Here is a 56652-nt window from a genome sequence, read left to right on the forward strand (position 1 = left end):
GCAGCAGGCGCGCTTCCTGCCGCGCATCCTCGACGCGACCGACTGGTGGTGCCAGGGCTATTCCGAACCGGGATCGGGCTCCGACCTGGCCTCGCTCAAGACCCGTGCCGAGCGCGACGGCGACCATTACGTGGTCAACGGCCAGAAGGCCTGGAACACGCTGGGCCAGCACGCTGACTGGATCTTCTGCCTGGTGCGCACCGATCCGGCGGCCAAGCCGCAGCGCGGCATCAGCTTCCTGCTGATCGACATGCGCACGCCCGGCATCCGCCTGCAGCCGACCCGGCTGCTCGACGGCGGGCACGAGGTCAACGAGGTCTTCTTCGACAACGTACGCGTACCGGTGGAGCACCTGGTGGGCGAGGAGAACGGCGGCTGGACCTGCGCCAAGTTCCTGCTCGGCCATGAGCGCACCAACATTGCCGGCATCGGCGCCAGCCGCCGCGAACTGGCGCGGCTGCGGCGCATGGCCGCGCAGGCACAGCGCGAGGGCGCGCCGCTGGCCGACGATCCGGTGTTCGCCTCGCGCATCGCGCAGGTGGCGCTGGAGTTGCGCGCGCTGGAGGTGACCAACCTGCGGGTGATCTTCGCCGAAGGCCGGCAGCAGGCGCCGGGACCGGAAGCCTCGATGCTCAAGATCCGCGGCACCGAGATCCTGCAGCGCATCAGCGAACTGCAGGTCGAGGCGCTGGGCGCCCGCGCGCTGGTCACCGCTGGCGACGGCGGCGAGGACGTGCCGCGCGCGGTGGCACAGTACATGAACCTGCGCAAGCTGAGCATCTACGGCGGATCCAACGAGATCCAGCGCAACATCATCGCGCAGATGATCCTGCAACTCTGAGGGGACCCCCATGGACTTTTCCTTCACCGAAGAGCAGCAGATGCTGCGCGACTCGATCCGGCGCTACCTCGAGTCCGGCTATGGCCTCGAGCATCGCGCCGCGATCCTTGCCGGCGACGAAGGCTGGTCGCCGCGCACCTGGTCGGACCTGGCCGAACTCGGCCTGCTCGCCCTGGACATCGACGAGGCCGATGGCGGCATCGGCGCCGGACCGGTCGGCACGATGCTGGTGTCCGAAGCGGTGGGCGCGGGATTGCTGCTCGAACCCTTCCACGCCAGCGCGGTGCTGGCCACGCGCCTGGTCTCGCTGCTGGCGCAGGGCGAACGGCGCGTGCAGCTGCTCGAGGCGCTCGCCTCGGGAGCGGCCATCGCCGTGCTCGCGCACGAGGAGTCCGCGGGCTGGGCGCAACCGCTGGCGACCACGGCGGTGCGCGAAGGCGACGGCTGGCGCCTGCGCGGCAGCAAGACCTGCGTCGCGCATGCGCCGATCGCACGCTGGCTGCTGGTGAGCGCACGCACCGGACCGGACACGGGCGTGTTCCTGGTCGACCGCGAGGCGGCGGGCGTGGCGCTGCAGCCGCTGCGCACCGTCGACGGCATGCTCGCGGCCGACATCGACCTCGATCTGTGCGTACCCGGCGATGCGCGCCTGGACGACGGCGACGCCGCCGCGGCGCTGGACGAAGCGCTCGACCGCGCCATCACCGCGCTGTGCGCCGACGCGGTCGGCGTGCTCGACCGCATCCTCGCCGCGACCGTGCAGTACACCCGCGACCGGGTCCAGTTCGGCACGCCGATCGGCCGGTTCCAGGCGCTGCAGCACCGCATGGCCGACATGTACATGCAGGTCGAGCAGGCGCGTTCGATGAGCTTGCTCGCCACCTCGGCCTGCCTGCAGCACGACCCGCATGCGCGCCGCGAGGCCGTGTCCGGCGCCAAGGCGCTGGTCGGCCAGGCCGCGCGCCGGGTCGGGCAGGAGGCGGTGCAGCTGCATGGCGGCATGGGCATGACCGACGAACTCGACGTCAGCCACTGCTTCCGTCGGCTGCTGGCCTTCGAGCTGCGCATGGGCGGTACCGATGAACACCTGCGGCAGTACCGGCGCCACGCGCCGGCGCACGCCGCTTGAGGGAGGGGAGGGAGTCGATCGCGGGACGCGGCACACACCGGAGCCCCGGCACGACGCCAGCAGTGCGTCGGCCTTCGGGACGGGTTCCACATCCAGTCTGCTTGGGAGGGTAGATCCATGAATCGTGACAACACGCATCGCAACATGCTGGCTTGGTCGGTCGCCGCCGCGCTGGCCAGCCTCCCCACCGCCGCCTCCGCGCAGGAGGCGCCGGCCTCGGGCGAACGCCAGGCCACCACCCTCGACGCGCTGATCGTCACCGCGCAGAAGCGCGAGGAAGCGCTGCAGGACGTGCCGATCACCATGAGCGTGCTGCCCGAGCAGCTGCTGCAGGACAGCGGTGCGCGCGACATCAAGGAGATGCAGTCGCTGGTGTCGGGCTTGAGCGTGTCCAGCACCTCCTCCGAAAGCCAGACCACGGTGCGCATCCGCGGCGTCGGCACGGTCGGCGACAACCCGGGCCTGGAGTCGTCGGTCGGGGTGGTGATCGACGGCGTCTACCGCCCGCGCAACGGCGTGGGCTTCGGCGACCTCGGTCCGGTCGAACGCATCGAGGTGCTCAAGGGACCGCAAGGCACGGTGTTCGGCAAGAACACCTCGGCCGGCCTGATCAACATCACCACCCGCAGTCCCGGCTTCAGCCAGACCGCCGAAGCCGAGGTGACGGTGGGCAACTACGGCGCGATCGGCGTGGCTGCCGGCTACAACGACGCCCTGAGCGACACGGTCGCCTTCAGCCTGCACGGGGTCAAGCGCGTGCGCGATGGCTTCATGGACGTGGAAACCGGGGCCGGCCCGCGCAGCAGCCATGAGGACGCCGACCAGAACTTCCATTCGCTGCGCGGCCAGCTGTTGTTCGAGCCGGGCGAGCACCTGCGCATCCGCTTGATCGCCGACTACGCCAACCGCGAGGAGGAATGCTGCGCCGCGGTCACCACCACGCGCGGCCCCACCGCGGCCATCGTCAACAGCCTGGTCGGCGGCAACGCGGTGATCCCCGTACCCGATCCGGAGCGGCGCCTGGCCTACGGCAACGACAGCACCCGGCAGTCGATCGAGGACCGCGGCGTGTCCGCGCAGGTGGACTGGGACACGCCCTGGCTCGGCGGCGCCACGCTCACCTCCATCACCGCGCTGCGCGACTGGCACAACATCGGCGGCCAGGACCTGGACTTCACCACGGCGCCGGTCTGGACCCGCTTCTACGGCGAGGGCGAGAACGACGTCGGCTTCGAGACCTTCAGCCAGGAATTGCGCCTGACCGGCTCGGGCGAGCGCCTGGACTGGATGGTCGGCGCATTCCATTCCAACGAGGAGCTGGTGCGCAACGACAGCATCACCATGGGCGCGGCCTATGAGCCGTATCTGTCGATCGCACTGCTCAGCAACATCGCCGCGTCGTTCCCGGCCGGGCTGGTCGATACCTCGAACCCGTTCCTGTTCCTGTCGCAGGCCGCGGGCCGGCCCTACGGCACCACGTTCACCGGACCGGGCAGCCACGACCACTTCGAGCAGAAGGCGCGCAGCAACGCGCTGTTCACCAACAACGTCTGGCACGCGACCGACGCGCTCGACATCACCTTCGGCGCGCGCTACACCGCCGAGCGCAAGCAGCTGCGGTCGGTGCTCTCCAATCCCAATGGCGGCATCGGCTGCCTCAACGGCCTGACCAATCCGGCCCAGGTGGGCGGGGCGCTGGGCGCGCGTGGCGTGCCGGGGGCGTACATCCCCGCTCTGGTGCCCACGGTGATCGGCTACATGTGCCTGCCCTGGAGCAACGTGCAGCACCACGGCCGCGACACCTGGCAGGAGCGCGACGAGAAGGAATGGTCGGGCGCGCTGCGCGCTTCGTACCGCTGGAACGAGCGCTTCATGACCTACGCCTCGGCCGCGCGCGGCTACAAGGCCGGCGGCTTCAACCTCGACCGGGTGCAGTCGGCCAACGGCCTGTCCTCGGGCGCGGCCGGCATCACCCCGGTCGATGACACCTCGTTCCCGGGCGAGTTCGTGGACAGCTACGAGATCGGCGCCAAGTCGACCCTGGCCGGCGGCAACCTGCTGCTCAACGCCGCGCTGTTCCACCAGACCTTCACCGACTTCCAGCTCAACAGCTTCATCGGCACCAGCTACGTGGTGCGCTCGATCCCGGAACTGAGCAGCCGGGGCGTCGACCTGGACGTGATGTGGCAGACGCCGGTGGACGGCCTGTCGCTGCAGGGCGGCGCGACCTGGCTGGACGCGGAGTTTGGCGACGACGCGCTGCCCGACGCCGACCTGCGACTGCTGCCGGGTGCGACGCCCGGCTTCATGCCGCGCTGGCAGGCGAATGCCTCGCTGACCTACGAGTGGGACTTCTCCGACCGGCTGATGGGCCGCGCCTACCTCGGCGCGCGCCATACCGCCGACCACAACACCGGCTCCGACCTCGACCCGCAGAAGTTCCAGGAGGCCTACACCCTGGTCGATGCGCGGCTGGTGCTGGGCGCGCGCAACCGGCGCTGGGCGGTGGAGCTGTGGGGACGCAACCTCACCGACGAGACCTACAGCCAGGTCGGCTTCGATGCGCCGATCCAGACCGGCTCCTGGAACGCCTTCCTCGGCGCGCCGCGGACCTATGGAGTGACGTTCCGCTTCATGTACTGAGGTGCCCGCGATGCAGTCGGCCGCCCGGGTGCGGCCGTACTGCGGTCGTGCGGTCTTCGCCGGAGACCGGCGCGGCGGGCAGGCGGGACGGCGCGCGGGCCGTCGGCGCAGGGGAACGACGCATGCGCGCCGCGGCGTTCGCTGCCCGGGGGTCGCGTCAGGCCCCGGCGTCGCCGGTGCGCGGCGCCTGCGCCGGTGGCGCGAACGGGATCGTGTCCGGCGCCACCGCGCCGCCGCTGATGATGAAGCTCATCGCCTGGTCCACGGTCCAGTCGGTGGGCGTGATCTTCTCCACCGGCACGATTTCCAGGTAGCCGGAGGTGGGATTGGGCGTGGTCGGCACGTACACCGCGGCAAGTTCGCGGCCGGTGCCGTGCTCGCGGATCACCCGGGTGACGAAGCCGACCGACTTCATCTGGTCGTGCGGGAAGTCGATCAGCACTACCCGCTGGGTGCCGTCGGGCTTGGTCTGCAGGATGTCGAGCAGCTTGCGCGCGCTGGAGTAGATGATGTTGGCCAGCGGAATGCGCTGCACCAGCGCCTCCAGCCAGGACAGCAGGCGCTGGCCGACCACGCGCCGCGCCAGCCAGCCCACCATGAGGATCAGCAGCAGGGTCGCGGCCATGGCCATGGTGGCCAGCACCGAGCCGGCGTTGATCCAGCCCAGCGTGTCCGGGAACCAGGCCGCGACCTGCGCGGCGACCGGGCCGACCCAGGGCCTGCTGATGTCAGACAGCAGGACGAACACGAACTTGACCACCACCCAGGTCAGCCAGATCGGCAGCAGGGTCAGCAGGCCGGTGAGGAACAGGCGCTGCAGGCGCTGCGCGGGCGTGGGGGTCGATGACATGCGCGGATTCTACCGGTCCGCTCCGCGCGCGGCGGCGCGTGGTGGCGCGACACTGTGTGCGACTGCGGCGCCTGGAACCTGCGCCCGCCGCATCCGCGATGCGCTGCCGTCGCTGCGCCCGGGACGCCGGTGGCGGCGCCCCGTCCTACAGCTCGCGCACCAGCCGGAAACCGACGTCGTCGTAGCCGCGGTCGGGCACCAGCGTGCGCGCGCTGCTGTCGGTGCGCCAGCTGGGGCCGGTGGCGGCGCGGCGTGCGCAGGTGTCGCCGCAGTCCGCGCGCCATTCCGACACCGGGCGGTCGCCCGTCGCGGCAGCCAGGCGGGCGCCTTCGGCCGCCGTCGCCAGGCGGTAGCGATGGCCGTCGCGCCGCCCGCGCCACTGCGCATAGGCTTCGGCGTCGATCCAGGAGACGCAGACCACCGGGTCGCGGTCGCCCTGCTCGAAGCCCGGGGTCTGCCAGTTGCGCGGATCCAGCACGCGCAGCAGCGAAATGCGTTCGCGGCACAGCGCCGGCTCGCGCCCGTTGACCTCGGCGAAGCGCGCGTACTCGGCGCGGCTGACCGGGCGGGCAAACGCGGCGACCGGACGCTCGCCGCCCTCGAGCACCACCATGCCGTCGAGATTGCCCGCGGTGCGTCCGCCCAGGTCGGGCACGCGCGCGGCCTGGGCCTGCAGGCGCCGCCCCGCCGCCGCCGGCAGGTCGGCGGGCCCGGCCAGTGCGGCCGTGCGCGTGGCGCGGGCGCGATCGACCTTGCGTGCGGCCGCGTCGATGCGCGCGGCCAGCGCCTTGTCGACGCGGTCCTGCCAGCGCCGCTGCGCGTCGGCCGGCAGCGCGGAGGTCTCGCTGCGCACGCGTCCGGCCGCCTGCAGCAATGCTTCGGTGTCCTGGTCGCGATCCCGGGCGATGGCCTCGGCGACCGCGGCCCCCAGCCCATCCATCAGCGCCGCCGCGGTTTCGCCCAGCTGCGGATGCGCCGGGTCCGCCTGCCACGCCGCGAGCACGTGGTCCGTGGCGCTGTCGCCGGCGGGCCGGGTCAGTCGCCCCGCCGCGATCTGTTCGCGTGCGCGTTCGACTCCGAGGTCCGCCTGCGACAGCGGGGCGGCCTGGTGCATGGTGACCGCGTCGACCGGTGCGGGCGCGTGGAACCCGGTCGAAGGCGCGCGCGCCATCGCCGGCTGCGCGTTGTCGTCGACGGCTGGCGCGACGGGTTCCGCGAAATGCAGGCCCAGTCCCAGCGCGGCGGCGCACAGCAGGGCCAGGCCCACCCAGGCCAGCGCCGGCAGCCGCTGCAGGGCACCGCGACCGCGCACCACCGCCGCGCCCAACCAGGCGCCGCGCGCATGCGCCGACAGCGGCACCTGCTCGAGCGCGGCCAGCATCTGCGCCGCATCGTGGAAGCGCCGGCGCGGCGACTTGGCCAGCGCCCGTTCCATGAAGCGCTGCCAGTGGCGCAGCGCAGGCGGCAGCTTCGGCACCGGCTTCTGCGCGTGCTGGATCGCCATCGCCAGCGCGTCGTCGGCCTTGTAGGGCAGTTCGCCGGCCAGCATTTCCCAGGCCAGCACGCCGACGCTGTAGAGGTCGGCGCGATGGTCCACCTGTTCGCCGCGCGCCTGCTCCGGTGCCATGTAGGCGGTGCTGCCCACGGCCAGGCCGGTCATGGTCACGCGGGTGCCGTGGCCGCGGCGCAGGGCGATGCCGAAATCGGCCAGCAGCGGCCGGTCGGCTTCGTCGAACAGCACGTTCTCGGTCTTGACGTCGCGATGCACGACGCCGCGCGCATGGGCATAGGCCAGCGCCGACAGCAGCGCGCGCAGGATCTCGCGGACCTGCTGCGGATTGCCGGTGAGGTCGCGCTGGCCGACATGGCCGCGCGGCAGGTAGGGCATCGAATACCAGGGCAGGCCGTCGGCGGTGCGGCCCACTTCGTGGATGCCGACGATGTGCGGATGCTCCAGCCGCGCGATCGTGCGCGCCTCGTTCTCGAAGCGGCGCCGGCTCACCTCATCGGCCAGCGCCTCCGGGCGCATCAGCTTGATCGCGACCTCGCGCCCCAGCGACACCTGCGTGCCGAGGTACACGGTCGACATCCCGCCTTCGCCGATCACGCGCGTCAGACGGTAGCCGGCGATGTCCGGCAGTGGCGCCTGCGCTCCGATGTGTTCCCCTGCGACCATGCCATCCCCTGTATTGGGGGGAAAGCATATACAAGGCGCGCCGCGACAGCAGTGAACCAGCGCCGGGAAACCGCTACGATCCGGACAAGGGGAGGTGACATGCGCAGGATGCTGAAATGGCTGGGCACGGCGGTGGTGGCTGTCGCCGCGATCGTGGTGCTGTCGTGGCTGGCGGGCAGGGCGAGCGGACCCGGCCGCATGCAGCGCGAAGCGCTCGCGTTGATGCAAGCCCCCTGGGCCGCGCCGGGCAGCAACGCGTTCGATGCGCTGTGGCTGCTGCCTTATCCGGTCGACGATGCCGACATGGCCGGCATCGTCGAACGCGATGCCGCGCGACTGCGCGCCGCGCCGCCGCCGGGCGGCGATGGCTGGACCGGGGCTTCCGCCTTCCGCAGCGAAGCGGCCACGCACCATCCGGTGCAGCTGCCGGACAGCGACGACCGGGCACGCCTGTGCACCGCCTACGGGGAGGACTGTCTGATCCGGGTGCGTGCCGACCTGCCGGCATACCAGGCGCTGCTCGAACGCCACGCCGGGCTGTTCCAGCGCGTCGCGGCGCTGGAGCGCCACGGGCATGTGGCCAACCGCTTCCCCGCGCGCATGGACATGCCGTTTCCGCCGCTCGATCTCGCGCGCGCCGGCACGACCCATGCCGCGGTCCTGTTCGCGCAGGGCGACCTCGACGCGGGGCTTGCCGTCGCCTGTCGCGATCTCGCCACCTGGCGGCGCCTGGCCGCCAACAGCGACATGCTGGTGGTGGCGATGATGGGCGTCTCCGCCAGCGACGCGGGCGGCAGGCTGATCGCCGGGATGTTGAGCGAACTCCCTGCCGACCACGCCGTGCCCGGCGCCTGCCGGGCCGCCTTGCGTCCGCCGCAGCCGGAGGAGCTGACGCTGTGCCAGGCCATGCGGGGCGAGTTCGCCTACGCGACGGGTGCCCGCGCCTCGCTCGCGCAGCGGCCGCATCCGCTGCTCTACAACGAAGCGAAGAGCCGGGGCATGGCGGCCCTGCGGCTCGCGGACGCCTGCATGCCGCAGGCCCGTGACCGCATCGCCGCGGACCAGCCATTCCCGGCGCCACCGGCGCCCCGACCGACGCCCTTGGCCTGCGTCGACAATCTCGTCGGCTGCATCCTGGACTCCATCGCCGCGCCCGCGTACGCGCAGTACTCGACCCGTGCGCTGGACCATGGCGCGCGGCTGCGGCTGCTCGCGGCGCTGCTGTGGCTGCGCGACACGGCCAGCGACCGGCGTCCGCTGGCGGCGCGGCTGGCGGAGCTGCCGCAGCCGCTGCGCAGTCCAGCGCGCCCGCTGCAGCCGGGCAGCGATGGCGCGAGCCTGCGGGTCCGCCAGTACGACGCGCCGGCCGCGGACGATGACTGGTTCGAACTGCCCCTGCCCGGCGCTCGCGCGGGCGTGCCGGAAGACGGGCCTGAGGATCAGCGGTCGCGCTTGCGCCGCACGTAGACCTGCTTGCGCACGCGGGCGACCACGTCGCCCTGGCCGTCGAGGATGTCGGTCTGGAACCAGTGCAGGTAGCGTCCGCCTTCCGCGGTGGCCGCGCGCATCGTGTCCAGCACGGCGTCGTCGAGCCGGAAGTCCGCCACCACCGTGCCCTTGCCCGGCTTGAGGAAATCGATGCTGCCGGCCTGGTCCCAGACGATGTAGTCGCGGCCCAGCGACTGCAGGGTCATGATCATCCAGAACGGATCGGTCATCGAGAACAGGTTGCCGCCGTAGTGCGTGCGCACGTAGTTGCGGTTCCACGCGCGCATGCGCAGCTCGACCTGCGCGTGGCGCCAGTCGCGCGAGATGCCGGTGACGTGGATCCCCGATGCGGCGAACGGCGGCCACAGGTTGAAGATCCAGCGCAGCAGGGTGGGGCTCATCGTCGTTTCCGGCGGGCCAGACACGGGGGCGGGAGCCTACCATGCGGGGCGGTATGGTGGTTCCCCCGCTGGCGCCGCCGTGGTCGAATGCCGCGTCCGCAACGGAGCCCTGCCTTGCCCGCCAGCGATGCCTGCCGCAACTGCGGCGCCCCCGTGACCGACGCCTATTGCGGCGCCTGTGGCCAGAAGCGTTTCGACGAGTCGGACCGGCGCCTGGGCCACCTTGCCGCGCAGTGCTTCGAGCTGCTCACCGACCTCGACGGACGCCTGTGGGGTTCGTTGCGCGCGCTGGTGCTGCGCCCCGGCGTGCTCGACCGCGACTACATGTCCGGCCGCAGGCGCCGGTGGCTGCCGCCGCTCACCCTGTACCTGCTCGCCAACCTGGTCTATTTCGTGGCGCCGCTGCGCGCCGACTTCGACCTCTCGTTCGCCAGCCAGGTGCCCGGGGCGATGGCCGTGGCCGCCATGGGCGACGAGGCGCCGGCGGGGCTGGAACGGTTCCCCGGACAGCTCCACGGGGTCGTCACCGCCGGCCCGACGCGGGCGCTGGTCGCGCGCCGCGATGCGCGCGACCGCGCCGGTGGCGGCGACGGCTACACCCTGGCCGAGCTGCGCCGCGACTACGACGCGATCGCCGCTGACGTGAGCAAGGCGCTGCTGATCCTGCACGTGCCGTTCGTGGCGCTGCTGCTGATGGCGGCGATGGCCGGGCGCGGGCGCTACTACGCCGAGCACGTCGTGGTGACCCTTCACTTCTTCGCGCTGCTGCTGCCGGCCACGCTGGTCTTCGGCCAGGCCGTGCGCTGGATGCTGCGGCACGCCTGGCCCGCGCCGCTCGTGACCGCCCTGTCGACGGGGCTGCTGGTCGCGCTGGCCGCCTGGACGTGGCGCCAGGTCGCGCGCGGCTACGGCGTCGGGTGGCTGCGCGCCGCCGCCGGCGCGCTGGCCCTCATCGCGGGCACGCTCCTGGTCAACGTGACGGTCTACCGCGCGCTGCAGTACGTCGCCACGCTGCTGCTCAGCTGAGCCGAGGCCTAGACCAGCAGCAGCGAGGCCATGCGCCGGCGGTAGCGGCCTACCAGTTCGGCGTCGTCGAGGATGCGGAAGGCGTCGATCAGGGCGCGACGCGGCAGGCCGTCGTCGAAGCCGCGGTCGCGCTGCAGCATTTCCAGGAACTGCTGCAGCCCGGCTTCGGGATCGCCGCCGACGATCCTGTGCACGCCCAGCAGGTGGCGGGCGCGCAGGTCGCCGGGGTCGGCGGCGATCGCCGCTTCCAGCGCCGCGACCGGCGGCGCCTCGGCTAGCAGGGCGGCAAAGCCCAGGCGCGCGCGCGCCCTGACCGCTCGGTCGTCGGTGGAGAGGTTGGCCGGCAGCGCGTCGAGCAGCCGTTCGGCCTCGGCCGCCGCGCCGGTCTGCAGCAGCGCCAGGGCGAGGTCGAGCCTGAGTTCGTCCTGGCCCGGTTCGGCGGCCACGGCCTCGCGCAGGCGCGCGACCTCGGCGTGCGGATCCAGCGGCGCGGCCTCGGCCGGCGCTTCCTCGACAGGCTCGCCCGGCTCGATGCCGTGGTGCTGCAGGAACTGGCGCACCTGGCCCTCGGCCAGCGCGCCCTGGAAGCCGTCGAGGATCTGCCCGTCCTTGACCAGGAACACGGTCGGGATCGAACGGATCTGGAAGGCGCCGGCGATCTGCGGCTCCTTCTCGGTATCGACCTTGGCCAGCAGGAAAGCGCCGTGGTATTCGCCGGCGAGCTTCTCGAGGATCGGCCCGAGGGTCTTGCACGGGCCGCACCATTCGGCCCAGAAATCGACCAGGACCGGCACCTCCAGCGACTTCTGCAGCACTTCGGTTTCGAAGCCTGCGGTGGTGGCGTCGAAGACGTGGGGCGTGCTGATTTCGGCGGACATGGACGGGCGGCTCCTGGGCAACGAATCCCACACATTGTGGCAGAGCGGAGGAAAACAACCGCGGCACAATGTCGCCAGCGTTTCCGCCCCGGAGTGATCGTGAGTCTTGCACTGGACCGTGCGCAGGCACGCCGCATCGCGCTGGCCGCGCAGGGCTTCGCCGACCGGCGCCACGCCACGCCGACGCTGCGCACCTTCTCGCGCACGCTCGCGCGCACCGGGGTGCTGCAGATCGATTCGGTCAACGTGCTGCAGCGGGCGCACTACATGCCGCTGTACAGCCGCATGGGCGCCTACGACACCGCGCTGCTGCAACGCGCCGCGGAGCAGGCGCCGCGCAGGATCGTGGAGTACTGGGCGCACGTGGCCGCCTTCATGCCGGTCGAGCTGTGGCCGGTCATGCAGCACCGCATGCGCGGCTACCGCGAACGCGGCCACGCGTGGAGCGCGACGCGCCCCGATCCGAAGCTGATCGCCTCGCTGCTCGACGAGGTGCGCGAGCGCGGTCCGTCGACCGCGCGCGACCTCGACGACGGCCTGCCGCGCATGAAGACCCACTGGGGCTGGAACTGGTCGGCGACCAAGCAGGCGCTGGAGTACCTGTTCGCCAGTGGCGAGCTGGCCGTGGCCGGGCGCAACGGCGCGTTCGAGCGCCTGTACGACCTGCCGGAGCGCGTGCTGCCGGCGGCGGTGCTGGCGCAGCCGGTGCCGGACGATGCCGTGGCGCACGTCGAACTGGTGCGGCGCGCGGCGATCTCGCACGGCGTCGCCACCGAGGCCTGCCTGCGCGACTACTACCGCATGCACCACGGCCAGAGCCGGCCCGCGCTGGCGGCGCTGGTCGAGGCGGGCGAACTGCTGCCGGTGCGCGTCGAAGGCTGGGCGCGTCCGGCCTTCCTGCACCGGGATGCGCGCGTGCCCCGGCGCATCGACGCGCGTGCCCTGCTCAGCCCCTTCGATCCGGTGGTCTGGGAGCGCGAGCGCACCGAACGCCTGTTCGACTTCCGCTACCGCATCGAGATCTACGTGCCCGAACACCTGCGCAGCCACGGCTATTACGTGCTGCCGTTCCTGCTCGGTGACCGCATCGTCGCCCGCGTGGACCTGAAGGCGGAACGTCGCGCCGGCATGCTCGTGGTGCGCAGCGCGCACGTCGAGCCGCAGGCGCCGGAGGCGACCGCCGCCGAGCTGGCGGAGGAACTGCTGCAGCTGGCCGGCTGGCTGGGGCTGCCGCGACTGCAGGTCGAGCGCCGCGGCGGGCTCGCCCGCGCGCTGCGTGCGGAGATCAGGGCGAGAACCTGAGGCACTCGATTGCTGGCGACCGCACGGCCGCGCCGACACACATGTAAAAAATACTTGACATCGAATCTGGATAGGTAAAGTATTCTTTACATCGAGTCCGCTGGAGATGACATCGTGACGATACGACCCTGGCAGGTGGCGGGACTGGCGACCATCGCGCTTCCCGCGCTGTGGCTGCTGCTCGCGGGGCCCGAGCGCGTGCTCGGCGTGGATGGCGGCAATGCCGGCATGGTCCTGCTGATCACGGCGGCCTGGACCAGCCTGCTGGCCCTGTCGCGGCTGCCGCGCGGCGAGGGCGAGCGCGCGATCGCGCCGGCCGAATGGAAGGCTTGGATCGGGACGGCCTTCATGCTGGTGGCGATGGTCTTCGTCGCCACGCGCGCAGAGCTGTTCCTGGGGCCGTCGGCCGACCGGCATTCGGCGCAGGGCGCCGTCCGCAGCCTGGTGATGCTGCTGGTGGCCTGGGCCGTGCTGTCGCAGGTGGTGGCGGCGCGCTGGAAGGGCGCGGTGGACGAGGACGAACGCGACCGCGACATCGCCTTGCGCGCGGCGAGCCACGGGCGCAATGCGCTGGTGGTGGCCGGGATCGCGCTGGCGGTGTCGCTGGGCTTCCCGTCCCCGGACCGGATGGCCTGGGCGACGCCTTTCGGCATCGCCAGCCTCCTGGTGTTCGGGCTGATGCTGGGCTGGCTGGTCGAGTACGCGGCGACGGCGCTGATGTACCTGGCCGGCAGGAGGTCGTCATGGGGCGGGTGATCGGAAAAGGCGTGGCCTCCGCCGGACTCGTGCTGGCCATGCTGGGGCTGGTGGCTGCGCTCGGCCTTGCCTTGTGCGTACTGGGCCTGCGCGAGGGCGCCGCCCATCTGGTCTTCGGCGGCGTCATGCTGGTCGTGCTCGCGGGGGCTGGACTGCTGCAGCAGCTGGCCGAGCGTCCGGGACGGGATGGCGAGACCCCGTCGCTATCGGAGAAGGCCAGCTGGCAGCAGCTCGCCGTGGGCATGACCGCGATTCTGGTGTTGGGGGGCGTATCGCTGGGGTCGATGCAGGGCTTGCTGTCGTCCTGGCTGTTCTTCGCCGCCTACGTGGTACTCGTGGCGTGCTATCCGTTGCTTCGCAGGAGATTCATCGACGCCAACAGGCGTCACCGCGACATCGACGGAGACGAGCGCGACCGCGCCCTCCGTGCGCAGGGCGACCAGGTCGCCAGACGCGTGCTGGAGCTCTCCTTGTTGGCGATCGCGGTGGCCTGGGCGGTGATGCCGGGACTTTTCACCCTGTCCGTGGAGCCCGTGCGGCTGGCCTCGCTGCTGCTGCTGCCGATCCTGCTGGCAAGCGTGGTGGGCGAGGCACGCGTGGCCTGGCTGTACTGGCGCGACCGCCAGTGAGCGGGACGCCCATCGCCAACCATATCCGCCGCCTGCGCTTCGAGCATGGCGAGATGACCCAGCAGGCGCTGGCCGACGCCTGCCGGGTCACGCGGCAGACCATCCTGGCGCTGGAGGCGGGGCGCTACGCGCCCTCGCTGGAACTGGCGTTCCGCATCGCGCGCGCATTCGGCGTGGGGGTGGAGGACGTGTTCCGCTGGGAGGGCGCATGAGGGCGCGCGACCGCTGGCTCGCCGTGGCCGCCGGCCTGCTCGCCGCCTGCGCCTTCGTCGCGCTGGCCGCGGCCCTGCCCGGCTACTCGCACCTGGTCCACCCGGTCGCGCTGCCCGGCGCCGCCGGCATGCCGCACGCGCTGGCCTTCAACCTGCTGGTGTTCGTGCTGCCCGGCCTGCTGCTGGCCGTCTGCGCTTGGCGGCTGCGCGCGCGGCTGCCGGAGCGTGCCGGCATGGCGGCGCGACTGGGCGCGGCGATGCTGCTGCTGTCCACGCTGGCCTATGCGGCGCAGGGGCTGCTGCCGCTGGACATCGCGCATCCCGACGACGGCGCCAGCCGCTGGCACGCCGTGGCCTGGACGCTGTGGTGGATCGCCTTCCTGGCGGGTGCGACGCTGCTGTCGGCCAGGTTGCGCGGGCTGCGCCTCGCGGCCATGGCGGCATGGCTGCTGGTGCTGGGCGCGGGCGTGCTGCTGCCGGGCCTGCTCGGTGCGGGCCCGAGCCAGCGGCTGGCGTTCGCCGCCTGGTTCGCGTGGATGGGGTGGCTGGACTCGCGAGCGGCGCTCAGCCGTGCCGCAGCTTCAGGCCCAGGATCACCGCCGCCAGCACGAAGGTGACCGCGTTGGCCAGGATCATCGGCCACGATCCCAGCACCAGGCCATAGCCGAACCAGCACACGATGCCGAGGGTGAACACCACGTACATCCCCAGCGAGATGCCGCTGGTATCGCGGCTGCGGATCGTCTTGGCCGCCTGCGGAACGAACGACAGCGTGGTGAGCGTGGCGGCGATGTAGCCCAGCCATTCCAGGTTCATTCGGCCCCCGGGCCGTGGTGCACGCGGCCGTCCTTCATCACGAAGTCCACCCCCATGACCGCATTGATGTCGGCTACCGGATCGCCGGGCAGGGCGATGATGTCGGCGCGCTTGCCCGCCTCGATCACGCCCTGGTCGTCGACGCCCAGCATCTGCGCCGCATGCAGCGTCGCCGACTGCAGCGCATACGCCGCCGGGATCCCGGCCTCGACCATGTAGATGAACTCGCGCGCGTTGTCGCCGTGCGGACCGACGCCCTGGTCGGTGCCGAAGCCGATCTGCACCCCGGCGCGGTATGCGCGCGCGGCCGTGTCCTGGATCAGTGCGCCGATGCGCGCGGCCTTGGGCCGCACGATCTCGGGGAAGTAGCCCGGCTCCTTCGCCTTGTCGGCGACGAAGCGCCCGGCGTAGATGGTGGGCACGTACCAGGTGCCGTGCTGCTTCATCAGCCGCATCACCTCGTCGCTCATGTGGGTGCCGTGTTCGATGCTGGTCACGCCGGCCTGCACCGCGCGCTTCATGCCTTCCTCGCCGTGCGCGTGCGCGGCGACGGTGTAGCCGTAGTCCCTGGCGGTCTCGACCACCGCGCGGATCTCGTCGAGCGTGAACTGCGGCGCGTCGCCGGACCTGGCATAGCTCAGCACGCCGCCGGTGGCGGTGATCTTGATCACGTCGCTGCCGTCCTTGTAGCGCTGGCGCACGGCCTGGCGGGCGTCGTCGACGGAATTGATCACGCCTTCGGTCGGGCCCGGCGGGCCTAGCAGATGCGAGAGCATCGAGTTCCAGCCGTTGCTCGGGTCGGCGTGGCCGCCGGTGGTGGCGATGGACTTGCCGGCGGCGAAGATGCGCGGGCCGTCGACCAGGTCCTGGTTGATCGCATCGCGCAGGTGCGGCGACACCTCGCCACCGAGGTCGCGCACGCTGGTGAATCCGGCGCGCAGCGTCTTGCCGGCGTAGCCGACCGCGCGGAAGGCGTAGTCGACCGGGTCCAGGCGGAAGCCTTCCGAATAGCTCTGCGGACTCGACTGGCTGCCCAGGTGCACGTGCAGGTCGGTCCAGCCGGGCAGGCAGGTGCGGCCGGCCAGGTCGATCGAGCCGGTCCCCTCGGGCAGCTTGGCCCGGCCGGGCAGCAGCGAACGGATGCGGCCGTCCTCGACCACGATGGTGTGCTCGCCCAGCACCTTGCCGGCGCGGGCGTCGAACAGGCGTTCGCAGTGCAGGGCGACGGCATCGGCCGCCATCGCGTGCGGCGACAGGCCCGCGGCCAGGACGAGGAAGGGGAGCAGTCGGGTCGTTTCGGCCATGGTCCGGCACGGTCGGCAAGGGTGGCGCGATTGAACCACAGTGCGGCCGGGCGCCACGGACCCGCCGACGGGGGACGGTCCGCCGCTGCGCGCCGCGCCGCGGCGAATGACGGGGCTGCCGCGCTGCGGTAGGCTTCCCGTCCCCGTTTTTCCAGCGCAGATGCCGTGTCCGTCGAGTCCGCCAGCCCAGAATCCGCCGCCTACCAGCCCGCCCCGGTCGAGGCCGCCGCGCAGCGCTTCTGGGAGGACACGCGCGCCTTCGAGGTGACCGAACAGCCCGGCAAGCCGAAGTTCTTCTGCCTGTCGATGCTGCCGTACCCGTCCGGCGCGCTGCACATGGGCCACGTGCGCAACTACACCATCGGCGACGTGATCAGCCGCTACCAGCGCATGACCGGCAGGAACGTGCTGCAGCCGATGGGCTGGGATGCGTTCGGCCTGCCGGCGGAGAACGCGGCGATCAAGAATGCGACCGCGCCGGCGAAGTGGACCTACGCCAACATCGACCACATGCGCGCCCAGCTCAAGTCGCTGGGCTACGCGATCGACTGGTCGCGCGAGTTCGCCACCTGCTCGCCCGACTACTACGTGCACGAGCAGCGCATGTTCGTGCGCCTGATGAAGCAGGGCCTGGCCTACCGGCGCAACTCGGTGGTGAACTGGGATCCGGTCGACCAGACCGTGCTGGCCAACGAGCAGGTGATCGACGGCCGCGGCTGGCGCTCCGGCGCGCTGGTCGAGAAGCGCGAGATCCCGCAGTGGTTCCTGCGCATCACCGACTACGCCCAGGAGCTGCTGGACGGGCTGGACACGCTCGATGGCTGGCCGGAGTCGGTCAAGACCATGCAGCGCAACTGGATCGGCCGCAGCGAGGGCCTGGAGATCCGCTTCCGGGTCGATGGCGAGGACGAGCCGCTCACCGTCTACACCACGCGGCCGGATACGCTGATGGGGGCGACCTTCATCTCCATCGCCGGCGAACATCCGCTCGCGCTCAAGGCGGCCGCCTCGAATCCGGAGCTGGCCGCGTTCCTGGCCGAGCTCAAGCGCGGCGGCGTGTCCGAGGCCGACATCGAGGCCCAGGACAAGCGCGGCATGGCCACCGGGCAGTGGGCGATCCACCCGCTCACCGGCGAGGACGTGCCGATCTACGTCGCCAATTTCGTGCTGATGGGCTACGGCACCGGTGCGGTCATGGCGGTGCCGGCGCATGACCAGCGCGACTGGGAATTCGCCAAGGCCTACGGCCTGCCGGTGCGGCCGGTGATCGTGCCGCAGGGCGTGCGCGACGCGCTGGCCGAGGTCATCGGCGACGTGGCCCACGACGCCGACCCGTTCCAGGCCGCGCTGGCCGGCGGATCGGTGGATGCCTACGACACCGCGGCCGCGGTCGCGGTGGTGCGCGACTACCTGGACGGGATCGAGCAGCGCGGTGCGTACACCGAGCGCGGCTTCCTGATCAACTCCGGCGAGTACAACGGCCTGGACTACGCCGGCGCCTTCGAGGCGCTGGCGCAGCGCTTCGAGGCCGAGGGCTCGGGTCGGCGCAAGGTCAACTTCCGCCTGCGCGACTGGGGCGTGAGCCGCCAGCGCTACTGGGGCTGTCCGATCCCGGTGATCTACTGCGAGGGCTGCGGCGCGGTGCCGGTGCCCGAGGACCAGCTGCCGGTGGTGCTGCCCGAGGACGTGGCCGACGCCTTCTCCAACGCAGGCGTGGTGCACTCGCCGATCAAGTCCGATCCGCAGTGGCGCAGGACCACCTGCCCGGACTGCGGCAAGCCGGCCGAGCGCGAGACCGACACCTTCGACACCTTCATGGAGTCGAGCTGGTACTACGCGCGCTACACCTCGCCCGGCGCGGTCGACATGGTCGACGGGCGCGCGAAGTACTGGACCCCGGTGGACCAGTACATCGGCGGCATCGAGCACGCGATCCTGCACCTGCTGTACTTCCGCTTCTTCCACAAGCTGCTGCGCGACCAGGGCCTGGTCGACAGCGACGAGCCGGCCGCGCGCCTGCTCACCCAGGGCATGGTGATCGCCGAGACCTACTACCGCGAGCACGTCAACGGCGCGAAGGAATGGTTCAACCCGGCCGACGTGGACGTGGAGCGCGACGACAAGGGTCGCATCACCGGCGCCACGCTCAAGGCCGACGGCCATCCGGTGCTGATCGGCGGCGTCGAGAAGATGTCCAAGTCGAAGAACAACGGCGTCGACCCGCAGGCGATGATCGCCCGCTACGGCGCCGACACCGTCCGCCTGTTCTCGATGTTCGCCTCGCCGCCGGAACTGTCGCTGGAGTGGAACGAGGCCGGGGTGGAAGGCATGGCGCGTTTCCTGCGCCGGCTGTGGACCCAGGTGCAGCGCCACGTCGAGGCGTGCGCGGCTCCGCCCCTTGACGCGGCCGCGCTGACCGCGCCGCAGAAGACCCTGCGCCGCCAGCTGCACGAGACCATCCAGAAGGTCGGCGATGACTACGGCCGCCGCCACAGCTTCAATACCGCCATCGCCGCGGTGATGGAGCTGCTCAACGCGGTGGCGAAGTTCGACGACGCCAGCGGCAACGGCCGCGCCCTGCGCCAGGAGTGCCTGGAGGCGATGGTGCTGCTGCTCAACCCGATCACCCCGCACGCCAGCCATGCGCTGTGGCAGGCGCTGGGCCATGCCGAAGCGCTGCTGGAGGACGTGCCGTTCCCGCGGGCCGACCCGGCGGCCCTGGTGCGCGACGCCGTGACGCTGGCGGTGCAGGTCAACGGCAAGCTGCGCGGCACCATCGAGATCGCCGTGGACGCAGCGCGCGAGGCCATCGAGGCCGCGGCCCTGGCCGATCCCAACGTGCAGGCCTTCCTGTCGGGCCTGCAGGTGCGCAAGGTCATCGTGGTGCCGGGCAAGATCGTCAACGTGGTGGCGGGCTGAATGCGCGGCACCGGCCTGCTTGCCCGCGTCGCCGCCCTCCGCCAGACTTCGCCGATGATCCGGACCTGCCTGCTTGCCGCGCTGCTCGCCCTTGGCCTGACGGGCTGCGGCTTCCACCTGCGCGAAGCGCTGCAACTGCCCGAGGACCTGGGCCAGGTGCGGGTGACCGCGCGCGATCCCTACAGCGCGCTGGCGCTGTCGCTGGAACGCTCGCTCGGCCATGCCGGCGTGCAGGTGGCCGGGAAGGAGACCCCCGGCCGGCTCGCGGTGCTGGCGATCCGGTCCGAACGCTGGGCCTCGCTGCCGCTGAGCATCGACCAGTTCGGCCGTGCCCAGGAATACACGCTGCGCTACGCCGTGGTGTTCGCCCTGATCGATGCCAATGGCGACGAGATCGTGCCGCAGCAGGCGGTGGAGCTGTCGCGCGACTACATTTCCGTGCCCACCGACCAGACCGGTACCGACACCGAGGCCGAGCTGCTGGGGCGCGAGCTGCAGCGCGAAATGAACGCCGCCATCCTGCGCCGCATCGACGCGGCGACGCGCGAGCGCCGCCAGGCCACGCAGTGAACCGCGCCGCGGCATGGAGCTGAAGCCCGAGCGGCTGGCCGCGCAGCTGGGTGCCGAGCCGCTGCGTCCGGCCTACCTGGTGGCGGGCGCCGAAACCCTGCTGGTGCTGGAAGCGGCCGATGCGATCCGCGCCCGCGCCCGCGACTGCGGTTATGGCGAGCGCGAGGTGTTCGACGCCGACGGCCGCGATTTCGACTGGAACACGCTGGACGCCAGCTTCCGCGCGCCCAGCCTGTTCTCCGCGCAGCGGCTGATCGAACTGCGCCTGCCGACCGGCCGCCCGGGCAAGGAAGGGGCCGAAGTCATCGCCGGCTACTGTGCCGCCGCCGCCCAGGCCACCAGGGACGGGGCGGGACCGCCGGAGATCGTGCTGCTGGTCACCGCGCGCGAATGGAGCCGCCAGCACGGCGGACGCTGGAGCGAGGCCATCGCCGGCGTCGGCCACGTGGTGCAGGCGCCGGCGGTACGGCCGCACGAGCTCGAGGGCTGGCTGGAATCGCGGATGCGCCAACGCGGCGTGCGCGCCGAACGGGCCGCGGTGCAGCGCCTGGCCGAACGCGTGCAGGGCAACCTGCTGGCCGCCGCGCAGGAAGTCGACAAACTCGCGTTGCTGGCCGGCGAGGGCACGCTCGACGCGGCTCGCATGGAGTCGCTGGTGGCCGATGCCGCCCGCTTCGACGTGTTCCGCCTGGTCGATGCCGCGCTGGGCGGCCAGGCCGCGCAGGCCGCGCGCATGCTGGCAGGTCTGCGCGCCGAGGGCGAGGCGGTGCCGGCACTGATGGGCATGGTGGTGATGGAGCTCAACCGGGTCGCGGCGCTGGCGCGGGTGCAGGCGCGCGGCGGCAACCTGGCTTCGGAATTCAAGGCGCAGCGCGTCTGGGACTCCAAGCAGGCGGTGTACAAGCGGGCGCTTGCCCGGCACCCGGCCGCGCGCTGGGAGCGTTTCGTGGTGATGGCCGGCGCGGTGGACCGCATCGCCAAGGGTCGCGTGCGGTTGGGCGAAGAGCCCGCCGACGCCTGGCTGGCGCTGGAGCGCCTGCTGGTCGCGGTGGCCGAGCCCAAGGCGGTGGCGCTGGCCGGCTGACCGGACAGGCCGATCGCTGGTCCCGAACGCCGGGATCGCCATGTCCCCACAGGGGTCTTGACCGCTTCTTGCGCGGATCCGGGCTAGGCTCGGGATCGCCGCCCCGCATGGACGCCGACACGATGCCAGCCACCCGCCACCCAATGCCGCAAGGCGCCGATCACACCGGTGCGGACCGCGAAGCGCTGCTGGTGCTGTACGGCGGCACCTTCGATCCGGTGCACCATGGCCATCTGGCAACGGCCTGCGCGGCGCGCGACATGCTGGGCGGGCCGGTGCACTTCATGCCCGCCGCCGATCCTCCCCACCGCGCGCCGCCGGGCGCCGACGCCTCGCGGCGCGCCGCGATGCTGGCGCTCGCGATCGCCGACGAGCCGGAGTTCCACATCGACCTGCGCGAACTGCGCCGCGAGGGCCCCAGCTACAGCGTCGACACCCTGCGCGCGCTGCGCGGGGAACTGGGCGCGTCCGTGCCGGTGGCGCTGCTGGTGGGCGCCGACAGCCTGCTGGCCCTGCCGGAGTGGCACGACTGGCGGGCGCTGTTCGGGCTGGCGCATTTCGTGGTCGCCGAACGCCCCGGCAGCGGCCTGGACCGCAGCCTGCCGCCCGAGCTGGCCGAGGCCACCGCCGGACGCTGGAGCGACGATCCCGAAGCGCTGCGCGCCGAGCCCGCCGGCCGCCTGCTGCGCCTGCGCCAGTCCCTGCATCCGGCTTCGGCCAGCCAGGTGCGGGCGGCCATCGCCGCCGGCGGCTCCTGGCAGGAACTGGTACCGCCGGGCGTCGCCGACTACATCGTGCGCCACCAGCTGTACGGCGTGCACGGGGTCCAGACGCCGTCCCCGGTATAATCGCGCGGCAACCTCCAGAGCCAGCGCCCTTGTCCAGTTCCGCCCACGTCATCAAGACCCGTCTCCCGAACCCGCCGCCGGCCGCCGAGGTGCTGCTTCGCACCATCCACGCCGCGGTCGACACGCTCAAGGCCAAGGACGTCATCGAAATCGACGTGCGCGGCAGGACCAGTGTCTGCGACTACATGGTCATCGCATCGGGCACCTCGACCCGCCACGTCAAGTCGATCGCCGACGAAGTGGTGCGCCAGGCCAAGCAGCTCGACTGCCAGCCGCTCGGCGTGGAAGGCGAGCGCGAGGCCGAATGGGTGCTGGTCGACCTTGGCGACGTGGTGGTGCATGTGATGCTGCCGCGGGTGCGCGAGTTCTATGCGCTCGAGCGCCTGTGGACCGTCGGCGACCAGCCGCCGGGCGAACTGCCGGACGTCGCCGGCGAAGACCCGCGCTGATCGGCGCGGCGGCGCTCGCGCCGCGGTGCGGGCAGGCCACCTCGCGCGGATCCATCAAGGCGGATGCTTGAATCGTCGATCCGCAAAACGCGAACGCCCGGCAGCCGGACCGGCCCGCCGGGCGTCCGGGCCGGCGCCTTGCGGCGCCGCCCCGCGACTCAGAACTTCATGACCCAGGCCATGCCGTAGACCATCGGATCGATGTTGGCGGTGCCGACACCGACGCCGTTCACCGTCACGTCGCTGTCGATATCGGCCCAGCGGGCGTCGACGCGGATCGCGCTGCGCTCGCCGATGGCGAAATCCACGCCCACGTGCGCGGCCAGGCCCCAGGAATCGTCCAGCTTGAGTTCGGTCCCGGCCAGGGCGCCGGTGGTCTCCTCGCTGAAGAAGGTGGTGTAGTTCAGGCCCACGCCCACGAACGGGGTGGCCTTGCTGGCGTTGGCGAAGTGGTACTGCAGCGAGACCACCGGCGGCAGGTGCTTGGTGCTGCCGACCTTGCCCACGCCGCGCACCTCGATGTCGTGCTGGAAGGGCAGGGCGGCCAGCACCTCGATGCCGAGGTTGTCGGCGATGAAGTACTCGGCGGTGATGGTGGGACGCACGCTGTTGCCGACTTCGGTGGGCGGCAGCGGGCCCAGGCCCAGGGCGGTGGCGTTGAGGCTGCCGTTGTCGGACTTCGGGTCGACGTTGTGGGCGCCGACGCCGAGGGTCCAGTCGCCCTTGGACTGGGCGGCGGCAGGCATGGCGACGGCCGCGGCCAGGGCCGCGAGCAGCAGGGTGGAGGTGCGCTTCATGGGGAACTCCGTGTGGGGTGGGCGCCAGTGTGTCCGTGCGCGCGCCGCGCCACCTTGATCCGGATCATTGCAGACGCAACCAGCCGCGCGCCGATGCGCGGGCCGGATCGCCACGATCGGCCTGCTAGAATCGGCGCTTCTTTCCAACCCTGTCCGGGAGTCCGCGCACCATGGCGATCAAGGTAGGCATCAACGGGTTCGGCCGCATCGGCCGCAACGTGCTGCGTTCGGCGGTCCAGAACTTCGACGACATCCAGATCGTCGGCATCAACGACCTGCTCGAGCCCGATTACCTGGCCTACATGCTGCGCTACGACTCGGTGCACGGCCGCTTCAAGGGCGAGGTGTCGGTCGATGGCAACACCCTGGTGGTCAACGGCAACCGCATCCGCCTGACCCAGGAACGCGACCCGGCCAACCTGAAGTGGGACGAGGTGGGCGCCGAGGTGGTGATCGAATCCACCGGCCTGTTCCTGACCAAGGACACCTGCCAGAAGCACATCGATGCCGGCGCGAAGAAGGTGATCCAGTCGGCGCCGTCCAAGGACGACACGCCGATGTTCGTGTTCGGCGTCAACCACAGCACCTACAAGGGCGAGGCGATCATCTCCAACGCCTCGTGCACCACCAACTGCCTGGCGCCGCTGGCCAAGGTGCTCAACGACAAGTGGGGCATCAAGCGCGGCCTGATGACCACCGTGCACGCGGCCACCGCGACGCAGAAGACCGTCGACGGCCCGAGCAACAAGGACTGGCGCGGCGGCCGCGGCATCCTCGAGAACATCATTCCCTCCAGCACCGGCGCGGCCAAGGCCGTCGGCGTGGTGATCCCCGAGCTCAACAAGAAGCTCACCGGCATGAGCTTTCGCGTGCCCACCTCCGACGTGTCGGTGGTCGACCTCACCGCCGAGCTGGAGAACCCGGCCAGCTACGACGAGATCAAGGCCGAGATGAAGGCGCAGAGCCAGGGCGCGCTCAAGGGCATCCTCGGCTACACCGAGGACAAGGTGGTCGCCACCGACTTCGTTGGCGAGACCTGCACCTCGGTGTTCGACGCCGACGCGGGCATCGCGCTCGACCCCACCTTCGTCAAGCTGGTGGCCTGGTACGACAACGAGTGGGGCTATTCCAACAAGTGCCTGGAAATGGTGCGCGTGGTCGCCGGCAAGTAAGCCGGCGGTAGCCACAGGCGATACCCGAAGCCCCGCTCGCGCGGGGCTTCTTGTTTTCGCGACCCGGCCCGTTAAGGTGGCCGGCACTGCGCCCGGAGCGGCGCTCGACGGGATGGCGGAATGGAAGGTCTCCTGGCCCTGCTGGTGCTGGTGCTGTTGGCGGTTCCCGTGCTGCTGGTGGTCGCGCTGGTGTCCATCGGCGGGCTGAAACGACGTGTGGGCCAGCTGGAACTCGAGTTGTGGGAGTTGCGCACGGCCGCGAAGCGGACGGGCGGAACCACGTCCCAGGCGGAAGGCGGGCGCGCAGCGGCCGCCGCGCCGGTCAATGGCGGTGATGCCGGGCAGGCGAGGACCGGAGCGGACGTCGGCACCCGAGGGACGCGCTCCCGCGACGTGACGCTCCCGGACGAGCACGCTGTCGCCGACCTCGCGGCCGCATCCGTCGATACGCGCGCCGAAGCCGGTCCGGCCGCCGTCGGCGCCCGCGCGGAGTCGGAGGCGACGCCTGCCCCGGACACACGGGGCGCGGCTCCGCCGCCGTTGCCGGCCACGCCGCCCCGGACCCGTGCCGCAGCACCCGCGCGTCCGCACGGTTTCGAACTTGCTGCGCGCGCGATCAAGCGCTGGTTCACCGTGGGCAACGTCCCGGTCAAGGTCGGCATGCTGGTGCTGCTGGCCGGCGTGGCCGCTTTGCTCAAGTACGCCAATGAACAGGGCTGGCTGCAGCTGCCCGTCGAGCTCCGCCTGGCCGGCGTGGCTGCCGCGGCATCGGTGGGCCTGGTGTTCGGTTGGCGCCAACGCGCTGCCCGCCCGGCGTTCGCGCTGGCGCTGCAGGGCGGGGCGATCGGCGTGCTGCTGCTGGTGGTCTTCGCCGCGTTCAAGCTGTACGGACTGATCCCCGCGGCTGCAGCGTTCGGGCTGAGCGTGGTGCTGGTGGCGGGGCTGGGCGTGCTGGCGGTCCTGCAGGATTCGCGCACGCTGGCCGTGCTCGGCATTCTGGCCGGCTTCCTCGCGCCGATCTGGCTGTCGACCGGCAGCGGCAACCATGTCGCGCTGTTCTCGTATTACGCGGTGCTCAATGCGGCGATCTTCGCCATCGCCTGGATGAAGGCCTGGCGGGTGCTCAACCTGCTGGGGTTCGTGTTCACCTGGGGCATCGGCATCGCCTGGGGGGTGCTGGCCTATTCGCCCGACAAGCTGGCCAGTACCCAGCCGTTCCTGCTGCTGTTCTTCGGGTTCTACCTGCTGCTGCCGATCCTGTATGCGCGACGCCGTCCGCCCGGGCGACGCGACCAGATCGACGGCTGCCTGCTGTTCGGCACGCCGCTGGTCGCGTTTTCGCTGCAGGCCGCATTGCTCGAGGGCGACCGCATGCCGCTTGCGTTCTGCGCGCTGGCGCTGGCGGGCGTGTATGCGGCGCTGGCGTGGTTGCTGCGGCGACGCGAGGGTTTCGAGCTGCTTTCGCAGGCGCATGCGCTGCTGGCGGTCGGCTTTGCCACGCTGTCGGTGCCGCTGGCGCTGTCGGCGCACGCCACCGCCAGCGTCTTCGCGCTGGAGGGCGCGGCGCTGGTGTGGCTGGGCCTGAGGCAGCAGCGGCTGCTGCCGCAGCTGGCGGGCCCCGGGCTGCAGCTGGCCGCCGCGTTCGCCTACGCCACCGGCATGTCGGCCGCACCCGCGCCGGACGTGCAGGCGATCGCCAATCCCGCCTTCATGGGCGCCTTGCTGATCGCGCTCGCCGGGTTCGCGAGCGCCTGGAGCTGTCGTGCTGGCGGCCAGCCGCGTCACGCCCTCGCGTACTACCTGTGGGGCCTCGCATGGTGGTGCGGCAACCTGCAGCAGGAGATCGTCGGGTTCGTCCCGGTCGAGGCACGGGTCGATGCGCTGCTGGCGGCTGCGGCGATGACCGGCTGGCTGGCGGCGGAAGTGCATCGCTGGCGACCGGCGCGCGCGCTGGCGGCGACCAGCCTGGTCGTGCTGGCCGCGGCGATCCCGTTCGCGCTGGCGCAGACCGCGGCGCATGCGCATCCGTTCGGGGGCATGGGCGCCTGGGCCTGGCTCGCGTACGCGGCGTTCGGCGTGCGCAGCCTGCAGTGCCTGCGTGGCGACGAGGGCCGCACCGGCGACTGGGCGCAGTTCGCGTGGTGGCTGGCGTGGCCTTCGGTGCTGTCGCTGTCCGGCGGCTGGGGCGCCAGCCACGCCGGCATGGCGCAGGGCTGGATGCTGGCGGCGATCGCCCTGCCGTGGGTGGCCCTGGCGGTGGCGTCGATGTGGCGCTGGCGGTGGCTGCGCGCGCTGCGCGGCGATCGCTTCGATGCGATGCGCCTGCCGCTGCAGCTGGTGGTGGGCACCGTGCTCGCGCTGTGGTGGTTGGCCAGCCTGTGGGCGGCCGGCAGCGGCGATCCCTTGCCGTGGCTGCCGCTGCTCAATCCGCTCGACCAGGTGCAGCTGCTCGTGCTGGTCCTGCTCGCGCGCTGGCTGTGGTCGGACCAGGCGCCTGCCGCGTTCGCGTCGATGCGCATCGCGCTGCTCTCGTTCGGCGGTTTCGCCCTGCTCACCATCGTCACCCTGCGCGCCGTGCACCACTGGGGCGGCGTCGACTGGGATGGCGGCATGGCGGTGAGCAGCTTGGCGCAGACCAGCCTGACCGTGGTCTGGAGCCTGCTCGGCGTAATCGGCTGGATCGCCGGTTCGCGTCGCGGCCAGCGCATGCTGTGGCTGGCCGGTGCGGTGCTGATGGGGGTGGTGCTGGCCAAGCTGGTGCTGGTGGACCGGCAGCACCTGGGCGACCTGCTCGGCATCGGCTCCTTCATCGCCTACGGCCTGCTGTGCACGCTGGTGGGCTATTTCGCGCCGGCGCCGCCGCGCGCGGCGACGATGGCGCAGGAGCAGCCCGCATGATCCGCCTCGGCACGACGCTGGGCCTGGCGCTGCTGGCCCTGTCCGCATCGGCCGCGCCCGCGGACGACTACGCCACGCAGTGGTCGCTCACGCTCGCCGACCCGGATGCGGGCGCCTACGCCGTGGTGCTCGACGCAGCGGTCTACCGGCAGGCGCGTTCGCCCGCGCTGCGCGACATCGACGTGCTCGATGCCGCCGGCGCGCCGGTACCGGCGCAGCTGATGCGCACCGGCGATGGCGGCGATGCCGACGCTGTGCGCGTGGACCTGCGCTGGTTCGCGCTGCCGGCGGCGGAGAATCCGGGTGACGGCTGGTCGATGGCGGTCGACCGTGCCGCCGACGGCCGCATCCTGCGGGTCCAGGCGGGCACCGTCGCCGCGCCCCCGGGCGAACGTCCGCAAGCCTGGCTGGTCGACGCCAGCGCGCTGGACGTCCGCATCGAGGCGCTGCACCTGGCCTGGGCCGCGGACAACGACGGCATCGACCGCGCCTACCGGGTCGAGGCCAGCGACGATCTGCGCCAATGGCGTTCCGTGCAGTCGGCGGCGCAGCTGGTGGACCTGTCGCGCGATGGCGAACGGCTGCTCCAGCAGCGCGTACCGGTGGCCGCGAGCGCGCGCTACCTGCGCCTGCTGCCTGCGCAGGGCGAGGGCAGCCCCCGGCTGCAGTCGGTGCGCGCCGAACTCGCGCCGCCAGACCGGCGCGCACCGCTGCAGTGGCGCGAACTGGCCGGCTCGCCGATGGACGAGCGCGGCGTGGCTGCGCAGCTGTTCGAGCTCGATGGGCGCTATCCGGTCGAAGTGGCCGACCTGCAGTACCCGGGCAACGGCACGGGGCAGTGGCGCCTGTACAGCCGCGAACACGACGAGGCGCCGTGGACGCTGCGCGCCGGCCCTTGGGTGGCGTATGCGATCGGCAGCGGCGAAGGCGCCAACCGCTCCGCGCCGCAGCCGCTGTCGGGCATCACCCGCGACCGCCAGTGGAAGCTGGTGGGCGCCGACGGCGCGAGCCTGGTGCCACGCCTGCGCCTGGGCTGGCGACCCGAGGCGCTGGTGTTCATCGCCCAGGGCGAGGCGCCATACCGTCTGGTCGCAGGCAGCGCGCGCGCCGAGCGTGGCGCCGCGCCGGTGGCGCAGTCGCTCGAGGCGATCGGCAAGGCCCATGGCCGGGACTGGCAGCCCGGCATCGCATCGCTGGCGCAGATGCGACCGCTTGCGGGCGAGGATGCACTGCGGCCCGGCACGGCGCCAAGCGACTGGCGCGGCTGGCTGCTGTGGGCGCTGCTGCTGTGCGGTGCCGCGCTGGTGGCGGGCCTCGCCATGAGTCTCTTGCGCAAGCCGCGCGGCTGATCGGTCGCGGCTGCAACGTTTGCCTGCCGCGCTGGCGGCGCCGACAATGCCGGATTCGCCGTCTCGACCAATGCCCATGACCATCCAGCGAATGACCGACCTCGACCTTGCCGGCAAGCGTGTGCTGATCCGGCAGGACCTCAACGTTCCGATCGACAACGGCCGGATCACCTCCGAGCAGCGCATCACCGCGTCGATTCCCACGCTGAAACTGGCGCTGGAGAAGGGCGCGGCGGTGATGGTCACCTCGCACCTGGGGCGACCGAAGGAAGGCCAATGGAGCGAGGAGAACTCGCTGGCGCCGGTGGCGCGGCGGCTTGGCGAACTGCTCGGCAGGCCGGTGCCGCTGGTGCGCGACTGGATCGACGGGGTGGACGTGGCACCCGGCCAGGTCGTGCTGCTGGAAAACTGCCGGATGAACGTCGGCGAGGGCAAGGACGACGAGGCGCTTTCGCGCAAGTACGCCGCGCTGTGCGACGTGTTCGTGATGGATGCCTTCGGCACCGCGCATCGCGCGCAGGCCTCGACCCACGGCGTGATCCGCTTCGCTGCGCAGGCGGCCGGCGGCCCGCTGCTGATGGCCGAGCTCGACGCGCTGGCCAAGGCGCTGGAGCAGCCGGCGCGGCCCCTGCTGGCGATCGTCGCCGGCAGCAAGGTCTCGACCAAGCTCGAGCTGCTCGCCAACCTGGTCGGCAAGGTCGACCAGCTGATCGTCGGCGGCGGCATCGCCAACACGTTCATCGCCGCGCAGGGCCTGCCGGTGGGCAAGTCGCTGCACGAACCGGACCTGCTCGACACCGCCCGCGAGATCCTCGACAAGGCGCGCGCGCGCGGCGCCGACATCCCGGTGCCGACCGACGTCGTGGTCGCCCAGCAGTTCCATCCCGACGCGCAGGCCACGGTCAAGGCGGTGGCGGACGTGGCGGCGGACGACCTGATCCTCGACATCGGCCCCGACACCGCGGCGCGCTACGCCGGCATGATCGCCAGCGCCGGCACCGTGGTGTGGAACGGACCGGTGGGTGTGTTCGAGTTCGATGCCTTCGGCGAGGGCACCGAAGCGCTGGCGCGCGCGATCGCCGCATCGAAGGCGTTCTCGATCGCCGGCGGCGGCGACACCCTGGCCGCGGTCGACAAGTACGGCATCGCCGACCAGGTGTCCTACATCTCCACCGGCGGCGGCGCCTTCCTCGAGTTTCTGGAAGGCAAGACGCTGCCCGCGGTGGCCGCGCTCGACGCCCGCGGCTGACCGCCCGGCAAGGTTTCCCTAACGATCGCTTCATCCCCGCGTGATGCGGCCGGATCGAAGCTGCGCGCTCGGAGCAGGAGGGCACGGATCGCCATCGCGGCGGTCCGTTCACCAACGGGAGGAAGCGCGATGGTTGTTTCGATGCGGAGCCTGAAGTACGCGATGCTGGGTGCGTGCCTGGTGGCGGGGCTGGGCGTAGCGGCCGCGGCCGGTGCCGAGGACGAGGCCAACTGCTGTTACCCGGGTTCGGTGATCTATTACGACGAGGCCGGCGCCGTGGTCGGCGTGCGCATGTACGGCTGCGGAGACCCGGGCTGGGGCGTGGTCACCCCGCGCTCGCGGGCGGTCAACGGCTGCATCATGTAGCCGGGGGTTGTAGCGGTCCGGATCGTCCGGACCGCTGCTCCCGCCGCGAGAATGCGAGCTTCGCGAGTTGGCTGCCTGCGCGCACATCGCGATGGCCGTCCGTCGCCGGCGATGCGGATCCTTGTGAGGATGCTCAGCCGCGCCGCGCGCGCGCGGCCCACTCGTCGTGCAGCAGGCCGAAGATCTCCGAGTCGGTCGCCTCGCCGTCGACGAGGAAGCGCTGGCGCAGCAGGCCTTCGCTGCGGAAGCCGAGCGACTGCAGCAGTCGCCGCGAGGCCTCGTTGCGCGGATCGATGTCCGCTTCGATGCGGTGCAAGCCGAGGCTGCGGAACCCCCAGTCCAGCGCCAGGGCGACCGCCTCTCCCGCCAGTCCCCGGCCCCACTGGTCGGGATGCAGGGCGTAACCGATCTCCGCGCGACGGTGCCTCGCGTCGAAGCGGTACAGCGTGCAGCTGCCGATCGCCGCGTCGCCACGGCGTGCGCTGACGAGCCAGTTGAGCGCATCGCGCCGCTCGAAGCCGTCGAGCATCTCGCCGAGCTTGCCCTCGGCCTGCATACGCACGCGCATGGGTGCGCTGCTCCAGTAGCGCATCACGTCCGGATGCGAAAACAGCGCGAACAGCGCGTCGATGTCCTGCGCGCGCGGGCCACGCAGGCGCACGCGTTGTCCGGTCAGGACAGGAAAGCCCGGAAGCGCCGCGAGGCGCGTGTTGATGTCGGCGGACATGTGCGATATCGCCATCAGGCTCGGCTAGGATACGGGGCTCGCGCGACACCGTCGCGATCCTTACTCCTGCAACGGATCCTGTCCATGTCCGAACACCGTCGTCGTACCCGCATCCTCGCCACGCTTGGCCCCGCGACCGATCCGCCCGGCGTGCTCGACGCGATCTTCCGCGCTGGCGTGGACGTGGTCCGGCTTAACTTCTCGCACGGCGATCCGGCCGGACAAGTGGCGCGTGCCGAAGCGGTGCGCGAAGCTGCGGCGCGCGTCGGCGTCGAGGTCGGCATCCTGGCCGACCTGCCGGGTCCGAAGATCCGCGTCGAGCGTTTCGCCGAAGGCAAGGTGGTGCTCAAGGCGGGCGACCGCTTCGACCTGGTGGCGAGCGAGGATGCGCCGCCGGGAACCAGGCACGAGGTGGGCGTGAGCTACCTCGGCCTGCCGGGCGACCTGTCGCCCGGCGACGTGCTGATGCTCGACGACGGCATGGTGCAGCTCAAGGTCGAGCGCATCGAAGGCCAGCGCATCGTCAACACCGTACTCAACGACAGCGTGCTGTCCGACCGCAAGGGGCTCAACAAGCTCGGCGGCGGGCTGTCGCTGGGCGCGCTGACCGAGCGCGACAAGGAATTGATCGGCGTCGCCGCGCAGATCGGCGTGGATTTCATCGCGGTCTCGTTCTGCCGCAATGCCGCCGACATGGAGGAGGCGCGTTCGATCGCGCGGTCGCATGGCTGTGATGCCGCCCTGGTGTCGAAGGTCGAGCGCGCCGAGGCGATCGAGAACCTGGCCGAGGTGATCGACGCCAGCGACGTGGTGATGGTCGCGCGCGGCGACCTGGGCGTGGAGATCGGCGATGCCGAGCTGCCGGGCCTGCAGAAGAAGATCATCCGCGAGTCGCTGGCGCGCAACAAGGTGGTGATCACCGCGACGCAGATGCTGCAGTCGATGGTCGACTCGCCGATTCCCACCCGCGCCGAGGTGCTGGACGTGGCCAACGCGGTCATCGACGGCACCGACGCGGTGATGCTGTCGGCCGAGACCGCCGCGGGCAACTTCCCGGTACGCGCGGTCGAGGCGATGGCGCGCATCTGCATGGGTGCCGAGCGCCAGTTCGCGCACGATACCGATTTCGAGAAGGCGCAGCGTGGGCTCGAGCACGCCGATCAGGCGATCGCGATGGCGACAATGTTCATCAGCGAGCACATCGGCGTGGCCGCGATCGTGGCCATGACCGAGTCGGGCGGTACCGCGCGCCACCTCTCGCGCTTCCGCGCCGGCCCGCCGATCTACGCCTTCTCGAGGCACGCCGGTGCGCGGAGGCGCATGGCGCTGATGCGCGACGTGTACCCCACCGACTACGACAGTCGCGGCCAGACGCCGCGCGAGGCCGCGCGCGGCAGCATCCGCCTGCTGGTGGAAGCGGGCGTGCTCGATCCGGGCAACCGCGTGGTGTTCACCAGCGGCGAGCACATGGAAACGCATGGCGCCACCAACACCCTGCGGCTGCTGCAGGTGGGCGAGGACGGTCGCGCCGAAGGGCTGGGCGAACTCTAGCGGTGGGCTTCCGCCGCGCCGTGCCATGCGCCGGCGCGGCACGGCCGCTTGGCCGGGAAGGCAGGGGACGGGAGATATAATCGCGGTCTTCCCGCAGACGGCCGAACCCCCGCATGAGCATCGAAACGCTCGCCGAAACCGCCCAGGCGATGGTGGCCCCGGGCAAGGGCATCCTGGCGATCGACGAATCGACCAGCACCATCTCCAGGCGTTTCGAAGCCGTCGGCATCGCCAGCAACGAAGGCAACCGCCGCGCCTACCGCGAACTGCTGCTGACCACGCCGCGGCTGGGCGAGCACATCAGCGGCGCGATCCTATACGACGAGACGATCCGCCAGGCCAATCGCGAGGGCGTGCCGTTCGCGCGGCTGATGGCGCAGGCCGGCATCCTGCCCGGCATCAAGGTCGACAAGGGCACCCAGCCGCTGGCCGGCTGTCCGGGCGAGCTGGTCACCGAGGGCCTGGACGGGCTGCGCCCGCGCCTGGAGGAGTACTACAAGCTCGGCGCGCGCTTCGCCAAGTGGCGGGCGGTGATCAACATCGGCGACGACATCCCCTCCGGCACCTGCATCGAATCCAACAGCCACGCGCTGGCGCGCTTCGCCGCGCTGTGCCAGGAGCAGGGGCTGGTGCCGATGGTCGAGCCGGAGGTGCTGATGGACGGCACGCACGACATCGAGGCCAGCTACGAGGTGCACGAGGTGGTGCTGCGCTCGCTGTTCGACGCGCTGTACACGCACAACGTGGCGCTGGAGGGCACGATCCTCAAGCCGTCGATGGTCGTCCCCGGCAAGGACAGCGGCGAGACGGCGTCGGTGGAGGAGGTCGCCGAGGCGACCCTGCTGTGCCTGAAGTCGACCGTGCCGGCGATCCTGCCCGGCATCGTGTTTTTGTCGGGCGGGCAGAGCGACCGCGCCGCGACCGCGCACCTGGACGCGATGAACCGCATGGGCCCGCATCCCTGGACGCTGTCGTTCTCCTACGGCCGGGCGATGCAGTCGGCGGCGCTGAAGATCTGGTCGCAGGACCTGCTCGGCAACCTGGCCAAGGCGCAGGACGCGGTGTACGCACGCGCCCGCGACAACGGCCAGGCCGCGCTGGGCCGCTGGGCCGGAACCGCCTGACGGCTGGGGATCGAGCGGCGGTAACGCGCGAGCGTCGTTCGCGTTGACAGCGATACAGGGGAAATCGCCCCCTCCTTTGGCATGGGCGTCCTTCACCGCCCCCCGATAGAATCGGGCGGTTTCTCCCCACGTTGTCGACATGCCTGCCGATTCCCGCTTTCCGTCGTTCCCGATCCTGCTGCTCGCGGGCCTGGGCCTGCTGCTGTCCGCCTGTAGCCGCGATGCCGCGCCGGCCGGACCCGGCCAGGGCGCGCCCGCTGCGGTGGTGACCACGCAGGTGGCCGCGATGCTGCCCTGGAACGACACGATCTCGGCACTGGGCACCGTGCAGGCGCGCGAGTCGGTCACGATCACCGCCAAGGTCAGCGAGACCGTGGATCGCGTGCATTTCGACAGCGGCGACGAGGTGGCTGCGGGAGCGCCGCTGGTCACGCTGTCCGGCAAGCAGCAGCAGGCCGCGCTGCAGGCGGCCGAGGCGTCCGCCAGGGAAGCCGAACAGCAGTACCGTCGCGGCAGTGAGCTGGTCGGGCAGCAGCTGATCGCGCGCTCGCTGCTCGACACCCAGCGCGCCACCCGCGATGCCGCGGTGGCGCGGGTGGCGCAGATGCGCGCCGACATCGGCGACCGCAGCATCCGCGCGCCGTTCGCCGGCCGGCTCGGGATCCGCCAGGTCAGCCCGGGCGCGCTGGTGACGCCGGGCACGGTGGTCGCCACGCTGGACGACATCTCGCGCGTATACGTCGACTTCCCGGTGCCGGAAATCCACCTGGCGCGCCTGGCGGTGGGCCAGGCGCTCGCCGGCACCAGCGTCGCCTGGCCGGGCGTGACGTTCCAGGGCCAGGTGTCCAGCGTGGATGCCCGCGTCGACGCGGCCACGCGCGCAGTGCTCGTGCGCGGCGACTTCCCCAACCTCGAGCGTCGCCTGCGGCCGGGCATGCTGATGCAGGTGGAGCTGTCGCGTCCGCAGCGGCAGGCGCTGGTGCTGCCGGAGATCGCGGTGGTGCAGGTGGGGCGCGACACCTTCGTCTGGCGGGTGAAGCAGGACGGCACCGTCGAACGCGCCACCGTGCAGGTCGGCGAGCGCCGCGCCGGGCAGGTCGAGATCGTGCGCGGGATCGAGGCGGGCGACCGCATCGTCGTCGACGGCACCGGCAAGCTGCGCCCGGGCATGGCGATCACCGATGCGGCGGAAGAAGACGGACCGGTGCAGGCGCCCGCAGCGGCGGCCGCGCAGGACGGCTGACCGGCGATGAAGCTTTCCGATATTTCGATCAAGCGGCCGGTCTTCGCGGTCGTCGTCAGCCTGCTGCTGGTGGTGCTGGGCCTGATGTCGTTCATGCGCCTGACCCTGCGCGAACTGCCCAACATCGACCCGCCGATCGTGTCGGTCGACGTCACCTATCCGGGCGCGTCCGCGGCGGTGGTCGAGACCCGCGTCACCCAGATCCTCGAGGACACCCTGTCGGGCATCGAGGGCATCAACACCATCCAGTCGACCAGCCGCAACGGCCGCGCCGACGTGACCATCGAGTTCAACCTCACCCGCGACATCGAGGCCGCCGCCAACGACGTGCGCGACCGCATCAGCCGGGTGATGGACCGCATGCCCGACGAGGCGGACCCGCCGGAAGTCTCCAAGGTCGAGGCCGATGCCGAGGTCATCATCTGGCTCAACATGCGCTCCACGGCGATGGACACCATGGAGCTGACCGACTACGCCGACCGCTACGTGGTCGACCGGCTGTCGGCGCTCGACGGCGTGGCGCGGGTGCAGCTGGGCGGCTCGCAGCGCTATGCGATGCGCATCTGGCTCGACCGCGACGCCATGGCCGCGCGCGGGATCACCGCCACCGACGTCGAGAACGCGCTGCGCAGCGAGAATGTCGAGCTGCCGGCCGGGCGGATCGAGTCAGAATCGCGCGATTTCACCCTGCGCGTCGAACGCGGCTACCGCCAGCCGGAACAGTTCGCGCAGATTCCGCTGCGCAAGGGCGACGACGGCTACGTGGTGCGGCTGGGCGACGTGGCCCAGGTGGAGCTGGGGCCGGAGGAGCGCCGCGCCTACCTGCGCAGCAACGGCGTGCCGAACGTCGGCTTGGGCATCGTGCGCACCTCCACGGCCAACGCGCTGGACGTGGCCCGCGCGGCGCGCGCCGAGGCCGAGCTCATCCAGCAGACGCTGCCCGAAGGCACCGACATCTTCGTCGCCTACGACGGCACCACCTTCATCGACGCCTCGATCAAGCGCGTGTACTGGACGCTGGGCGAGGCGATGGCGCTGGTGTTCCTGGTGATCTGGCTGTTCCTGGGCAGCCTGCGCGCGGCGCTGATCCCGGCGGTGACGGTGCCGGTGTGCCTGATCGCGGCCTTCATCGCGCTGTACGCGTTCGGGTTCTCGATCAACCTGCTCACCCTGCTGGCGCTGGTGCTGTGCATCGGCCTGGTGGTGGACGACGCGATCATCGTGCTGGAGAACGCGCAGCGCCGCGTCGACCTGGGCGAACCGCCGCTGGTGGCGGCGCGGCGCGGCACCGCGCAGGTCGCGTTCGCGGTGATCGCGACCACCGCGGTGCTGGTGGCGGTGTTCCTGCCGGTGGGCTTCATGGACGGCAACACCGGGCGGCTGTTCCGCGAGCTGTCGGTGGCGCTGGCCGGCGCGGTGGCGCTGTCGGCGTTCGTCGCGCTCACGCTCACGCCGATGATGTGTTCCAAGCTGCTGCGCCCGCACGGCAAGGTCACCGGTTTCAACGCCTGGATGAACCGGCAGCTGGCGCGAGTGAGCGCGGGCTACGGGCGCCGCGTGTCGCGGCTGGTGGCGCTGCCGGGCCGGCGCCTGCTGGCGCTGGTGCTGGCGGCGATGGCGATGTTCGGCGTCGTCGCGGCGCTGCTGTTCCTGCGCGTGCCCAGCGAGCTGGCGCCCGCGGAGGATCGCGGCCGCTTCTTCGTGATGGTCGACGGGCCCGAGGGCGCGGGCTTCGACTACACCGTCGAGCAGGTGCAGCAGGTCGAGAAGATCGTCCTCGACCAGGTCGGCGAGGGCAAGCCGATCCAGCGCGCCAACTCGCGCGTGCCGCGCGGCTGGGGCGGCAGCGAGGAGATGCACACCGGCCAGGTGATCATCTTCCTGGAGGACTGGGGCGTGCGCCAGCAGAGCACCGACGAGGTGGTCTCCGGGCTGCGGCGCCAGTTCGCCGAGCTGCCGGGCGTGCAGGTCCGCGCCAGCGTGCCCGGCGGCCTGGTCGGCAGCCGCGGCCAGCGCTACCAGCTGGTGCTGGGCGGACCCGACTATGCGGAACTGGCGCAGTGGCGCGACCGCGTGCTCGAGCGCATGGAGTCCAATCCCGGCATCCAGGATCCGGATTCGGACTACAAGGAAACGCGCCCGCAAATGCGCGTGCAGATCGACCGCGCGCGCGCCGCCGACCTGGGCGTGTCGGTGACCGCGATCGGCCGCACCCTGGAGACGATGATGGGGTCGCGCCGCGTGACCACCTACGTCGACAACGGCGAGGAGTACGAGGTGGTGGTGCAGGCGGGGCGCGAGTCGCGGATGACGCCGGCGGACCTCGCAAACACCTACGTGCGCGGCGGCGACGGTGGGCTGGTGCCGATGTCCAGCCTGGTCACGCTCGAGGAGATCGCCGAGCCCGGCAGTTTCAACCGCTTCAACCGCCTGCGCGCCATCACCATCAGCGCGGGCCTGGCGCCCGGCTACAGCATGGGCGAGGCGATCGAGTGGACGCGCCAGGTCGTCGACGAGGAGCTCCCCGATTACGCGCAGATCGACTGGAAGGGCGAGACCCGCGAGTACCAGCGCGCCGGCGGCGCGGTGCTGGTGACCTTCGCCATGGCGCTGCTGATCGTGTACCTGGTGCTGGCCGCGCAGTTCGAGAGCTTCATCCACCCGCTGGTGATCATGCTCACCGTGCCGCTGGCGGTGCTGGGCGCACTGATCGGACTGTGGGCGACCGGCGGCACGCTCAACCTGTTCAGCCAGATCGGCATCGTGATGCTGGTCGGCCTGGCGGCGAAGAACGGCATCCTGATCGTGGAGTTCGCCAACCAGCTGCGCGACGAAGGCATGAGCGTGCGCGAAGCCATCGCAGAATCGTCGGCGGTGCGCCTGCGCCCGATCCTGATGACCTCGGCCGCGACGGTGATGGGAGCGGTGCCGCTGGTGGTCGCCGGCGGACCGGGTTCCGCCAGCCGCGCCACGATCGGCGTGGTCATCATCTTCGGCGTGTCGTTCGCGACCCTGCTGTCGCTGTTCGTGGTGCCCGCGTTCTACGCGCTGCTCGCGCCGTTCACGCGTTCGCCCGACGCGCTGGCCCGCCAGCTCGAACAGCTCGAGGCCGAGACGGCGCCCGTGAGCGGGCACGCCTGAAGCCTGGTCGCCGCGCGGAACCGGACGCAGCATCGGTCCGGTTCCCGCGTCGGTGGGGCTGTGCGAGGATCCGGGGCACGGCGCACCGCGCCATTTTCGCGGAGGAACGGGCGACCCATGTCGTGGCACGCGCTGATCCTGCCCGTGGGCCCAGGCGTCCGCCTGCGGCCGTGGCGCAGCGACGATCTGGACGCACTGGTCCGCCATGCCGGTGACGCGCGCATCGCGCCCGGCCTCAGCGACCGTTTTCCGTATCCGTATACGCACGACGATGGCGTGGCCTTCCTCTCCGGCGCGGTGATCGACCTGTCGGACCCGGTGTTCGCAATCGAGGTCGACGGCGAAGCCTGCGGCGGCATCGGCGCGCGTCCCTTCGCCGGCGAGCGCAGCGTGGGCGCCGAATTCGGTTACTGGCTCGGGCACGCACACTGGGGCAGGGGAATCATGACCCAGGTCGTGGCGGCCTACGCGCCGTGGCTGATGGAGGCGCTGTCGCTGCAGCGGCTGCAGGCCGCGGTGCTCGATTTCAACCGGGCCTCGGCGCGGGTGCTGGCGAAGAACGGTTTCGTCGAGGAAGGCGTGCTGCGCCGCGCGGTGTGCAAGCACGGTCGCATCCACGACCTGCGGATGTTCGCCAGGATCCGCGACCGGGACGGCTGATCGTGCGGCCGGCGCGGCGACAATGGCACACGCATTCGCGGCGCTGGCCGCCATCTTCCGGTGCGCCGGATGGCCGCACGTACCGCCGGGCTGGCCCGGCGCATTGCCCATGGCAGGGGCGTGGCCGCGCGGAAATCAGTTATCGTGCGGCCTTCCGTGCGCCCGCCGTCCCGGCCGGAGCGTCGAACCGACCGGAGGGCAGAATTCCGTGGAAGCATTTCTCGGCTGGGTGAACGGCATCATCTGGAGCAAGGCGCTGATCGCGCTGTGCCTGGGCGCGGGGCTGTACTTCTCGATCCGCACGCGTTTCCTGCAGGTCCGCGGCGTACGCGAGATGGTCCGGCTGATGCTCACCGGCGAGAAGTCGGCGGCCGGCGTGTCGCCGTTCCAGGCGCTGGCGCTGTCGCTGTCCGGGCGCGTGGGCATCGGCAACATCGCCGGCGTCGCGACTGCGATCTACTTCGGTGGTCCCGGCGCGGTGTTCTGGATGTGGGTGGTGGCCTTCCTCGGCGCCTCGACCGCCTACGTCGAGTCGACGCTCGGCCAGATCTACAAGGAAGCCGACGACAAGGGACAGTACCGCGGCGGTCCCGCGTACTACATCGAAAAGGCGATGGGCCAGCGCTGGTATGCCTGGCTGTTCGCCGTGGTGACCGTGGTGGCGACCGGCTTCCTGCTGCCCGGCGTGCAGGCCAACGGCATTGCGGCAAGCATGTACAACGCCTGGAACATCCCGCCCACGGTGACCGCCACCCTGCTGGTGGTGGCGCTGGGCTTCATCATCTTCGGCGGCGTGAAGCGCATCGCCGCGTTCGCGCAGGTGGTCGTGCCGTTCATGGCGCTGGCCTACATCCTGGTCGCGCTGGTGATCATGTTCCTCAACTACGCGCAGATCCCGGCGATGTTCGCGCTGGTGTTCAGGAGCGCGTTCGGGATGGAGGCGGCGTTCGGCGCGGTGCTGGGCCTGGCCATCGAATGGGGCGTCAAGCGCGGCATCTACTCCAACGAGGCAGGGCAGGGTACCGGGCCGCACGCGGCAGCGGCGGCGGAAGTCTCGCACCCGGCCAAGCAGGGCTACGTGCAGGCCTTCTCGGTCTACGTGGACACGCTGCTGGTGTGCAGCGCGACCGCATTCATGATCCTCTCCACCGGCATGTACAACGTCAACGATCCGAAGGGCGGGCGCCTGTTCGAGGCGTTGCCCGCGATCGAGGTCGGCCCCGGCTATACCCAGCATGCGATCGAAAGCGTGCTGCCCGGCTACGGTGGCGCGTTCGTGGCGATGGCGCTGCTGTTCTTCGCCTTCACCACGATCCTGGCCTACTACTACATGGCCGAGACCAACGTGGCCTACATCAACCGCAAGGTGCACCGGCCGTGGACCACGTTCGTCCTGCGCCTGGCGATCCTGGCCGCGGTGACCTTCGGTTCGGTCCGCAGCGCGGAGATGGCCTGGACCCTGGGCGACATCGGCGTGGGCATGATGGCGTGGCTCAACATCGTGGCGATCCTGATCCTGCAGAGGCCGGCGCTGGTGGCGCTGCGCGACTACGAGCGGCAGAAGAAGGAGGGGCTCGACCCCACCTTCGACCCGGACGCGCTCGGCATCCGCAACGCCGACTTCTGGCGCAGGCGCGACTGAGATGGCCAGGCGTCCACCGCCGCCGCCCGGCCCCGGCAGGGACACGCCCTGGGGCGCGCGCGGCCGCGACACGGCCGGGCCCGCCCGCGAATCGCGCCCACCCCGCGACGCCGGTCGCGCCGACGGCGACGCCGCGGCCGCATCCGTGCGCGGCACGGAACTGCGGCTGCACGGCATGAACGCGGTGCGGGCGGTGTTCGCCCGCCGTCCACAGGCGATCCGCAAGCTCTATCTCGCGCCCGAGCGCATCCCGCAGCTGCAGCCGATGCTGAAGTGGTGCGTGGCCAACCGGATCGGCTACCGCGTGGTCGAGGACGTCGAGGAGCTGCGCCGCCTGTCCGCCAGCACGCACCACGAGGGCATCGTGGCCGACGTGCTGCGCGAAGCGCCGCAGTCGCTGGCCGACTGGCTGGCGTCGCTGCCGGAGGGGCCGTGCTGCGCGCTGTGGCTGGATGGCGTGGGCAACCCGCACAACCTCGGGGCGATCCTGCGTTCGTCCGCGCATTTCGGCGTGGCCGGGCTGCTGCTACCGGGCGATTCGACGCTGGCCCTGTCCGGCGCCGCGGCGCGCGTGGCCGAGGGCGGCGCCGAAGCGGTGCCGCTGGTGCGCCTGGCTGCACCGGCCGATGCGATGGCGCAACTGCGCGCGGCCGGCTTCACGCTGGCCGCGACCGTGGTGCGCGGCGGCGATGATCTGTTTGCCGGCGCGCTGTCGGCGCGCTTGGTCTACGTGCTCGGCGCCGAAGGCCAGGGCATGGGCGAAACGCTGGTCGGCGACTGCGACCTGCGCCTGTCGATCCCCGGCACCGGTGCGGTGGAGAGCCTCAACGTCGCAAGCGCGACTGCGGTCTTCCTCGCTTCGTGGACACGTTGCCGGCGGTCGTGACGAAGCCGGTGCGTATGCTAGAGCCAGAACGGGATGGCACGCCCCGCTCCATGTGGCCTGCCCGACTGATCGGGGCGGTTTATCTCGCCTGGGCGATGATAGTGATGTGGCATGCTCCCCGAGTGCCGTATGCCGACGGTTGGCGATTCCTTGGGCATTTCGCGAGCGCGGATTTCCCTCGCGACATCTTCATGCCGGACAACGGCCATTTCGAAGTCATACCGAACATCGTACGAGTGATCGAACTGCATCTTTTCGATGCCGACCAGTCGTTGCAAGTGTGGATTGGGATAATCCTGTTTCTGGCTAGTTTGTATATCGGTTGGCGCTGCATCCGCGGGGCGGCTTCGCCGGAGCGACGGGCGGCCGCGATCTTGGCCATGGTGCTCGGGTTCTGCTGGCTGGGTAATGCGCGCACGTTGGCACATGCTAACGAAAGTGTGCATGCCTATGCTGTCCTGTTCTTCCTGTGCTCCGGAATCGGCTTTCTCGCCCGTCAATCAGGTCCGGTAGGCATGCGGAATGCCTCAATGGCTGCCGTTTGTGGCTTCTGCGCCGCCATATCTTTCGGAAGTGGCATTGCTGTATTCTCCGGTTTCCTCGTGATTGCCATTGCTAGACAGGCGCCTGCCCGCTCCATCACGGTTTTGCTTTTTTCGGCGACGGCGAGCTACCTGCTGATTCGAAGCGCTGGCGCAGGTGCAGCACCCGAACTGGATCCCCTCCGGCAACTGGATCTTGCGTTGCGTTGGCTGTCGGCCCCTTGGCTACATGCCGCCGGTCCCGTCGTGGACCCTGCGATCTCCAATCGCTTAGCCTCCCCGATCGCCCGTGGTGCTTTGATCCCGGTCGCCGAGCGCTGGGAGGCTGCGATGGGTCCGGCTGCACTTGCGAGATGGCCCTATGTCGCGATCAGCGCCATCGGAATCTCAATACTTGCAACAGTCACATATCGAAGTATCCGGCGTGGTGGAGACGGCTCCGCTCGCTTGTTGGGTCTAGGCATGTCATGGTTCGCACTCTCCGTGGGCATGATGGTGGCCACGGTACGCACTGCGTATTTTGACGTTCACCCCGACCAGTTGATGGCACCGCGCTATTTGGTGTGGTCGAGTCTGTTCTGGAGCGGTCTCGCGATCACCCTGGTCGCAGGCACGCAATGGCCACGTCGCGCCCTGCTCACATCGATCGTCGCGGCGGTCACACTGTTGCCAAGCCAGTTCTGGACCTCGCAACTGGCAGGCGACATTCGGGTGGTGGCAGGACAGACGGCGACGGCGGCTGCGGTTGGCGTTATCGAGCCCGATCTGCTAACAGGGGAGACCGTCGCCGGAGAACTGGCCCGAGCTCTTCCGCCGTTGCGGCGGCTGGGGGTTGCCGTGTTCGCATGGCCTGAGACAGGCATGCTTGCACGGGTGGCGTCGCAGTCGGTGCACGACTTGGCTGTGGCCGATATCAACGTCGAGCCGGTTGCGAACCTGCTGGGGCCGCCTGGGCGGCGTGTCAGGTTCATCATGTCCGATCCAGGTGCGCACCGCGTCCTGCTCATCGATGACGACGGTGTCGTTCGCGGGCTTGCCGCCCCGGACGCCATGCGCGGTGCTGGGGCTTGGATAGGCTGGATGCGGGGGCAACCGGCCACAAGTCGGGTGCGCGTTAGCGTCCTGCGTCCGTCCGTACGCTGAGGCTCGCGCCGAGCGTACTACGTCGTGCCGCTGCAGCGCGCGAGGACGATGTACTCGCCGATCGCGCCGGCCAGCCTCGGGGTCTCGTCCCAGCTCGCCGGCACCAGCGACTGGAAGTCCGCGCCCGCCGCACGGTCGTAGGCGTCGGGGCTGTCGGCCAACATCTGGACCGGACTCTCGTAGACCACGAACATCGCTAGCTGGTACGCACGCGTGCCCATCACCGACGGCGCGGTGAAACAAGGTGCGAACGCCGGTGGTGCCGTCGCGTTGCGGAAGCCGCCCGGGGTGTAGTCCCTAGGCCCGATCAGCATCCGGATGAAAGGCAGGATGACGTCGTGGGTCTGGGTGATGCGTCGGCCCCACTCGTTGTACTCGGCGCCGAGCAAGCGCTCCTGAGTCATGAAGTGCGGCCCGGTGCGGTTGAGCCCGGTCGGCCAGTAGGCGCCGTGCAGGTCGAGCATCAACCGATACTCGGCCGCGCTTCGCATCGTGCGGTGGGAGAATGCCATCATCTGGTGATTGTCGCAGTCCACGAAGTTGACCTTGGCGCCTTTGACCTCCAATCCCCACGGAGCGCGTGAACACCTTTTCCATGCGCGGCTCCAAGCCCTTTCAGTGCACCCCCAGCCAGATGCAGACGCCGCGCTAGCTGTGATGTTTCAAAAGGTTGTTCCCCTCTGACCGGAGGGAGATGCTGATTGCGCCAAACGCCAGCGTCCATCTGCGAGGGGAACGACCATGCACAAGAATTCGCGTCTGTCCCCAAGGTCGAGGCGATGGGTCTGTAGGAAACCACGGTGCGCAAATGGTGGCGCCGGTTCTGCCAGGGCGAAGGGCTGCAGGACCGTAGCAGCAGCCGGGCCTCACCACAAGCCCATTGGCGATCGTGGCCGGGCGCCGTGCACAGATTGAGGCGCTCCGGCGGTAGCGGCGGACCGGCCGCCTGACCGCCCAGGAGCTGGGCGTGTCGGCCGCGACCGTGTCGCGTGTGTTGCGCCGGGCGGGCCTGAGCCGCTGGCGTGAACTGGAGCCACAGCCGCCGGTCGTGCGCTACGAGCGGGCTACGCCGGGCGAGCTGGTCCACATCGACATCAAGAAACTGGGGCGGATCGAACGCCCGAGCCACCGGGTCACCGAAGATCGCCGGGACCGGGTGCGTGGCATCCGCTGGGAGTTTGCCCATGTCGCCGTCGACGGCCATTCGCGCACGTCCCTTGTGGCCATGGCCGAGGACGAGCGCAAGTCGTGGCGCACTACCGGGCATGCGGAGTCACCGTGCAACGGGTGATGACCGATAACGGCTCCGCCTACCAGTCCCGCGCGTTCGCCGAGGCCTGCGGACGCCTGCGCGTGCGCCACCTGCGCACCCGGCCCTACACCCCACAGACCAACGGCAAGGCCGAGCCCTTCATCCAGACCTGCCTGCGCGAGTGGGCCTATGCAGCCACGTATGCCACGTCGGTCCAGCGCCGGGAGGCTCTGCACGACTGGCTGCACCACTACAACTGCCACAGGCCGCACAGCGCCCTTGGCGGCCGACCGCACATCAGCCGGCTGCCGTGCGGGCGAAGCTCCACAGCTAGCGCGCATGCTCCAGCAGCGCGCGCAGCTCGACGGTTGCGGCCGGCCGGGTGACGTCGGCCTCCGAATTCCACTGCCCGTCGCCGAAGCTGCCCTCGTACCAGCCATCGTCGATGCATGTATTCCAGGCCGAGGTCCGCGGCATGTTCGATATAACGGGCAGCGTTGCGGTGTTCATGCCGGGGTCGGGCACGTCGGCCGCCCGCCGCCCGACCACCAGTCCTTGGCCGACTTCCCCGGGCGGATCCAGGAGGTGTCCGATCGGCGTGGTCGGGTTGAGTCTGGAGACCAGGGTCGATTCGATCAGCGGCCGGGCGAGTCGCCGAGCAGCAGCACCCGCCAGAGTGGGGTGTCCGTCCGCGTCGATCTGCGGTCCGTGACGCGGCCGCCGCCCCGCGTCTTATTCGTCCGCATCGTTCGCCGGCTTTGGCGCGCTGCCGAACCCGGCGTCCGATTCCGCCGCCATCCATGCGAACACGGCGTACGCGGCGAGGTTCTGCGCCAGGTCGGCCGGGTCGATCTTGTCGAGCGTGTCGTCGGCATTGTGGTGCAGGTCGAAGTACCGCGTCCCGTCCTGCCCCAGCCACGCCCAGGCGCCGCCGACGGCGGCCAGCGGGGAGATGTCGGGGCCGGGACCGCCCTTGCCCGGCAGGTGCGCGATGCCGAGCGGCGCCAGCGCTCCGGCAATCCGTGCGACAGCCGGCGCGTCGCCGCCGCTGGTGTTGAAGCCGTAGATGCGGCCGGCGCCGAAGTCGCTCTCCACCGCGATGACGTGGTTGGCCACGTCGGCTGCATGGCGGCGCGCGTATTCGCGTCCGCCAAGCAGGCCCTGCTCCTCGTTGGCGAACGCGACCACGCGGATCGTGCGCCGCGGGCGCTGCGGCAGCTGGCCGATCAGGTGGCCGGCCGCCATGGTGATGCCGATCCCCGAGGCATCGTCGATCGCGCCGGTGCCCAGGTCCCAGGAATCGAGGTGCGCGCCCAGCAGCACCACCTCCTGCGGCGCATCGCGCCCGGTGATCTCGCCGATCACGTTGTGCGAGGTGTATTCGCCATCCCAGCCGCAGTCCAGGGCCAGGCGCACGCGCACCGGGCCGCGCTGCAGCAGGCGCGCGAGCTGGTCGGCATCGGGCAGCGACAGTGCAGCCGCGGGCACCGGCTCCAGGCCGTCGTCGAAGCGCGTGATGCCGGTATTGGCGACGCGCTGCGGGCTGGTGCTGGCCGAACGCATGAGGAAGCCGACCGCGCCCTTGCGGATCGCCTCGGAGGGTCCGCGGCTGCGGATCGCGCCACCCTTGCCGTAGCCGCTGCCGTCTCGGGCACGCGGCATCGCGTGATCGACGAAGGCGATCCTCCCCTGCAGCGAGCCGGCCGGCGCTGCCTGCAGCGCTTCCAGGCTGTCGAAGCGCACGATCTCCGCCTCGACCGTGCCGCCCGGGCTGCCGCCCAGCGCGGTCACCACCAGCGGCTGCGCATGCGCGCCCAGGACCTGCGCCGATTCGCCGCGGCGCTCCCACCTGGGGAAGGTGACCGGCTCGGTCCACACGCGGTCGTAGCCCAGCTCGCGGAACTTCGCCTGTGCCCAGGCCACCGCGCGTGCGTCGGCTTCGCTGCCGGCCAGGCGCGGACCGATCTCGGTGGTCAGCGATTCGACCACGCGCCATGCGGTGGTGTCGGCCAGTGCCCGTTCGCGCAGTGAGGCCGCGGTGTCGAGGGCGGCCGCATCGCCGCTGCCCGACAGCGCGGGCCGCGGGCAGGCGCACAGCAGGCAGGCGGACAACAACAGCATGGCCAGGCGCATCGATAGCCTTCCGTAAAACGACGAAGCCGCGAGCCTAGCAGGCCCGCGGCTTCGTACGCGAGGCGCGCTGCCGGCTATTTGCGCAGCGAGTCGCGGATCTCGCGCAGCAGCAGCACTTCCTCCGTCGGCGCCGCGGGCACGGGCGCGGCCTCGGGCTTCTTGTGGATGCGGTTGATCGTCCTGATCACCATGAAGATGGCGAAGGCGATGATGACGAACTGGATGATCGCGTTGACGAACTCGCCGATGCCCAGGGTCAGCGCAGGCACCTCGGTGCCCGCGGCATCGACCGAGGCCTCGCGCAGCACGATCGCCCAACTGGAGAAGTCCACGCCGCCGGTGAGCAGGCCGATCACCGGCATGATCAGGTTGTCGACCAGCGACGAGACGATCTTGCCGAACGCGCCGCCGATCACCACGCCCACGGCGAGGTCGATGACGTTGCCGCGCATCGCGAATTCCTTGAACTCACTGATCATGCCCATCGGCGTCTCCTCGCAGTATGTTGGCGTGGCGGCGGTCGCCGCGCGCGGCCACTATGCCGAGCGCGCGTGCAGCTGGCAACGCAGTTCCAGCAGGTCGTCCAGGCGCGCCACGCAGGCATCGCCCGGCTGCAGCGCGGCCACGCCGGCCGGCGTGCCCATGAACACCAGGTCGCCGGCACGCAGCGCGTAGAGCTTCGACAGTTCGTGCAGGATCTCCGGCACGTCCCAGATCAGCTGGTCGAGCGTCGACTGCTGGCGGACCTGCCCGTTGACCTCAAGCGACAGCCGTCGCGCCGCGAGTTCGCCGACCTGCGCCGCAGGCACTAACTCGCTTGCCGGAGCCGACTGGTCGAAGCCCTTGGCGGTATCCCAGGGCAGTCCCCTGGACTTGGCCGCGGCCTGCAGGTCGCGACGGGTCAGGTCCAGGCCGATGCCGTAGCCGAATACCAGCGCCTGTGCCTCCGCGACCGGCAACTCGCCATGCGGTGCATCCTGGCCGAGCGCGACCACCAGTTCCACTTCGTGGTGCAGGTCGCTGGTGCCGGGCGGATAGGCGACATGGCCGTCGACGACGATCGCGTCGGCCGGCTTGTGGAAGAACACGGGCGTGCCGCGATCGGCCCGGGAGGCCGGCGCCGTGGCGCCCATCTCGCGCGCGTGGTCGGCGAAGTTGCGGCCGACGCAGTAGATGCGGCGCACCGGGAACGTGCCGCCGCCGCGCACGGGGATGCGCGGGATCGCGGGTGCCTCGATGACGTCCCGCATCGGGATCAGCGCAGGAGCGGCTGGCCGGGTTTGGACACGACGCGGTATTCGGCGTCGAGCGTTCCGGCGCGCGGCCTGGAGGTGCGGTTGCGCAATGCGCCACGCAGCAGGCCGAACGACACCATCGCCGCGCCCACGAACAGGCCCACCACCAGCAGGACCGCCAGCACCGCCACGCCCACCAGTCCCAGCACCACGCGCAGCAGCGGATTGCGCGGCTTGCGCGGCGTGAACAGGCCCCGCACGCCGGAGGCGTCGAAGCGGGCGTGGAGCGAACGGAACAGGACAGACGACATTCGGTGGGGGTGCGACAATGTGGAGGCCCAAGTATCGGGCGCAGCCGCCACCAAGTTGTAACAGGATCGTTAAACCGTCGACATGAACACCCTGTACCCCGCCTCATCGCTGATCGCGCTGGACGCCATTCCCGACGGCGGATTCGCCGAGGTCGAAGCCGTGGTCGACGGCGATGCCGAGTCGCTGATCCTGCATCGCGACGGCGACCAGGTGCGCGCCTGGTTCAACGTCTGCCCGCACGCGGGGCGTCGCCTGGACTGGTCGCCGGGCCAGTTCCTCAAGTCGAAGGAAGGCCTGCTGGTGTGCGCCGTGCACGGCGCCAGCTTCGAGCTGGGCGGCGGCGAATGCGTCGCCGGCCCCTGCCGCGGCGAGGCCTTGCGCGCGGTGGCGGTGAAGGTGCAGGACGGCCACCTGGTGCTGGAGACGTCGCAGCGCGGCGAATAGCCCGCCGACGTTGCGCCGGTTGCGCGGCGCGATCGATCGGCTGCCGCACTGGCGTGCCGCTCAGAACATCAGGTTGACCACCAGCACCACGATGAACGTGTAGATCAGCGACAGCGGCACGCCGATCTTCCACAGTTCGCGCGGCTGGTAGCCACCGGGCCCGGTGATCATCGACATCACCGGGTTGGACTGGGTGACGAAGTTGTTCGACGCCGACAGCGCGACGATCAGCGCGAACGCGGTGGGATTGCCGCCGGTGGCGAGCGCCATGTTCACCGCGATCGGCACCACCACGATCGTCGCGCCGACGTGGCTGATCACCATCGAGAAGGCGGCGGTGAGCAGGGCGACTGCGAATTCGAGCAGCCACACCGGCAGTCCGCCTGGCAGCCGTTCGATGGTATGGCCGGCGATCCAGGCCGCGGCGCCGCTGCCGTCCATCGCCCAGCCCAGCGGGATCAGGCAGGCCATCAGGAACACCGTCTTCCAGCTGATCGCGCCGTAGGCCTCGTCCATCTTCAGCACGCCGAACACCAGCATGCCGGCCACGCCGGTCATCAGCGCGATCGAGGTCGGCACGCGTCCGGACAGCGCGATCAGCATCGTCACCGCGAAAATGACCATGGCGATGCGGAACTTGTGCGGTCGCTGCTCGCCCTTGGGGTAGTCGGTGACGATGACGAAGTCGCGCTTGCCCGCGGCCTGGGCCAGGTCCTGCCAGATGCTGTGCAGCACCAGCATGTCGCCGGCGCGCAGCGCCGTGTCGCGCAGGTTCTCGCGGATCACCGTCTTGTCGCGGTTGATCGCCAGCAGGCTGATGCCGTACTGCCGGCGCAGCTGCAGGTCGGCCGCGGTCTTGCCGATGAACTTGGACGTCGGCGGGATCACCGCCTCGGAAATGCCCGCGCGGCTGGGGTTGAACAGGTCGGCGAAGTTGCGCAGGCGCGAGTTCATGCGCAGGAACTGGTTCTGCGCGAAGTCGGCGACCTGCTGGCGCGGGCCCATCGCGCCGAGCACGCTGCCGACCCAGATGCGCGCATCGGGCGGCGGCGCCAGCCGCGACTCATTGCCGGTCTGCAGCGCCAGCAGCAGCGGCGCATTGTGCAGCGCCTCGGCTTCGCCGAATGTCATGCCCACCAGCGGACTGTCGGCGCTGACGATCAGTTCGTGCACTTCGCCCTCGATGCCGTAGGTGCGCGAGAAGTAGCTCTCGGTGCGCGCCGGGGTCACGTTCGCGTCGCCCTCTTCGCGCAGCCGGCGCTTGCCCTGGAATCGGAAGTAGAGCAGGCCCGCGCCGAGCAGCGCCAAGCCGATCGGCGCCGGCGCGAACATGTTCAGCGGCTCGAGCGTCGCCGCGCCCGAGGGCAGGTTGGCGTTGGTCGCCACCAGCAGGTCGTTGAGCAGGATCAGCGGCGAGTTGCCGACCATGGTCAGGGTGCCGCCCAGCACGATCGACACCGCCACCGGCAGCAGCAGCCGCGACAGGCTGATGCCTGTGCGCGATGACAGGCGCGAGACGACGGGCAGGTACAGCGCCATCACCGACGGGTTCTGCATCACCGAGGAGTTGAGGCCGGCGATGCCCGAGACCAGCAGCAGCAGCCGGTCCTCCATGCCGCGCGCGCGGCGCAGCAGCCAGGCCGCGAGGCGGTTGAGCGCGCCGGTGCGGTCCAGCCCCATGCCGAGGATCATCGTGGCGATCACGCTGATCACCGCGTTGGAGGAGAAGCCGTTGAACAGGTCCTCCGGCTGCACCAGGCCGGTCAGGCCCAGCATCACCAGCACCACCAGCGCGACCAGGTCGGCGCGCACGCGCTGGAACACGAACAGGATCATGGTCAGGCCCACCAGCCCGAGCACGATCTTCATGTCCGTGGTGAGCGCGAGCTGGGGGTCCATCAGCAGGGGCGGGAACCGGGAATGGGGAATGGGCAATCGAGACAGCCGGGCGCCACCATGGCCGGATCAGCACCCCGTCGCGCCGCCTGCATCACCGGAACCAGCGCAATGGTCATGGGTCTCCCATTCCCGATGCTTCATTCCCGATTCCCGGCTTGTCGTACAGCAGGTCCCAGACGCCGTGTCCCAGGCGCTGGCCGCGGGTCTCGAAATGCGTCTGCGGGCGCCAGTCGGGGCGCGGGACGTGGCCGCGCGGGCCTGCGCGGTTGACCAGTCCGGGGGTGGCGTCGAGCACGTCCCACATCTGCTCGGCATAGTCCTGCCAGTCGGTGGCCAGGTGCAAGCGGCCATCGGCGGCAAGCTTGCGCACCAGCAGCTGCGCGAACGCCGGCTGCACCAGGCGGCGCTTGTTGTGGCGCTTCTTGTGCCAGGGGTCGGGAAAGTAGATGCGCACCTCGTCGAGGCTGCCGTCGGCGATCTCGTGCTGCAGCACCTCCACCGCGTCGTGGTGGTACAGGCGCACGTGGGTCGCGCCATCGGCGTCGAGCGCGTTGAGCAGGCGGCCCACGCCGGGCGCGTGCACCTCGATCCCGATCAGGTCCCGGTCGGGATCGTGCGCGGCGGCGAAGCGCAGGGCCTCGCCGTTGCCGAAGCCGATCTCGAGCACGCGCGGCGCGCGACGCCCGAACTCGGCGTCGAAATCGCGCGGCTGGCCGCGGTAGTCCAGGCCGTAGCGCGGCCACAGTGCGTCGAACGCGCGCTGCTGGGCCTCGGTGAAGCGGCCCTGGCGCAGCACGAAGCTGCGGACCTCGCGACGGCCTTCGACGACGGTGAACGGCTTGGGCGGAACCTTGGCGCCGTCGCTGGCGAACGGATCGGTCATGCGCTCAGCCGACCAGCCCGTCCACCGGCGAAGAGGCGCTGGCGTAGCGCTTGCGGGGGATCCGTCCGGCGAGGAAGGCGTCGCGTCCTGCTTCCACCGCGAGCTTCATCGCCCGCGCCATGCGCACCGGATCCCTGGCGCCGGCGATCGCGGTGTTCATCAGCACGCCGTGGCAGCCCAGTTCCATCGCGATCGCCGCGTCGGACGCGGTGCCCACGCCGGCATCGACGATGATCGGCACCTTGGCGTTCTCGATGATCTCGAGCAGGTTGTAGCGGTTCTGGATGCCCAGGCCGGAGCCGATCGGCGCGGCCAGGGGCATCACCGCCACGCAGCCGATCTCCTCCAGGCGCCTGGCCAGGATCGGATCGTCGCTGGTGTAGACCATGACATCGAAGCCATCGGCGACGAGCTGCTCGGCGGCCTTGAGCGTCTGCACCACGTCGGGATAGAGCGTCTTCTGGTCGCCCAGCACCTCGAGCTTGGTGAGGTTGTGTCCGTCGAGCAGCTCGCGCGCCAGGCGGCAGGTGCGCACGGCGTCCTCGGCGGTGTAGCAGCCGGCGGTGTTGGGCAGGATGGTGTAGCGGTCCGGCGGCAGCACGTCGAGCAGGTTCGGCTCGCCCGGATCCTGGCCGATGTTGGTGCGGCGGATGGCGACGGTGACGATCTGCGCGCCGGCGGCCTCGGTGGCGCGGCGGGTCTCGTCGAGGTCGCGGAACTTGCCGGTGCCGGTCAGCAGGCGCGAATGGTAGGACTTGCCGGCGATGACGAGGGCGTCATCGGAAGTGGAGTGCGTGATCATCGCCCGATTATCGCGCAAAGGCGCCGGGATGCGGGCGGCCGGGGAAAACCGCGGTGCTCTGCATCGTCGCGACGCGCAGTGCGGGCGAGGCGATGGCTGCCAGCGGCGTGGATCGGGGGCCGGCGGTGCGGGGCTGTGGACGTCACTCTTGCGGCGGAGGTTCTGCCGGTGTTTCCGGGGTGCATCTCATCCGACGCTCGGTGCCTTGGGGCGGGAGCGGTCATCCGGTCCTTCCGGTGGTGGAATCGAGTGGTTTGGCGACCTGGGCCCAGCGGCCGTGGGTTGCGTCCCGGCGGCCGGGATCACGAGGGGCGAACGACGGGTGCCCAGGACGCCGGTCGGGCATGACCGGGCTGTGGGAGCGAGCCTGGTCGCGACGGCGGTTGTCAGTGGGAGCGCGCCCGCGCGCGTAGCATTCGCGACCGAGGTCGCTCCCACGGGAAGGGCCGGACCGAGCTCGCCCTGACCAGGCGAAGAGCGGACCCCGGGCGACTGGCCGCGGCGCCGCTCCGAAGGGAGCGAGCGGGGCGCGGCCGGCGCGACGGTCAGGAGTCGCTTCGGCTGGTGGTCAGGCGCCGTCCGTGGCGGGACAGGCGGGGCGTTCGGGTCGACCCGGCCCGCACATTCGGGCGTTCGCGAACGCGGCCGATGCCGACAGGGCAGCGGTGTTTCGGGTCAGGCGCTGGCGCCGTCCATGGCGTGACGGGCGGGGGCTTCGGGTCGACCCGGCCCGCAAATCCATGTGCGGGCGTTCGCCAACGCGGCCGATGCCGACAGGGCATCGGTGCTTCGGGTCAGGCGCTGGTGCCGTCCATGGCGTGGCCGGCCGGGGCTTCGGGTCGATCCGGCCCGCACATCCATGTGCGGGCGTTCGCGAACGCGGCCGATGCCGACAGGGCATCGGCCAAGCGCGTTCGCTCACCCCCCTCCCAGTGCGTGGACGATCTCGACGCGATCGCCGTCGTGCAGGAGGTGGTCGCCGTGGCGGCTGCGGGGCACGATGGTGCCGTTGACCTCGACCGCCACGCGGCGGCCGGCGAGGCCCTGCTGTTCGAGCAGGGCCAGTATCGTGATGGGTTCGGCGATGGCCAGGGCGTCGCCATTGAGCTGGATGTCCATGCCGCGATTGTCGCCCGGGGCGCCGCGCCGTGCACTCCTGCGCGTGCGGCAGTGCGGCGTGAGCGGCGGCCGGGCATGGTGGACACTTGCGACCGTGCGGCCCCGTATTGGGGCCGCCTTTCCTTGACCTGGAGTCGCCCCATGCCCCGTTCGAAGTCCCGTTCCGTCCCCGCGATTGCCGCCCTGGCTGCGGCGCTGGCCCTGGCCGCCACGCCTGCGCTGGCGGACGACACGTTCTCGCGCACCGTTTTCTTCGGTGACAGCCTGACCGACGCAGGCTATTTCCGGCCGCTGCTCGTACAGCAGAACCCGCAGGCGGCCATCCTCGGCCGCTTCACCACCAATCCGGGCCTGGTCTGGGCCGAATGGCTGGCCCTGCACTACGGCACCGACGCCTCGCCCAACGGCAACGGCCAGTCGGGCGACAACTACGCGGCGGGCGGTGCGATGATCGCGACCGATCGCATCGGGCCTCCGTTCGGGCTGACCCCGTCGCTGGCTACGCAGGCCACGGGCTACCTCGCGGCCAACGGCGGCCGCGCCGATCCCGACGCGCTCTACACGGTGTGGGGCGGCCCCAACGACCTGTTCTCGATCGCCGCCAACCCGGCGCAGGCGCAGCAGATCATCGGCGCGGCCGTGGGCGCGCAGGTCGGGATCGTCGGCACCCTGCAGGCCGCCGGCGCGCGCTACGTGCTGGTCCCCAACATTCCCGACATCGGCATCACCCCGACCTTCCTGGCGCAGGGTCCGGCCGCCGCCGCGCAGGGCACGGCGATCGCGAGCGCCTACAACGACGCGCTGTACGGCGGGCTGCAGGCCAACGGCCTGCGCGTGATCCCGGTCGATACCTTCACCTTCCTGCGCGAAGTGGTCGCCGCTCCGGCCCAGTACGGCCTGTCCAACGTGACCGGGACCGCCTGCCAGCCGCAGATCGTCTCGCAGTCGATCACCTGCAACCCGGGTACCTACGTGGTGCCGGGCGCCGACCAGACCTACCTGTTCGCCGACGGCGTGCACCCGGGCTCGGCCGCGCATCGCGCCATCGCCGACCTCACCATCGCAATGATCGAGGGGCCGCGCCAGATCGCGGTGCTGCCGCATTCGGCGGCGATGACCGGACGCGGTCGCGCCGAGCGCGTCGGCGCGCAGCTGGCGGTCGCGCCGGAACAGGACGGGCGCAGCTGGTGGGTGGACCTGCGCGGCGATTTCCAGCGCTACGGCCACGGCGACAGCTACGACGGCGCCGGTCCGGCGCTCACCGCCGGCCTGGGCTGGGCCAGCGGCAACCTGGTCTTCGGCGGCTTCGCCGGCTACGGCCGCCAGGCGAACGACTGGGGCCAGCGCCGCGGGGTATGGGACCAGTCCGAGGCCACTCTGGGCGGCTTCGTCGGATGGCACGCCGGGAACGGCGCCTGGGTCAACGGCCAGCTGAGCTACACCAGCCTGGACTTCGACATCGAACGCCAGGTGCCGGTCGGCCCGGCCCTGCGTGTGCACCGCGGCGCCACCGACGGCAGCAACCTCACCGCCGCGCTGCAGGCGGGCTGGAACCTGGGCGAGGGCGCGCTGCGCCACGGTCCGGTGCTGGGCGTGGTGGCGCAGCGCATCGACGTCGACGGCTTCGCCGAGGACGATGCCGCTTCTTCCAGTGCGCTCGCTTTCCCCGACCAGGCGTTCGATTCGCTGATCGGCAGCGTCGGCTGGCAGGCCAGCTACGCGATCCACGCCCATCTCGCGCCCTACGCGCGGCTGACTTTGGATCGCGAGTTCGAGGACGGCGCGGCAGAAGCCTTCGCCCGCTCGCAGACCACAGGCCTGGACTACGCGGTGCCCGGCCTGGCCTACGACGACACCTACGCCACGCTCACGATCGGCGCGCGCACCTCGATGTTCGGCCTCGACGCCAACCTCGGCGTGAGCCTGAACGCCGGCGAGAAGGGCGGCAAGCAGACCACCGCCTTCGCCACGGTCGGCGGCGGGTTCTGAGGCAGGCACGCCGGCGCCGGCACGGCCGGCGTCGCGCGTTGCCAGTCGCCCGCGGCGGGCATAGACTGGTGCCGCATGCGGGTGTAGTTCAATGGTAGAACTGCAGCTTCCCAAGCTGCTAGCGTGGGTTCGATTCCCATCACCCGCTCCAGTCACAGGCGGCGGCATCATCGACACGGTGATGCCGCCGTTTTTCGCTTCGCAGGCCGCAGATGAAGCTCGCGATCCTTTCCCGCAACGGCAAGCTCTATTCGACGCGCCGGCTGGTGGAGGCCGCGCGTGGGGCCGGGCACAGCGTGCGGGTGCTCGACCCGCTGCGCTGCTACATGCGTATCGGCGACGACGGTTTCGCGATGCGCTACAAGGGTCGCGCCATCGACGGCTACGGCGCGGTCATCCCGCGCATCGGCGCCTCGATCACCCGCTACGGCTGCGCGGTGCTGCGCCAGTTCGAACTGATGGGCAGCCATACCCCGAACCCCGCGGCGGCGATCGCGCGTGCGCGCGACAAGCTCGCCTGCCACCAGCTGCTGGCCGCGCGGGGCATCGGCCTGCCCGCCACCGTGTTCGGCGACAACCCCGACGACACCGCCGACCTGCTGGCCCTGCTCGGGCCGCCGCCGCACGTGGTCAAGCTCAACGAGGGCACCCAGGGCGCCGGTGTGATGTTGACCGAGAAGCTGTCGGCCTCGCGCGGCGTCATCGAAGCGCTGCGCGGGCTGTACGCCAACTTCCTGGTGCAGGAGTTCGTGGCCGAAGCCGAAGGCGCGGACCTGCGCTGCTTCGTGGTCGGCGACCGCGTGGTGGCGGCGATGCAGCGCCAGGCGGCGGCCGGAGACTTCCGCTCCAACCTGCACCGGGGCGGCACCGCCACGGCGGTCGAGACCAGCCAGGCCGAGCGCGACGTGGCGGTGCGCGCGGCGCAGGCGGTGGGGCTGGGCGTGGCGGGCGTGGACCTGATCCGGTCGCGCCGCGGGCCGCTGGTGCTGGAGGTCAACGCGTCGCCGGGCCTGGAAGGCATCGAGGAGGCCACAGGCATCGATATCGCGCGCAATATCGTCGATCACGTCGTCAACTGCACCGAATCCGCCATTCCCGACAGTCCTGCGCGGCCCTTGCGGAAGCGCCCCCGACGGCGCGGGACCCACCCGGATTTAACGAGTGCTTAATCGGCGCCGGACTACCGTACCGCCTACCGGATTCCGCGCTCGCTCCTGTTTCCTTGTCCAAGGGTCGGCCAACGGATTACGGTAATCGGGGCATTCCTTTGGGCCCAGGCGATGGCATCGTCTGGGCTCTTTTGTGGGCGGGGGTTTTCGGGCCTGCGTCGACGAAGCGCCGACGCGCGCGTGTGACAGAATCCCCGCCCGGACCCGGTGGAACCGCACAGCCGTTGCGCGGTCCAACCGGGTCCACCTCATGGAACCCGCTTGCATGCGCATTCTCGTCATCGAAGACAACCAGGACATCGCGGCCAACCTTGGCGACTACCTGGAGGATCGCGGTCACACGGTCGATTTCGCCGCCGATGGCGTCACCGGCCTGCATCTGGCGGTGGTCCACGACTTCGATGCGATCGTGCTCGACCTCAACCTGCCGGGCATGGACGGGCTGGAGGTCTGCCGCAAGCTGCGCAACGATGCCCGCAAGCAGACCCCGGTGCTGATGCTCACCGCGCGCGACAGCCTCGACAACAAGCTCGCCGGTTTCGACTCGGGCGCCGACGACTATCTGGTCAAGCCCTTCGCGCTGCAGGAAGTCGAGGTGCGCCTG

At 70.9% G+C, this 56652-nt stretch carries 50 protein-coding genes, 1 tRNA gene and 1 pseudogene (2 of these 52 cut by a window edge); 34 read left to right on the plus strand and 18 right to left on the minus strand.

The genetic code is table 11. The features are described 5' to 3' along the window. From Q0863_RS00745 to Q0863_RS00755, 3 genes are all read left to right on the plus strand, one after another. Positions 1 to 841, plus strand: partial view of an acyl-CoA dehydrogenase family protein gene (locus Q0863_RS00745; RefSeq protein WP_298573647.1) — the 3' portion only. 326 nt of this gene lie to the left of the window's left edge; the window shows 841 of its 1167 coding nt (coding positions 327-1167); its start codon lies off the left edge, out of view; it ends in the stop codon at positions 839 to 841. Positions 842 to 851: 10 nt separating this feature from the next. Beyond that, entirely contained in the window at positions 852 to 1970 is a 1119-nt protein-coding gene (locus tag Q0863_RS00750; RefSeq protein ID WP_298573648.1) for an acyl-CoA dehydrogenase, read from the plus strand. 117 nt (positions 1971 to 2087) lie between these two features. Beyond that, a complete protein-coding gene (locus Q0863_RS00755; RefSeq protein WP_298573649.1) occupies positions 2088 to 4613 on the plus strand; it encodes a TonB-dependent receptor in 2526 nt (841 codons plus the stop codon). A 157-nt stretch (positions 4614 to 4770) separates the two neighbouring features. Here the strand turns inward: Q0863_RS00755 and Q0863_RS00760 are convergent, their stop codons facing one another. Both Q0863_RS00760 and Q0863_RS00765 read right to left on the minus strand, forming a co-directional pair. Next, positions 4771 to 5463, minus strand: a complete 693-nt coding sequence (locus Q0863_RS00760; RefSeq protein ID WP_298573650.1) for a DUF502 domain-containing protein — start codon at positions 5461 to 5463, stop codon at positions 4771 to 4773. 145 nt (positions 5464 to 5608) lie between these two features. Continuing rightward, on the minus strand, positions 5609 to 7639 hold the full coding sequence (locus tag Q0863_RS00765) for a bifunctional serine/threonine-protein kinase/formylglycine-generating enzyme family protein (protein ID WP_298573651.1): 2031 nt from the start codon (positions 7637 to 7639) through the stop codon (positions 5609 to 5611). 99 nt (positions 7640 to 7738) lie between these two features. On the opposite strand from Q0863_RS00765, the gene Q0863_RS00770 reads away from it, so the two are divergent. Beyond that, entirely contained in the window at positions 7739 to 9106 is a 1368-nt protein-coding gene (locus Q0863_RS00770; RefSeq protein ID WP_298573652.1) for a hypothetical protein, read from the plus strand. Here the strand turns inward: Q0863_RS00770 and Q0863_RS00775 are convergent. After that, a complete protein-coding gene (locus tag Q0863_RS00775) occupies positions 9079 to 9528 on the minus strand; it encodes a DUF4442 domain-containing protein (RefSeq protein ID WP_298573653.1) in 450 nt (149 codons plus the stop codon). The genes Q0863_RS00770 and Q0863_RS00775 overlap by 28 nt on opposite strands. A gap of 153 nt (positions 9529 to 9681) precedes the next feature. On the opposite strand from Q0863_RS00775, the gene Q0863_RS00780 reads away from it, so the two are divergent. Continuing rightward, entirely contained in the window at positions 9682 to 10554 is an 873-nt protein-coding gene (locus tag Q0863_RS00780; protein ID WP_298573654.1) for a DUF3667 domain-containing protein, read from the plus strand. Positions 10555 to 10562: 8 nt separating this feature from the next. Here the strand turns inward: Q0863_RS00780 and trxA are convergent, their stop codons facing one another. After that, positions 10563 to 11432, minus strand: coding sequence for a thioredoxin (gene trxA, locus Q0863_RS00785; RefSeq protein WP_298573655.1), 870 nt, complete (start codon positions 11430 to 11432; stop codon positions 10563 to 10565). A gap of 99 nt (positions 11433 to 11531) precedes the next feature. Between trxA and Q0863_RS00790 the strand changes: the two genes are divergently transcribed. From Q0863_RS00790 to Q0863_RS00810, 5 genes are all read left to right on the plus strand, one after another. Next, positions 11532 to 12734, plus strand: coding sequence for a crosslink repair DNA glycosylase YcaQ family protein (locus tag Q0863_RS00790; RefSeq protein WP_298573656.1), 1203 nt, complete (start codon positions 11532 to 11534; stop codon positions 12732 to 12734). 114 nt (positions 12735 to 12848) lie between these two features. After that, positions 12849 to 13490: a hypothetical protein gene (locus tag Q0863_RS00795; protein ID WP_298573657.1), complete on the plus strand. Its 642-nt coding sequence runs from the start codon at positions 12849 to 12851 to the stop codon at positions 13488 to 13490. Then, on the plus strand, positions 13478 to 14119 hold the full coding sequence (locus tag Q0863_RS00800; protein WP_298573658.1) for a hypothetical protein: 642 nt from the start codon (positions 13478 to 13480) through the stop codon (positions 14117 to 14119). Before Q0863_RS00795 ends, Q0863_RS00800 begins: the two co-directional genes overlap by 13 nt. A gap of 11 nt (positions 14120 to 14130) precedes the next feature. Then, on the plus strand, positions 14131 to 14331 hold the full coding sequence (locus Q0863_RS00805) for a helix-turn-helix transcriptional regulator (RefSeq protein ID WP_345780507.1): 201 nt from the start codon (positions 14131 to 14133) through the stop codon (positions 14329 to 14331). Further along, a complete protein-coding gene (locus Q0863_RS00810) occupies positions 14328 to 14948 on the plus strand; it encodes a DUF998 domain-containing protein (RefSeq protein WP_298573660.1) in 621 nt (206 codons plus the stop codon). Before Q0863_RS00805 ends, Q0863_RS00810 begins: the two co-directional genes overlap by 4 nt. On the opposite strand, the gene Q0863_RS00815 is transcribed toward Q0863_RS00810, so the two are convergent. Then, positions 14896 to 15147, minus strand: coding sequence for a SemiSWEET transporter (locus tag Q0863_RS00815; protein ID WP_298573661.1), 252 nt, complete (start codon positions 15145 to 15147; stop codon positions 14896 to 14898). The genes Q0863_RS00810 and Q0863_RS00815 overlap by 53 nt on opposite strands. Then, positions 15144 to 16451, minus strand: a complete 1308-nt coding sequence (locus tag Q0863_RS00820; protein ID WP_298573662.1) for an amidohydrolase family protein — start codon at positions 16449 to 16451, stop codon at positions 15144 to 15146. The genes Q0863_RS00815 and Q0863_RS00820 overlap by 4 nt, the downstream gene beginning before the upstream one ends. Before the next feature lie 165 nt (positions 16452 to 16616). Here Q0863_RS00820 and leuS point away from each other — a divergent pair, with 165 nt between their 5' ends. From leuS to rsfS, 5 genes are all read left to right on the plus strand, one after another. Continuing rightward, positions 16617 to 19370, plus strand: coding sequence for a leucine--tRNA ligase (gene leuS, locus Q0863_RS00825; RefSeq protein WP_298573663.1), 2754 nt, complete (start codon positions 16617 to 16619; stop codon positions 19368 to 19370). Positions 19371 to 19424: 54 nt separating this feature from the next. Continuing rightward, the gene (gene lptE, locus Q0863_RS00830) at positions 19425 to 19940 is read left to right on the plus strand and encodes an LPS assembly lipoprotein LptE (protein ID WP_298573664.1); all 516 of its coding nucleotides are present in this window, start codon (positions 19425 to 19427) and stop codon (positions 19938 to 19940) included. Between the two features lie 13 nt (positions 19941 to 19953). After that, positions 19954 to 21024 carry a DNA polymerase III subunit delta gene (holA, locus tag Q0863_RS00835; protein ID WP_298573665.1) on the plus strand — a complete coding sequence of 357 codons (1071 nt, stop codon included), beginning with the start codon at positions 19954 to 19956 and terminating at the stop codon, positions 21022 to 21024. A 143-nt stretch (positions 21025 to 21167) separates the two neighbouring features. After that, entirely contained in the window at positions 21168 to 21872 is a 705-nt protein-coding gene (gene nadD, locus Q0863_RS00840) for a nicotinate-nucleotide adenylyltransferase (protein ID WP_298575808.1), read from the plus strand. A gap of 29 nt (positions 21873 to 21901) precedes the next feature. Next, positions 21902 to 22321, plus strand: coding sequence for a ribosome silencing factor (gene rsfS / locus Q0863_RS00845; RefSeq protein ID WP_298573666.1), 420 nt, complete (start codon positions 21902 to 21904; stop codon positions 22319 to 22321). Positions 22322 to 22479: 158 nt separating this feature from the next. Here rsfS and Q0863_RS00850 read toward each other — a convergent pair whose 3' ends face one another. Beyond that, positions 22480 to 23118 carry an OmpW family outer membrane protein gene (locus Q0863_RS00850; RefSeq protein ID WP_298573667.1) on the minus strand — a complete coding sequence of 213 codons (639 nt, stop codon included), beginning with the start codon at positions 23116 to 23118 and terminating at the stop codon, positions 22480 to 22482. Positions 23119 to 23288: 170 nt separating this feature from the next. Here Q0863_RS00850 and gap point away from each other — a divergent pair, with 170 nt between their 5' ends. The 5 genes from gap (at position 23289) to Q0863_RS00875 (ending at position 30152) form a co-directional block, all read left to right on the plus strand. Continuing rightward, positions 23289 to 24290 carry a type I glyceraldehyde-3-phosphate dehydrogenase gene (gap, locus tag Q0863_RS00855; RefSeq protein ID WP_298573668.1) on the plus strand — a complete coding sequence of 334 codons (1002 nt, stop codon included), beginning with the start codon at positions 23289 to 23291 and terminating at the stop codon, positions 24288 to 24290. A gap of 120 nt (positions 24291 to 24410) precedes the next feature. Continuing rightward, complete coding sequence (locus tag Q0863_RS00860; protein WP_298573669.1) at positions 24411 to 27188, plus strand: DUF2339 domain-containing protein; 2778 nt, start codon at positions 24411 to 24413, stop codon at positions 27186 to 27188. After that, the gene (locus Q0863_RS00865) at positions 27185 to 28537 is read left to right on the plus strand and encodes a DUF3999 domain-containing protein (protein WP_298573670.1); all 1353 of its coding nucleotides are present in this window, start codon (positions 27185 to 27187) and stop codon (positions 28535 to 28537) included. Before Q0863_RS00860 ends, Q0863_RS00865 begins: the two co-directional genes overlap by 4 nt. Positions 28538 to 28613: 76 nt before the next feature. Further along, the gene (locus Q0863_RS00870) at positions 28614 to 29786 is read left to right on the plus strand and encodes a phosphoglycerate kinase (RefSeq protein ID WP_298573671.1); all 1173 of its coding nucleotides are present in this window, start codon (positions 28614 to 28616) and stop codon (positions 29784 to 29786) included. Between the two features lie 129 nt (positions 29787 to 29915). Further along, positions 29916 to 30152, plus strand: coding sequence for a DUF6289 family protein (locus Q0863_RS00875; protein ID WP_298573672.1), 237 nt, complete (start codon positions 29916 to 29918; stop codon positions 30150 to 30152). 133 nt (positions 30153 to 30285) lie between these two features. On the opposite strand, the gene Q0863_RS00880 is transcribed toward Q0863_RS00875, so the two are convergent. Next, entirely contained in the window at positions 30286 to 30879 is a 594-nt protein-coding gene (locus Q0863_RS00880) for a GNAT family N-acetyltransferase (protein WP_298573673.1), read from the minus strand. Between the two features lie 84 nt (positions 30880 to 30963). On the opposite strand from Q0863_RS00880, the gene pyk reads away from it, so the two are divergent. The 8 genes from pyk (at position 30964) to Q0863_RS00920 (ending at position 42811) form a co-directional block, all read left to right on the plus strand. Further along, positions 30964 to 32430, plus strand: a complete 1467-nt coding sequence (gene pyk / locus Q0863_RS00885) for a pyruvate kinase (RefSeq protein ID WP_298573674.1) — start codon at positions 30964 to 30966, stop codon at positions 32428 to 32430. A 113-nt stretch (positions 32431 to 32543) separates the two neighbouring features. Continuing rightward, positions 32544 to 33554 carry a class I fructose-bisphosphate aldolase gene (locus Q0863_RS00890; protein ID WP_298573675.1) on the plus strand — a complete coding sequence of 337 codons (1011 nt, stop codon included), beginning with the start codon at positions 32544 to 32546 and terminating at the stop codon, positions 33552 to 33554. Between the two features lie 139 nt (positions 33555 to 33693). Further along, positions 33694 to 34797 (plus strand): efflux RND transporter periplasmic adaptor subunit, encoded by a 1104-nt coding sequence (locus Q0863_RS00895; protein ID WP_298573676.1) that lies wholly within the window; start codon positions 33694 to 33696, stop codon positions 34795 to 34797. 6 nt (positions 34798 to 34803) lie between these two features. Next, positions 34804 to 37938 carry an efflux RND transporter permease subunit gene (locus Q0863_RS00900; protein WP_298573677.1) on the plus strand — a complete coding sequence of 1045 codons (3135 nt, stop codon included), beginning with the start codon at positions 34804 to 34806 and terminating at the stop codon, positions 37936 to 37938. 117 nt (positions 37939 to 38055) lie between these two features. Continuing rightward, positions 38056 to 38598 carry a GNAT family N-acetyltransferase gene (locus Q0863_RS00905; RefSeq protein WP_298573678.1) on the plus strand — a complete coding sequence of 181 codons (543 nt, stop codon included), beginning with the start codon at positions 38056 to 38058 and terminating at the stop codon, positions 38596 to 38598. Between the two features lie 208 nt (positions 38599 to 38806). Then, positions 38807 to 40240 carry an alanine/glycine:cation symporter family protein gene (locus Q0863_RS00910; RefSeq protein ID WP_298573679.1) on the plus strand — a complete coding sequence of 478 codons (1434 nt, stop codon included), beginning with the start codon at positions 38807 to 38809 and terminating at the stop codon, positions 40238 to 40240. A gap of 1 nt (position 40241) precedes the next feature. After that, positions 40242 to 41126, plus strand: a complete 885-nt coding sequence (locus Q0863_RS00915) for a TrmH family RNA methyltransferase (RefSeq protein ID WP_298573680.1) — start codon at positions 40242 to 40244, stop codon at positions 41124 to 41126. A gap of 122 nt (positions 41127 to 41248) precedes the next feature. After that, positions 41249 to 42811, plus strand: coding sequence for a hypothetical protein (locus Q0863_RS00920; protein WP_298573681.1), 1563 nt, complete (start codon positions 41249 to 41251; stop codon positions 42809 to 42811). A 17-nt stretch (positions 42812 to 42828) separates the two neighbouring features. On the opposite strand, the gene Q0863_RS00925 is transcribed toward Q0863_RS00920, so the two are convergent. Beyond that, positions 42829 to 43326 carry a glycoside hydrolase family 97 catalytic domain-containing protein gene (locus Q0863_RS00925; protein WP_298573682.1) on the minus strand — a complete coding sequence of 166 codons (498 nt, stop codon included), beginning with the start codon at positions 43324 to 43326 and terminating at the stop codon, positions 42829 to 42831. Positions 43327 to 43778: 452 nt separating this feature from the next. Between Q0863_RS00925 and Q0863_RS00930 the strand changes: the two genes are divergently transcribed. Beyond that, positions 43779 to 44102: a hypothetical protein gene (locus Q0863_RS00930; protein ID WP_298573683.1), complete on the plus strand. Its 324-nt coding sequence runs from the start codon at positions 43779 to 43781 to the stop codon at positions 44100 to 44102. A gap of 294 nt (positions 44103 to 44396) precedes the next feature. On the opposite strand, the pseudogene Q0863_RS00935 reads toward Q0863_RS00930, so the two are convergent. From Q0863_RS00935 to Q0863_RS00955, 5 genes and pseudogenes are all read right to left on the minus strand, one after another. After that, positions 44397 to 44702: pseudogene (locus tag Q0863_RS00935) on the minus strand (glycoside hydrolase family 97 catalytic domain-containing protein); the annotation flags it as partial. Between the two features lie 93 nt (positions 44703 to 44795). Then, the gene (locus tag Q0863_RS00940) at positions 44796 to 46196 is read right to left on the minus strand and encodes a M28 family peptidase (RefSeq protein ID WP_298573684.1); all 1401 of its coding nucleotides are present in this window, start codon (positions 46194 to 46196) and stop codon (positions 44796 to 44798) included. Between the two features lie 74 nt (positions 46197 to 46270). Beyond that, positions 46271 to 46681: a large-conductance mechanosensitive channel protein MscL gene (gene mscL / locus Q0863_RS00945; RefSeq protein ID WP_298573685.1), complete on the minus strand. Its 411-nt coding sequence runs from the start codon at positions 46679 to 46681 to the stop codon at positions 46271 to 46273. A 51-nt stretch (positions 46682 to 46732) separates the two neighbouring features. Then, positions 46733 to 47446 (minus strand): fumarylacetoacetate hydrolase family protein, encoded by a 714-nt coding sequence (locus Q0863_RS00950; protein ID WP_298573686.1) that lies wholly within the window; start codon positions 47444 to 47446, stop codon positions 46733 to 46735. Between the two features lie 5 nt (positions 47447 to 47451). Then, on the minus strand, positions 47452 to 47742 hold the full coding sequence (locus tag Q0863_RS00955; protein ID WP_298573687.1) for a hypothetical protein: 291 nt from the start codon (positions 47740 to 47742) through the stop codon (positions 47452 to 47454). 82 nt (positions 47743 to 47824) lie between these two features. On the opposite strand from Q0863_RS00955, the gene Q0863_RS00960 reads away from it, so the two are divergent. Then, positions 47825 to 48187 carry a Rieske (2Fe-2S) protein gene (locus tag Q0863_RS00960; protein ID WP_298573688.1) on the plus strand — a complete coding sequence of 121 codons (363 nt, stop codon included), beginning with the start codon at positions 47825 to 47827 and terminating at the stop codon, positions 48185 to 48187. Between the two features lie 60 nt (positions 48188 to 48247). On the opposite strand, the gene Q0863_RS00965 is transcribed toward Q0863_RS00960, so the two are convergent. The 4 genes from Q0863_RS00965 to thiS form a co-directional block, all read right to left on the minus strand. Beyond that, positions 48248 to 50086, minus strand: coding sequence for an SLC13 family permease (locus Q0863_RS00965; RefSeq protein WP_298573689.1), 1839 nt, complete (start codon positions 50084 to 50086; stop codon positions 48248 to 48250). 112 nt (positions 50087 to 50198) lie between these two features. Next, positions 50199 to 50969, minus strand: a complete 771-nt coding sequence (gene trmB / locus Q0863_RS00970) for a tRNA (guanosine(46)-N7)-methyltransferase TrmB (protein WP_298573690.1) — start codon at positions 50967 to 50969, stop codon at positions 50199 to 50201. Positions 50970 to 50973: 4 nt separating this feature from the next. Further along, entirely contained in the window at positions 50974 to 51771 is a 798-nt protein-coding gene (locus Q0863_RS00975) for a thiazole synthase (RefSeq protein ID WP_298573691.1), read from the minus strand. A 918-nt stretch (positions 51772 to 52689) separates the two neighbouring features. After that, positions 52690 to 52890, minus strand: a complete 201-nt coding sequence (thiS, locus tag Q0863_RS00980) for a sulfur carrier protein ThiS (RefSeq protein WP_298573692.1) — start codon at positions 52888 to 52890, stop codon at positions 52690 to 52692. 141 nt (positions 52891 to 53031) lie between these two features. On the opposite strand from thiS, the gene Q0863_RS00985 reads away from it, so the two are divergent. The 4 genes from Q0863_RS00985 to Q0863_RS01000 all read left to right on the plus strand — a co-directional run. Beyond that, on the plus strand, positions 53032 to 54879 hold the full coding sequence (locus Q0863_RS00985) for an autotransporter domain-containing protein (RefSeq protein ID WP_298573693.1): 1848 nt from the start codon (positions 53032 to 53034) through the stop codon (positions 54877 to 54879). Between the two features lie 77 nt (positions 54880 to 54956). After that, positions 54957 to 55030: transfer RNA gene (locus Q0863_RS00990), tRNA-Gly, on the plus strand. 61 nt (positions 55031 to 55091) lie between these two features. After that, positions 55092 to 56048: a 30S ribosomal protein S6--L-glutamate ligase gene (rimK, locus tag Q0863_RS00995; RefSeq protein WP_298573694.1), complete on the plus strand. Its 957-nt coding sequence runs from the start codon at positions 55092 to 55094 to the stop codon at positions 56046 to 56048. A 265-nt stretch (positions 56049 to 56313) separates the two neighbouring features. Then, positions 56314 to 56652, plus strand: the 5' end (the start) of a protein-coding gene (locus tag Q0863_RS01000; RefSeq protein WP_298573695.1) for a response regulator transcription factor. It continues 345 nt past the right edge of the window; 339 of the gene's 684 nt are visible here — the first part of the coding sequence; the start codon lies at positions 56314 to 56316; the stop codon falls past the right edge of the window.

The organism is uncultured Luteimonas sp., assembly GCF_947492465.1.
GTDB lineage: Bacteria > Pseudomonadota > Gammaproteobacteria > Xanthomonadales > Xanthomonadaceae > Luteimonas.

Excerpts from the sequence above, each read along its gene's own strand:
- Q0863_RS00750 (WP_298573648.1), top strand. The coding sequence starts at position 852 with ATGGACTTTTCCTTCACCGAAGAGCAGCAGATGCTGCGCGACTCGATC.
- Q0863_RS00755 (WP_298573649.1), top strand. The coding sequence starts at position 2,088 with ATGAATCGTGACAACACGCATCGCAACATGCTGGCTTGGTCGGTCGCC.
- Q0863_RS00760 (WP_298573650.1), bottom strand. The coding sequence starts at position 5,463 with ATGTCATCGACCCCCACGCCCGCGCAGCGCCTGCAGCGCCTGTTCCTC.
- Q0863_RS00765 (WP_298573651.1), bottom strand. The coding sequence starts at position 7,639 with ATGGTCGCAGGGGAACACATCGGAGCGCAGGCGCCACTGCCGGACATC.
- Q0863_RS00770 (WP_298573652.1), top strand. The coding sequence starts at position 7,739 with ATGCGCAGGATGCTGAAATGGCTGGGCACGGCGGTGGTGGCTGTCGCC.
- Q0863_RS00775 (WP_298573653.1), bottom strand. The coding sequence starts at position 9,528 with ATGAGCCCCACCCTGCTGCGCTGGATCTTCAACCTGTGGCCGCCGTTC.
- trxA (WP_298573655.1), bottom strand. The coding sequence starts at position 11,432 with ATGTCCGCCGAAATCAGCACGCCCCACGTCTTCGACGCCACCACCGCA.
- Q0863_RS00800 (WP_298573658.1), top strand. The coding sequence starts at position 13,478 with ATGGGGCGGGTGATCGGAAAAGGCGTGGCCTCCGCCGGACTCGTGCTG.
- Q0863_RS00810 (WP_298573660.1), top strand. The coding sequence starts at position 14,328 with ATGAGGGCGCGCGACCGCTGGCTCGCCGTGGCCGCCGGCCTGCTCGCC.
- Q0863_RS00815 (WP_298573661.1), bottom strand. The coding sequence starts at position 15,147 with ATGAACCTGGAATGGCTGGGCTACATCGCCGCCACGCTCACCACGCTG.
- Q0863_RS00820 (WP_298573662.1), bottom strand. The coding sequence starts at position 16,451 with ATGGCCGAAACGACCCGACTGCTCCCCTTCCTCGTCCTGGCCGCGGGC.
- lptE (WP_298573664.1), top strand. The coding sequence starts at position 19,425 with ATGATCCGGACCTGCCTGCTTGCCGCGCTGCTCGCCCTTGGCCTGACG.
- holA (WP_298573665.1), top strand. The coding sequence starts at position 19,954 with ATGGAGCTGAAGCCCGAGCGGCTGGCCGCGCAGCTGGGTGCCGAGCCG.
- nadD (WP_298575808.1), top strand. The coding sequence starts at position 21,168 with ATGCCGCAAGGCGCCGATCACACCGGTGCGGACCGCGAAGCGCTGCTG.
- Q0863_RS00850 (WP_298573667.1), bottom strand. The coding sequence starts at position 23,118 with ATGAAGCGCACCTCCACCCTGCTGCTCGCGGCCCTGGCCGCGGCCGTC.
- gap (WP_298573668.1), top strand. The coding sequence starts at position 23,289 with ATGGCGATCAAGGTAGGCATCAACGGGTTCGGCCGCATCGGCCGCAAC.
- Q0863_RS00860 (WP_298573669.1), top strand. The coding sequence starts at position 24,411 with ATGGAAGGTCTCCTGGCCCTGCTGGTGCTGGTGCTGTTGGCGGTTCCC.
- Q0863_RS00865 (WP_298573670.1), top strand. The coding sequence starts at position 27,185 with ATGATCCGCCTCGGCACGACGCTGGGCCTGGCGCTGCTGGCCCTGTCC.
- Q0863_RS00870 (WP_298573671.1), top strand. The coding sequence starts at position 28,614 with ATGACCATCCAGCGAATGACCGACCTCGACCTTGCCGGCAAGCGTGTG.
- Q0863_RS00875 (WP_298573672.1), top strand. The coding sequence starts at position 29,916 with ATGGTTGTTTCGATGCGGAGCCTGAAGTACGCGATGCTGGGTGCGTGC.
- Q0863_RS00880 (WP_298573673.1), bottom strand. The coding sequence starts at position 30,879 with ATGTCCGCCGACATCAACACGCGCCTCGCGGCGCTTCCGGGCTTTCCT.
- pyk (WP_298573674.1), top strand. The coding sequence starts at position 30,964 with ATGTCCGAACACCGTCGTCGTACCCGCATCCTCGCCACGCTTGGCCCC.
- Q0863_RS00890 (WP_298573675.1), top strand. The coding sequence starts at position 32,544 with ATGAGCATCGAAACGCTCGCCGAAACCGCCCAGGCGATGGTGGCCCCG.
- Q0863_RS00895 (WP_298573676.1), top strand. The coding sequence starts at position 33,694 with ATGCCTGCCGATTCCCGCTTTCCGTCGTTCCCGATCCTGCTGCTCGCG.
- Q0863_RS00900 (WP_298573677.1), top strand. The coding sequence starts at position 34,804 with ATGAAGCTTTCCGATATTTCGATCAAGCGGCCGGTCTTCGCGGTCGTC.
- Q0863_RS00905 (WP_298573678.1), top strand. The coding sequence starts at position 38,056 with ATGTCGTGGCACGCGCTGATCCTGCCCGTGGGCCCAGGCGTCCGCCTG.
- Q0863_RS00915 (WP_298573680.1), top strand. The coding sequence starts at position 40,242 with ATGGCCAGGCGTCCACCGCCGCCGCCCGGCCCCGGCAGGGACACGCCC.
- Q0863_RS00925 (WP_298573682.1), bottom strand. The coding sequence starts at position 43,326 with ATGATGGCATTCTCCCACCGCACGATGCGAAGCGCGGCCGAGTATCGG.
- Q0863_RS00940 (WP_298573684.1), bottom strand. The coding sequence starts at position 46,196 with ATGCGCCTGGCCATGCTGTTGTTGTCCGCCTGCCTGCTGTGCGCCTGC.
- mscL (WP_298573685.1), bottom strand. The coding sequence starts at position 46,681 with ATGGGCATGATCAGTGAGTTCAAGGAATTCGCGATGCGCGGCAACGTC.
- Q0863_RS00950 (WP_298573686.1), bottom strand. The coding sequence starts at position 47,446 with ATGCGGGACGTCATCGAGGCACCCGCGATCCCGCGCATCCCCGTGCGC.
- Q0863_RS00955 (WP_298573687.1), bottom strand. The coding sequence starts at position 47,742 with ATGTCGTCTGTCCTGTTCCGTTCGCTCCACGCCCGCTTCGACGCCTCC.
- Q0863_RS00960 (WP_298573688.1), top strand. The coding sequence starts at position 47,825 with ATGAACACCCTGTACCCCGCCTCATCGCTGATCGCGCTGGACGCCATT.
- Q0863_RS00965 (WP_298573689.1), bottom strand. The coding sequence starts at position 50,086 with ATGGACCCCCAGCTCGCGCTCACCACGGACATGAAGATCGTGCTCGGG.
- trmB (WP_298573690.1), bottom strand. The coding sequence starts at position 50,969 with ATGACCGATCCGTTCGCCAGCGACGGCGCCAAGGTTCCGCCCAAGCCG.
- Q0863_RS00975 (WP_298573691.1), bottom strand. The coding sequence starts at position 51,771 with ATGATCACGCACTCCACTTCCGATGACGCCCTCGTCATCGCCGGCAAG.
- thiS (WP_298573692.1), bottom strand. The coding sequence starts at position 52,890 with ATGGACATCCAGCTCAATGGCGACGCCCTGGCCATCGCCGAACCCATC.
- Q0863_RS00985 (WP_298573693.1), top strand. The coding sequence starts at position 53,032 with ATGCCCCGTTCGAAGTCCCGTTCCGTCCCCGCGATTGCCGCCCTGGCT.
- rimK (WP_298573694.1), top strand. The coding sequence starts at position 55,092 with ATGAAGCTCGCGATCCTTTCCCGCAACGGCAAGCTCTATTCGACGCGC.